Source organism: Bacillus sp. N5-665 (assembly GCF_022637375.2).
GTDB lineage: Bacteria > Bacillota > Bacilli > Bacillales > Bacillaceae_G > Bacillus_A > Bacillus_A wiedmannii.
In genome coordinates, this window is the sequence record NZ_CP093325.1 from 4,440,236 (window position 1) to 4,497,906 (window position 57,671).

At 35.4% G+C, this 57,671-nt stretch carries 55 protein-coding genes and 1 riboswitch (1 of these 56 cut by a window edge); of the genes, 15 read left to right on the forward strand and 40 right to left on the reverse strand.

The window, feature by feature from the left end; translation table 11 throughout:
- On the reverse strand, window positions 1-332 hold the 5' end (the start) of the coding sequence (locus tag MNO09_RS25395) for a LacI family DNA-binding transcriptional regulator (protein WP_000103724.1). Its footprint begins 685 nt before the window's first position; 332 of the gene's 1,017 nt are visible here — the first part of the coding sequence; the start codon lies at window positions 330-332; its stop codon lies beyond the left edge, outside the window.
- 196 nt (window positions 333-528) lie between these two features.
- Between MNO09_RS25395 and MNO09_RS25400 the strand changes: the two genes are divergently transcribed.
- A complete protein-coding gene (locus tag MNO09_RS25400) occupies window positions 529-1,470 on the forward strand; it encodes a helix-turn-helix transcriptional regulator (RefSeq protein WP_088106938.1) in 942 nt (313 codons plus the stop codon).
- Window positions 1,471-1,562: 92 nt separating this feature from the next.
- Window positions 1,563-2,063, forward strand: a complete 501-nt coding sequence (locus MNO09_RS25405) for a DinB family protein (protein ID WP_088106937.1) — start codon at window positions 1,563-1,565, stop codon at window positions 2,061-2,063.
- 116 nt (window positions 2,064-2,179) lie between these two features.
- On the opposite strand, the gene MNO09_RS25410 is transcribed toward MNO09_RS25405, so the two are convergent.
- On the reverse strand, window positions 2,180-2,689 hold the full coding sequence (locus MNO09_RS25410) for a GNAT family N-acetyltransferase (RefSeq protein ID WP_088106936.1): 510 nt from the start codon (window positions 2,687-2,689) through the stop codon (window positions 2,180-2,182).
- Between the two features lie 133 nt (window positions 2,690-2,822).
- On the opposite strand from MNO09_RS25410, the gene MNO09_RS25415 reads away from it, so the two are divergent.
- Window positions 2,823-3,176: a PH domain-containing protein gene (locus MNO09_RS25415; RefSeq protein ID WP_088106935.1), complete on the forward strand. Its 354-nt coding sequence runs from the start codon at window positions 2,823-2,825 to the stop codon at window positions 3,174-3,176.
- 26 nt (window positions 3,177-3,202) lie between these two features.
- On the opposite strand, the gene MNO09_RS25420 is transcribed toward MNO09_RS25415, so the two are convergent.
- The 6 genes from MNO09_RS25420 to MNO09_RS25445 form a co-directional block, all read right to left on the reverse strand.
- Window positions 3,203-3,508, reverse strand: coding sequence for a DUF2087 domain-containing protein (locus MNO09_RS25420; protein ID WP_000138201.1), 306 nt, complete (start codon window positions 3,506-3,508; stop codon window positions 3,203-3,205).
- A gap of 37 nt (window positions 3,509-3,545) precedes the next feature.
- Window positions 3,546-3,761, reverse strand: a complete 216-nt coding sequence (locus tag MNO09_RS25425; protein WP_088106934.1) for a hypothetical protein — start codon at window positions 3,759-3,761, stop codon at window positions 3,546-3,548.
- A gap of 142 nt (window positions 3,762-3,903) precedes the next feature.
- Window positions 3,904-7,107 (reverse strand): YhgE/Pip family protein, encoded by a 3,204-nt coding sequence (locus MNO09_RS25430; RefSeq protein ID WP_088106933.1) that lies wholly within the window; start codon window positions 7,105-7,107, stop codon window positions 3,904-3,906.
- Between the two features lie 214 nt (window positions 7,108-7,321).
- A complete protein-coding gene (locus MNO09_RS25435; RefSeq protein WP_000963378.1) occupies window positions 7,322-7,894 on the reverse strand; it encodes a TetR/AcrR family transcriptional regulator in 573 nt (190 codons plus the stop codon).
- A 272-nt stretch (window positions 7,895-8,166) separates the two neighbouring features.
- Window positions 8,167-10,104: a M56 family metallopeptidase gene (locus MNO09_RS25440; RefSeq protein WP_088106932.1), complete on the reverse strand. Its 1,938-nt coding sequence runs from the start codon at window positions 10,102-10,104 to the stop codon at window positions 8,167-8,169.
- Window positions 10,105-10,106: 2 nt separating this feature from the next.
- Window positions 10,107-10,508 carry a BlaI/MecI/CopY family transcriptional regulator gene (locus MNO09_RS25445; protein ID WP_000184503.1) on the reverse strand — a complete coding sequence of 134 codons (402 nt, stop codon included), beginning with the start codon at window positions 10,506-10,508 and terminating at the stop codon, window positions 10,107-10,109.
- A 228-nt stretch (window positions 10,509-10,736) separates the two neighbouring features.
- Here MNO09_RS25445 and MNO09_RS25450 point away from each other — a divergent pair, with 228 nt between their 5' ends.
- Window positions 10,737-11,591 carry a hypothetical protein gene (locus tag MNO09_RS25450; RefSeq protein ID WP_000984175.1) on the forward strand — a complete coding sequence of 285 codons (855 nt, stop codon included), beginning with the start codon at window positions 10,737-10,739 and terminating at the stop codon, window positions 11,589-11,591.
- Window positions 11,592-11,677: 86 nt separating this feature from the next.
- Here MNO09_RS25450 and MNO09_RS25455 read toward each other — a convergent pair whose 3' ends face one another.
- Window positions 11,678-11,977 carry a hypothetical protein gene (locus MNO09_RS25455; RefSeq protein ID WP_001198480.1) on the reverse strand — a complete coding sequence of 100 codons (300 nt, stop codon included), beginning with the start codon at window positions 11,975-11,977 and terminating at the stop codon, window positions 11,678-11,680.
- A 104-nt stretch (window positions 11,978-12,081) separates the two neighbouring features.
- Window positions 12,082-14,448, reverse strand: a complete 2,367-nt coding sequence (locus MNO09_RS25460) for a DUF6359 domain-containing protein (protein WP_078182905.1) — start codon at window positions 14,446-14,448, stop codon at window positions 12,082-12,084.
- Window positions 14,449-14,689: 241 nt separating this feature from the next.
- Here MNO09_RS25460 and MNO09_RS25465 point away from each other — a divergent pair, with 241 nt between their 5' ends.
- Window positions 14,690-16,042, forward strand: a complete 1,353-nt coding sequence (locus tag MNO09_RS25465) for a DUF4026 domain-containing protein (RefSeq protein ID WP_088106931.1) — start codon at window positions 14,690-14,692, stop codon at window positions 16,040-16,042.
- A gap of 39 nt (window positions 16,043-16,081) precedes the next feature.
- Here MNO09_RS25465 and hemY read toward each other — a convergent pair whose 3' ends face one another.
- The 4 genes from hemY to MNO09_RS25485 all read right to left on the reverse strand — a co-directional run bounded on the left by hemY (window position 16,082) and on the right by MNO09_RS25485 (window position 21,826).
- Complete coding sequence (gene hemY / locus MNO09_RS25470) at window positions 16,082-17,503, reverse strand: protoporphyrinogen oxidase (RefSeq protein WP_001228150.1); 1,422 nt, start codon at window positions 17,501-17,503, stop codon at window positions 16,082-16,084.
- 19 nt (window positions 17,504-17,522) lie between these two features.
- On the reverse strand, window positions 17,523-18,458 hold the full coding sequence (hemH, locus tag MNO09_RS25475) for a ferrochelatase (protein ID WP_000726799.1): 936 nt from the start codon (window positions 18,456-18,458) through the stop codon (window positions 17,523-17,525).
- Window positions 18,459-18,472: 14 nt separating this feature from the next.
- Window positions 18,473-19,519, reverse strand: a complete 1,047-nt coding sequence (gene hemE, locus MNO09_RS25480) for a uroporphyrinogen decarboxylase (RefSeq protein ID WP_000252609.1) — start codon at window positions 19,517-19,519, stop codon at window positions 18,473-18,475.
- Window positions 19,520-19,708: 189 nt separating this feature from the next.
- Window positions 19,709-21,826: a transglycosylase domain-containing protein gene (locus MNO09_RS25485; protein WP_000756272.1), complete on the reverse strand. Its 2,118-nt coding sequence runs from the start codon at window positions 21,824-21,826 to the stop codon at window positions 19,709-19,711.
- A gap of 127 nt (window positions 21,827-21,953) precedes the next feature.
- Between MNO09_RS25485 and hmoB the strand changes: the two genes are divergently transcribed.
- A complete protein-coding gene (gene hmoB, locus MNO09_RS25490) occupies window positions 21,954-22,457 on the forward strand; it encodes a heme-degrading monooxygenase HmoB (RefSeq protein WP_000644076.1) in 504 nt (167 codons plus the stop codon).
- A gap of 110 nt (window positions 22,458-22,567) precedes the next feature.
- On the opposite strand, the gene MNO09_RS25495 is transcribed toward hmoB, so the two are convergent.
- The 4 genes from MNO09_RS25495 to MNO09_RS25510 form a co-directional block, all read right to left on the reverse strand.
- The gene (locus MNO09_RS25495) at window positions 22,568-23,986 is read right to left on the reverse strand and encodes a PH domain-containing protein (protein ID WP_000278139.1); all 1,419 of its coding nucleotides are present in this window, start codon (window positions 23,984-23,986) and stop codon (window positions 22,568-22,570) included.
- On the reverse strand, window positions 23,979-24,455 hold the full coding sequence (locus MNO09_RS25500) for a PH domain-containing protein (protein WP_001182715.1): 477 nt from the start codon (window positions 24,453-24,455) through the stop codon (window positions 23,979-23,981). Before MNO09_RS25500 ends, MNO09_RS25495 begins: the two co-directional genes overlap by 8 nt.
- A 220-nt stretch (window positions 24,456-24,675) precedes the next feature.
- Entirely contained in the window at window positions 24,676-24,972 is a 297-nt protein-coding gene (locus MNO09_RS25505) for a hypothetical protein (RefSeq protein WP_000606808.1), read from the reverse strand.
- Between the two features lie 249 nt (window positions 24,973-25,221).
- Entirely contained in the window at window positions 25,222-26,214 is a 993-nt protein-coding gene (locus MNO09_RS25510; RefSeq protein WP_000735169.1) for a hypothetical protein, read from the reverse strand.
- Between the two features lie 968 nt (window positions 26,215-27,182).
- Here MNO09_RS25510 and MNO09_RS25515 point away from each other — a divergent pair.
- A complete protein-coding gene (locus MNO09_RS25515) occupies window positions 27,183-27,458 on the forward strand; it encodes a hypothetical protein (protein ID WP_001087727.1) in 276 nt (91 codons plus the stop codon).
- A gap of 345 nt (window positions 27,459-27,803) precedes the next feature.
- Here the strand turns inward: MNO09_RS25515 and MNO09_RS25520 are convergent, their stop codons facing one another.
- The 4 genes from MNO09_RS25520 to MNO09_RS25535 all read right to left on the reverse strand — a co-directional run bounded on the left by MNO09_RS25520 (window position 27,804) and on the right by MNO09_RS25535 (window position 29,820).
- Entirely contained in the window at window positions 27,804-28,037 is a 234-nt protein-coding gene (locus MNO09_RS25520) for a hypothetical protein (protein WP_000340042.1), read from the reverse strand.
- A gap of 265 nt (window positions 28,038-28,302) precedes the next feature.
- Complete coding sequence (locus tag MNO09_RS25525; protein ID WP_000738547.1) at window positions 28,303-28,449, reverse strand: BC1881 family protein; 147 nt, start codon at window positions 28,447-28,449, stop codon at window positions 28,303-28,305.
- Between the two features lie 552 nt (window positions 28,450-29,001).
- Window positions 29,002-29,463, reverse strand: coding sequence for a CarD family transcriptional regulator (locus MNO09_RS25530; protein WP_176373181.1), 462 nt, complete (start codon window positions 29,461-29,463; stop codon window positions 29,002-29,004).
- A gap of 246 nt (window positions 29,464-29,709) precedes the next feature.
- The gene (locus MNO09_RS25535; protein WP_000540371.1) at window positions 29,710-29,820 is read right to left on the reverse strand and encodes a YjcZ family sporulation protein; all 111 of its coding nucleotides are present in this window, start codon (window positions 29,818-29,820) and stop codon (window positions 29,710-29,712) included.
- A gap of 254 nt (window positions 29,821-30,074) precedes the next feature.
- On the opposite strand from MNO09_RS25535, the gene MNO09_RS25540 reads away from it, so the two are divergent.
- Complete coding sequence (locus tag MNO09_RS25540; protein ID WP_001068148.1) at window positions 30,075-30,818, forward strand: IS4 family transposase; 744 nt, start codon at window positions 30,075-30,077, stop codon at window positions 30,816-30,818.
- Window positions 30,819-31,021: 203 nt separating this feature from the next.
- Here the strand turns inward: MNO09_RS25540 and MNO09_RS25545 are convergent, their stop codons facing one another.
- The 7 genes from MNO09_RS25545 to MNO09_RS25575 form a co-directional block, all read right to left on the reverse strand.
- Entirely contained in the window at window positions 31,022-37,180 is a 6,159-nt protein-coding gene (locus tag MNO09_RS25545) for a SpaA isopeptide-forming pilin-related protein (protein WP_241950064.1), read from the reverse strand.
- A gap of 60 nt (window positions 37,181-37,240) precedes the next feature.
- Window positions 37,241-37,333: riboswitch (cyclic di-GMP riboswitch) on the reverse strand.
- Between the two features lie 171 nt (window positions 37,334-37,504).
- On the reverse strand, window positions 37,505-38,041 hold the full coding sequence (locus MNO09_RS25550) for a TetR/AcrR family transcriptional regulator (RefSeq protein ID WP_000028006.1): 537 nt from the start codon (window positions 38,039-38,041) through the stop codon (window positions 37,505-37,507).
- A 615-nt stretch (window positions 38,042-38,656) separates the two neighbouring features.
- Window positions 38,657-39,310, reverse strand: coding sequence for a DUF975 family protein (locus MNO09_RS25555; RefSeq protein WP_000625389.1), 654 nt, complete (start codon window positions 39,308-39,310; stop codon window positions 38,657-38,659).
- A gap of 190 nt (window positions 39,311-39,500) precedes the next feature.
- A complete protein-coding gene (locus MNO09_RS25560) occupies window positions 39,501-40,940 on the reverse strand; it encodes a PH domain-containing protein (RefSeq protein WP_000278210.1) in 1,440 nt (479 codons plus the stop codon).
- Window positions 40,933-41,409, reverse strand: coding sequence for a PH domain-containing protein (locus MNO09_RS25565; RefSeq protein ID WP_000371354.1), 477 nt, complete (start codon window positions 41,407-41,409; stop codon window positions 40,933-40,935). The genes MNO09_RS25560 and MNO09_RS25565 overlap by 8 nt, the downstream gene beginning before the upstream one ends.
- A gap of 79 nt (window positions 41,410-41,488) precedes the next feature.
- The gene (locus MNO09_RS25570) at window positions 41,489-41,656 is read right to left on the reverse strand and encodes a hypothetical protein (RefSeq protein WP_000783815.1); all 168 of its coding nucleotides are present in this window, start codon (window positions 41,654-41,656) and stop codon (window positions 41,489-41,491) included.
- Window positions 41,657-41,658: 2 nt separating this feature from the next.
- Window positions 41,659-42,240, reverse strand: a complete 582-nt coding sequence (locus tag MNO09_RS25575) for a TetR/AcrR family transcriptional regulator (protein ID WP_000164847.1) — start codon at window positions 42,238-42,240, stop codon at window positions 41,659-41,661.
- Between the two features lie 156 nt (window positions 42,241-42,396).
- Here MNO09_RS25575 and MNO09_RS25580 point away from each other — a divergent pair, with 156 nt between their 5' ends.
- Window positions 42,397-42,540 carry a YjcZ family sporulation protein gene (locus tag MNO09_RS25580; protein ID WP_078182943.1) on the forward strand — a complete coding sequence of 48 codons (144 nt, stop codon included), beginning with the start codon at window positions 42,397-42,399 and terminating at the stop codon, window positions 42,538-42,540.
- A 39-nt stretch (window positions 42,541-42,579) separates the two neighbouring features.
- Here the strand turns inward: MNO09_RS25580 and ecsC are convergent, their stop codons facing one another.
- Genes ecsC through ecsA form a run of 3 tightly spaced genes read right to left on the reverse strand, consistent with a single transcriptional unit; the run spans window position 42,580 to window position 45,248 of the window.
- The gene (ecsC, locus tag MNO09_RS25585; RefSeq protein ID WP_000634133.1) at window positions 42,580-43,287 is read right to left on the reverse strand and encodes an ecs operon protein EcsC; all 708 of its coding nucleotides are present in this window, start codon (window positions 43,285-43,287) and stop codon (window positions 42,580-42,582) included.
- 13 nt (window positions 43,288-43,300) lie between these two features.
- Window positions 43,301-44,512 (reverse strand): ABC transporter permease EcsB, encoded by a 1,212-nt coding sequence (gene ecsB / locus MNO09_RS25590; RefSeq protein ID WP_001089128.1) that lies wholly within the window; start codon window positions 44,510-44,512, stop codon window positions 43,301-43,303.
- Entirely contained in the window at window positions 44,505-45,248 is a 744-nt protein-coding gene (ecsA, locus tag MNO09_RS25595; protein ID WP_001292612.1) for an ABC transporter ATP-binding protein EcsA, read from the reverse strand. Before ecsA ends, ecsB begins: the two co-directional genes overlap by 8 nt.
- A gap of 559 nt (window positions 45,249-45,807) precedes the next feature.
- Between ecsA and MNO09_RS25600 the strand changes: the two genes are divergently transcribed.
- From MNO09_RS25600 to MNO09_RS25610, 3 genes are all read left to right on the forward strand, one after another.
- Window positions 45,808-46,242: an HIT family protein gene (locus MNO09_RS25600; protein WP_001016840.1), complete on the forward strand. Its 435-nt coding sequence runs from the start codon at window positions 45,808-45,810 to the stop codon at window positions 46,240-46,242.
- A 185-nt stretch (window positions 46,243-46,427) separates the two neighbouring features.
- A complete protein-coding gene (locus MNO09_RS25605) occupies window positions 46,428-46,790 on the forward strand; it encodes a YtxH domain-containing protein (protein WP_000030297.1) in 363 nt (120 codons plus the stop codon).
- A gap of 298 nt (window positions 46,791-47,088) precedes the next feature.
- A complete protein-coding gene (locus tag MNO09_RS25610; RefSeq protein WP_000834920.1) occupies window positions 47,089-47,646 on the forward strand; it encodes an HTH-type transcriptional regulator Hpr in 558 nt (185 codons plus the stop codon).
- Between the two features lie 5 nt (window positions 47,647-47,651).
- Here the strand turns inward: MNO09_RS25610 and MNO09_RS25615 are convergent, their stop codons facing one another.
- The gene (locus MNO09_RS25615; RefSeq protein WP_000383652.1) at window positions 47,652-47,987 is read right to left on the reverse strand and encodes a DUF1878 family protein; all 336 of its coding nucleotides are present in this window, start codon (window positions 47,985-47,987) and stop codon (window positions 47,652-47,654) included.
- Between the two features lie 117 nt (window positions 47,988-48,104).
- Here MNO09_RS25615 and MNO09_RS25620 point away from each other — a divergent pair, with 117 nt between their 5' ends.
- Window positions 48,105-48,299 carry a hypothetical protein gene (locus MNO09_RS25620; RefSeq protein ID WP_000172691.1) on the forward strand — a complete coding sequence of 65 codons (195 nt, stop codon included), beginning with the start codon at window positions 48,105-48,107 and terminating at the stop codon, window positions 48,297-48,299.
- Window positions 48,300-48,329: 30 nt separating this feature from the next.
- On the opposite strand, the gene MNO09_RS25625 is transcribed toward MNO09_RS25620, so the two are convergent.
- Window positions 48,330-48,443: a hypothetical protein gene (locus MNO09_RS25625; protein ID WP_002007073.1), complete on the reverse strand. Its 114-nt coding sequence runs from the start codon at window positions 48,441-48,443 to the stop codon at window positions 48,330-48,332.
- Window positions 48,444-48,722: 279 nt separating this feature from the next.
- Between MNO09_RS25625 and prsA the strand changes: the two genes are divergently transcribed.
- Window positions 48,723-49,589: a peptidylprolyl isomerase PrsA gene (prsA, locus tag MNO09_RS25630; RefSeq protein ID WP_000710042.1), complete on the forward strand. Its 867-nt coding sequence runs from the start codon at window positions 48,723-48,725 to the stop codon at window positions 49,587-49,589.
- Window positions 49,590-49,671: 82 nt separating this feature from the next.
- On the opposite strand, the gene MNO09_RS25635 is transcribed toward prsA, so the two are convergent.
- Window positions 49,672-49,917 carry a hypothetical protein gene (locus MNO09_RS25635; protein WP_001174906.1) on the reverse strand — a complete coding sequence of 82 codons (246 nt, stop codon included), beginning with the start codon at window positions 49,915-49,917 and terminating at the stop codon, window positions 49,672-49,674.
- Between the two features lie 280 nt (window positions 49,918-50,197).
- Between MNO09_RS25635 and helD the strand changes: the two genes are divergently transcribed.
- The gene (gene helD / locus MNO09_RS25640; protein ID WP_001035421.1) at window positions 50,198-52,528 is read left to right on the forward strand and encodes an RNA polymerase recycling motor HelD; all 2,331 of its coding nucleotides are present in this window, start codon (window positions 50,198-50,200) and stop codon (window positions 52,526-52,528) included.
- A gap of 124 nt (window positions 52,529-52,652) precedes the next feature.
- On the opposite strand, the gene MNO09_RS25645 is transcribed toward helD, so the two are convergent.
- From MNO09_RS25645 to glpD, 5 genes are all read right to left on the reverse strand, one after another.
- Complete coding sequence (locus tag MNO09_RS25645; RefSeq protein WP_088106928.1) at window positions 52,653-53,309, reverse strand: CPBP family intramembrane glutamic endopeptidase; 657 nt, start codon at window positions 53,307-53,309, stop codon at window positions 52,653-52,655.
- Window positions 53,310-53,527: 218 nt separating this feature from the next.
- A complete protein-coding gene (locus tag MNO09_RS25650) occupies window positions 53,528-54,775 on the reverse strand; it encodes an FtsW/RodA/SpoVE family cell cycle protein (RefSeq protein ID WP_001034646.1) in 1,248 nt (415 codons plus the stop codon).
- A 7-nt stretch (window positions 54,776-54,782) separates the two neighbouring features.
- On the reverse strand, window positions 54,783-55,190 hold the full coding sequence (locus MNO09_RS25655) for a PadR family transcriptional regulator (protein ID WP_000390171.1): 408 nt from the start codon (window positions 55,188-55,190) through the stop codon (window positions 54,783-54,785).
- A complete protein-coding gene (locus MNO09_RS25660) occupies window positions 55,138-55,728 on the reverse strand; it encodes a sigma-70 family RNA polymerase sigma factor (RefSeq protein WP_000344026.1) in 591 nt (196 codons plus the stop codon). The genes MNO09_RS25655 and MNO09_RS25660 overlap by 53 nt, the downstream gene beginning before the upstream one ends.
- A gap of 222 nt (window positions 55,729-55,950) precedes the next feature.
- Window positions 55,951-57,633 carry an aerobic glycerol-3-phosphate dehydrogenase gene (gene glpD, locus MNO09_RS25665; protein ID WP_000672824.1) on the reverse strand — a complete coding sequence of 561 codons (1,683 nt, stop codon included), beginning with the start codon at window positions 57,631-57,633 and terminating at the stop codon, window positions 55,951-55,953.
- Window positions 57,634-57,671 lie beyond the last annotated feature (38 nt).

Sequence of the window (57,671 nt, forward strand, 5' to 3'; positions counted from 1 at the left end):
AATAATTGTAAATACTCCATCTCTTTTTCCGGTAAATATCTTGTTTGACAAATAATCAGTTTATATTTATGTTCAGAAGCAGCAATCTCAATTGCTTCGATAAATCTACTGAAGAAAGGATTTGTAATCCTTGGAACTAGCACCGCAATTGTTTCCGTCTTTTGTTTACGAAGCCTTCTCGCCGCAGAATTAGGAACGAAACCTAAATGCTTCATTGCTAATTGAACCCTTTTTTTCTTCTCATCTGAAACATATGGATGATTATTAATCACCCTAGAAACCGTTGTCCTTGATAACCCCGCTAATTTCGCCACGTCCTCTATAGTCGACACGAAATTCTCCCCCTTTGCATGAAAACGTTTTCTTAAATTGATTATATAGTATATTATTGGAAACTGCAATATGGGTTGTTATGATTTTACTATATTAATATTATACATAGAGAAAAGTCTGTTAATGGGAGGAGAGTTTATACTGCTTTTAGAAGTTTACAGTAGATATATTTATAAAAATAGAAGGTGATATTTCATGAATCGGACAGATCGTTTGTTAGCTATATTAATTGAATTACAAAGAAGACAAACTGTTACAGCACAAAGCTTAGCTGAAAAATTCGAAACAAGTATAAGAACTATTTATCGAGATATGGATGCACTTAGTGAATCTGGCGTCCCACTTTTCGCCATGCCTGGCCACGGCTATTCATTAATGGATGGTTACTTCTTACCACCTATTCAGCTTACACCTGAAGAGGCTGTTACTCTTTTACTAGGCGGTGATTATATCGAGAAAACTTTCACTTCTTCTTTTTCTGTACACGCACAATCAGCAAAAGAGAAACTTGAGGTTGTCCTCCCTACTGATCAACAAAAGAAAGTGAAAGAGTTACGAGGAACTTTCCGTTTTCTTTCTCCTATATTTTCACACAAACAATCTGAACAAGAAAAACTTGAAAAACAACTTATCCTGTTGCAAGAATCTATCCAAAAAGAACAGGCTATCTCTTTTTCTTATCGTAAACCGAGGGAAACTACAAAAATACAGCGGGCCGTTCATCCTTACGGTTTAGTCAATATTTCGGGAATTTGGTACATCGTTGCCCACTGTTTACTTCGAAAACAAATACGTAATTTCCGCTTAGATCGAATGGAGAAATTACAGCAAGAACAAGAATTTTTTACAAAACCCGAAGACTTTTCTTTGCAAGAATATCAGCCTGAAAGCAACCGTACTGTGATGATTCATTTATTATTCCCCTCCCATATTGCACATAAAATTATTGAATCACGATACTTCTTTATAGATTCATACGAACATAGAAATGATGGTTTTCACGTCTTTTTGAAATCTAGAAACATAGATGAAGTGTTTCAATGGGTATTGAGCTGGGGAAGCCAAGTGCAAGTACTTGAGCCAAACGTTCTATCTGAAAAAATCCGTGATGAAGCAAAGAAAATGTTACAACTTTAATTTTTGCATTTCACTACTGACATAATGTTGTCAGCATTACCCCTTTATAGTAGGTAGTAACAAATACATTTTCATAAAAAGGAGTTAGTGATATGAAGAAATTTGAAGAGTTAGCAACGTACTACATAGAGGAATTAGAAAAGTACTCTATAGAACAATTTAGGATGAAGCCTTCTAATGAGGAATGGTCTCTCGGTCAAATGTATAATCACTTAATTTCAGCTACACGCATGCAGTTAGATGCAATCGCAAAATGCAGAACTGAATTGCCTTCTGTAACTAACAAGAAAACAGATATGGGAGAAAAGGTATATATGATGGGAGCTTTCCCAGACATAAAAATCAAATTACCAGATCATCCTGGATATACACCTGAAAACCCAGCTAATAAAGAAGACGTACAGAAACAGCTTCTAGAATTAATTACAATTGTTAAAGACATTGAGCCAACGCTTTCTTCTATCTCTAGTGATTGTAAAGTCGAACATCCTGGGCTTGGTTACTTACATGCAGCAGAATGGTTCCAGCTTATTTCTATGCATTTTACACATCATCTGCGTCAGAAAGAAAGATTGGAACTTAAGGTTTGCTAAGTGTTAACATTTCCACTAAAAAGAGACTGCCCATATTGGCAGTCTCTTCACTAAAATATGCACCGCCTATACAATTCATAAATTCCCACTTGCTATCAATAGAAGACTCCTCTTTTTTATTCAATATAAAAACACATCAATACGTCATCTCCATATGATCCATCTTCATATTTAATTTGCTTTCTTTGTCTGCCTTCTTCTACAAATCCCATACGTTTGTATACTCTAATCGCCCTATCATTAATAGAAACTACGCCTAAGCAAATTTTCTCCAAACCTTTCTGCCCTCTAGCCCAACTAATAAGAAATTCAATTAGTTCTGTACCAATGCCTTGATTACAGTACGCCTCTTTAATTCCCATTCCCATTGTGCCTACATGTCGTAAGCGGTCTAATTCATATCGATTGAAAATTAAAAAGCCAACCACTTTTTTATCCACTTCATAAACTATGTAAAGATTACCTTTCTCATTACTTTTCCGTATCTTTTCTCTTTCTGCATTAATATCATTTGGTACATTATTTGGAGATACTATAAAAAACTTTGTAGTAGTTTCCGATAATATAATTTCTTTTCTAATATTCGTAATGGATTCTGCATCAATCTCTTTTGCAAATCGTATCACTAAATCACCTCGTACCTTTTTCTTTAAAAAATAATATTAAAACTATATAACGCTCAAAATGCAACATTACATATTGAGAATTTTTCCACTTTTGATACAATATCCTTACATCTATATAAAAGGAATGTATACAATGAATCCAATTTTAACAGCTGCAAAACAACTATTACATAAAGAAGAAACAATTTTATCTACTTTAAATTGTTCACTTACTGGCTATATGATTACGCATAAAGTTCCGCATCCAGGCATGCTACTTGCTACTAATGGAAGACTTCTCTTTTTTAGCCAATATAAAAGCACATTCATTGCCGAATTTGATTATGAAAAAATTCTATCCATAGAAACGAAGAGACGGATCTTTGATAAAAAAATAATATTTTACTATGAAGATGAATATATCACGCTGGGATACATTACAAGTTCAAATATTGAAGAATTCATAGACTTACTACGCGGAAAGTGCAAGACTAGCACAGACTTATAATCAGTGAGGATCCCCTCACTGATTCATTATTTTAACTCCTCCCACTTCGTCCAAACTTCTCTCCCGTTTATACGGTACATATTATCCTCTCGATCCATAAATCCGTGCACAATAAACTCACGTCTAATCGTACAAAAATCATCATGATATTGTTTTATGAATGTATTCATTTCCTTTTCCGTATATTGATTTTCAGCGTTTAACTTGCTAATTAAATGCTCTAACAATACTAGTTTCTTCTTCTTTTGACCTGGAATCGATTTTAGGCGGTCCTCTTTATCGAAAAAGTTACGAATCGTCGTATCTCTGAATTTCATTTCATTTTCGGTCATTTTGTTATCCTCCATCGGATTTTTATGCAATACAACTTTATTGTTTGTCCTTATTACTTTTCTTCATTCTTTTACTTACAACATCCATAAGGTAATACCCGCTAATTAGCACGTAGTAGAATAGCAGTATTCCTAATGTATCTTTCATACTTGTATATTCCTCTTTGTGAAGTAAGATAGGTGAAAGGGTGAAAACAAGAAAGAAGATTAGTGGATACAAGATAAAATAGTAAGTACGATTTCCTTTCATCATATCAACTCCTCTATATCTAGTTTTCTCTATAAATTGTTGTAAATCCTTTTCTTTCGTCTCTATATCTTGTAAAAAGGTTTATATAAACTACAGAAAAGACCCCTCCATTAAAATAAAAAAAGCACCGAAAAGGTGCTTTTTTCTATGCTTCAATCGATTGGTTTTCCGCAATATTTCTAAATTGTCGTTTGTGCATCCAAGTTAAGGATGCGATCGTTCCAAGTGATAATACAACGATGAAAATCATGAGTATTCCTATGTTTTGCCACATGAAGTTAAAGTCTCCACTTGATACGACTGCTTTCAATCCTGATACAGAGTATGTCATCGGTAACCAAGCATTGAATGGTTGTAAAAACTTCGGAATCAATTCTAGTGGGAATGTTCCAGCACTTGTTGTAAGCTGAATAATTAATGTGATGATGGCGATGAAACGCCCTGCATCACCGAATGCTGTTACTAAACATTGAATTAATGCGATAAACGCTAAACTTGTAACGATGCTAAAGAGTATGAAATACGGAATACTTTGTACTTCTACACCTAATCCGAATAGCAATATAACATCTGCTACTATCGCTTGAATAATACCGACTGATAATAACACGCCGAACTTACTAATAAACCAGCTAAATCCTGATTTCGGAACGCCAACTGTATCGCGTAATGGGTATACGATAGATAGTAGTAATGCCCCAACGAATAAACCAAGTGATAAGAAATATGGTGTAAATCCAGTTCCGTAGTTAGGAACTTCCGCCATTTTCTCCGTCTTCACTTTTACAGGACTTGCAAACATATCATACGTTTTATCTGTTCCTTTTACTTCACCAGTTTTCTCTGCCCCTTCACCAAGCTTCTCAGCAAGTTCACCTGAACCGTCGTTTACTTTTACAAGACCATCCGTTACTTTTCCGGATCCGTCTGCTAGTTTATTTACGCCGTCGATTAGCTGGGTTGAGCCAGTGGACATTTTATTTAGACCACCATTTAGAGTACCTAAACCAGTTGTTACTTGACTTGAACCGTCCGCTAATTGCGTTATACCACCTGTCATTTGGTTTGCTCCTACAGATAATGTACCTAAACCGCCTGTTACTTGGCTTGAGCCATCTGCTAGTTGATTTACACCACCTGCCATTTGGTTTGCCCCTGCAGATACTGTGCCTAAACCGCCTGTTACTTGGCTTGAGCCATCTGCTAATTGAGTTACTACTACAGATACTGTGCCTAAACCGCCTGTTACTTGACCAGACCCATCTGCTAATTTGGATACTCCTGCAGATACTGTGCCTAAACCGCCTGTTACTTGGCTTGAGCCGTCCGCTAATTGATTTACACCACCTGCCATTTGATTTGCTCCTGCAGATAGTGTACCTAATCCGCCTGTTACTTGGTTTGAGCCATCTGCTAATTGATTTACTCCTGCAGATAATTGACCTAATCCTGCTGTCACTTTTCCGGATCCGCTTTGTAATTGCGTTACTCCGTCAATTAATTGAACTGATCCATCTTTTAATTTATCGGCACCTATTTTTGCATTATCTAATCCCTCACCAAATCCATGAAACTTACTAACAAATTCGTTTTGTGCGTTCGTTAGTTTCTCAATGCCACCTGCTAGAGTTTTCACCCCTTCTGGATTTGGTAATTTGTTTTGCAATCCATTTGTTGTTTGATGTATTTCGCCTTTTAATTGTTTTACTTCTTCATTCAATTTATTTGTTCCACCTGCTACCCCAGTAGCTTTTTGCTGAACTGTCGCTGTACTTTTTGCCGCATTTGTTATATATGGCTGTAACTGCTCTTGATATTCTTTCGGTAAACTCTCAATTTGCTTTTGTAAATTCGCTATTTCTTGCGCTGCATTTTTAGCATCTCCTGCTGTTGATTGCGTAAGTTCATTTAACTGATTTACATTCGCCCCAGCTCCATCTATTTTCTCATTTACTGTATTCAATATAGAAGGAATTTTCGACTGCATTTCCTCTAAGCCTGCAGCAGACTTTTGTACGTTACTATTTAAATCTTGCAATCCCTTTTGGATTTCTTGAGACCCTTTTTCTAATTGACTTTGCCCTTCAGCAAGTTTTCCCATACCATTTGATAGATCAGTTGTTCCTGCTTTTAATTCACCGGATTTACTTACTAATTGGTTCAAGCCACCGGTCACTTTCTCAGATCCATCACGCAATTCACCCGTTTTGCTATTTAACGTAATTAAACCGTCTGTTACTTTTCCTGACCCATCTACTAATTTTCCGATACCTGTTTGCATCTCACTTGTTTTACTATTTAACGTAATTAAACCGTTCGTTAATTTTCCTGATCCGTCTACTAATTTCCCAATACCTGCATTGCTATTTAATACATGTAAACCGCCTGTTACTTTTCCTGACCCATCTACTAATTTTCCGATACCTGCATTGCTATTTAATACATGTAAACCGTCTGTTACTTTTCCTGACCCATCTACTAATTTCCCTATACCTTTCTGCATCTCACCCGTTTTGCTATTTAACGTATTTAAACCTACTGTCACTTTGCCTGACCCATCTACTAATTTCCCTATACCTTTCTGCATTTCACCTGTTTTGCTATTTAGCGTATTTAAACCATTTGTTACTTTGCCGGAGCCATCTACTAATTTATTAGAACCATCCGCTAATTTCTGAACTCCATCCTTCATCTCCCCAGACTTCCCTTGAAGTGTATGAAGGCCATCCGTCACTTTACTTGAACCATCATGCAATTCACTTGATCCGTCGTGTAGTTTATTTGCTCCTTCTGCCCCATCTGCTAATCCTTTTGAGACGTCTTGAATGGAATCAAACATTTTCTCTGCATATGTTTTCGTTAACGTACTTGATACTTCAGTTTTAATCTTTTCAATGGCTGTTCCGCCAATTTGTGAAGATAAGAAGTTTAAACTCTCGTTTGGAATGTATTCTAAGTTTAATGGTTTTGGATCATCTTTTAATAACGTTGTAGCGTTACTTGAGAAGTCATCTGGAATGCGTACTAACATGTAATACTTTCTACCTTCCATTCCTTTTTTCGCTTCTTTTTCACTTACAAATTCCCATTTAAAACTTGTATTATCTTTTAAGTTATCAACGAGCCCTTTTCCGACCTCTATTGGTTTCCCATCAAATACTGCACCTTTATCTAAATTCACTACCGCAACTGGTAAATCATCTAACTGTTTATACGGATCCCAAAAGGCCCATAAAAACATACCTGCATATAAAATCGGTACGAATAAAACCGCGATAATTGGAATTAATATTTTTTTACTTTTTATGATTTCAGTAAACTCTTTACGAAGTAACTGATTCCATTTCATCTTTACTCCCCCTTTTTCGAATGACTATTTTGTTCATCTGGTCATTTTTACCCAAATAAAAAGGCTATACCTTTTCATACATATGCCTTATCCCCGAATTTATACTATGCAACTGTTCCTTACTATGAAGTAAATATGTCTATTATCCCTCCTAAAATAAATATATGACCATTTTGTTCAAGTGGTCACTTTTTATAATAATAAAAGGATTATCTTAATTTGACAATCCTTTTAATAAATAAAGTTCAAATAATTCTGCGATTTTTTCTTTTTCTAGCGGTTCATGATTTTTTTCCCAATCAAAAATAAGCGATACGTATAAGCGAAGCATAATAAATGCTGTAATTTCTGGATCACATTTGCTAATCTCACCTTTTTCAATCGCAATCTTTAAATACGATTGAATGACAGAAACGATTTCCACATCTACTTGTTGCATCACTTCTTGTACTTCTTTCGTTCCCATATCACGCTCTTCTTGAATTAACTTAATCATGAGCTGATGTTCTTTTCTGAATTCTAATATGCTATATAATGCTCTATGTACATTTTCAAAAAATGAAACATCTGAACGAATTGCATTTTCTGCAACTTGCTTCATTTCTGTAATTAAATTAGAAATAATTTCACCAAATAGCTCTTCTTTATTTTTGAAAAAAGTATAAATCGTTCCTTTTCCTACATTCGCTAACTTCGCTACTTGATCCATCGTTGTTGCTTTATAACCGAACGCTGAAAAAGACTTTGTTGCAGCTTCAATAATAGAACGTTTTCGATCTATCGCCACATCGTCACCTCCAAAAATGACCAATTGGATAATACAGTCAATCAGTACATCTTTGATATTACCACACGCTTACATTCTATACAAGTTCTCTTTTTTATTATTTCCAGTATAAAAAATTCCAGTCAAGTTATATCATACTGTCCATAGTGTATCAAAAAGTATACATGTATGGAAAGCTAGAATATATTCATAATAATTGGTGGCTAGATCCCACTAGAAATTTAATAAAATAGACAGTGTTCTTAAAATCAAAAGTTTAAGAACACTGTCTTTTATTTTGACATAGAAAGTAAAATCTTCTCCATCTCTTTCTTAGTTAGCTCATCATCGATTATCTCTTCGTATATCTTTGTATCTCTTGTAAACATATCATTCACTATGACAATTTGATACTCACTATTCTTACCTTGTGCTGGTACAAACATTTTGAGCCCTTTTAACTTACCCTCTCCATGAGAAGATTTATTATAGACCATTCCTTTCCCGTCTAAACTATAACTTTCTAGATTCTCTTCTCCAGGCATCATATAGTGTAGTGGATCCTTATTACCATCCATATACATCCTTGACTGATAAATTGTAAAACCATATTTCCCTTTTGTATATTCTGATTTAGTAACTAATTCTACATCTCTTCCAAAATATGAGTCAGCCCATTCTCTCTTTAATTCATAACCTTCAGGTATATAAGTCGGCTGCTTAATTTGAAACGGTACATGTTCTTTTGCTTCTTCCATAGTATATGTTAAAGACTTCTCCAGCTTATCTCCAAGCGGTTTTAATGTCTTCTCAATAGTAGCTAGTCTTTCTTGATCAGCTTTCTTCAAGCGTTCAGGTTTATATTCCTTTGTATCTCCATCATAATTCTCAGGCACATTTTTCTTAACCATTGCTTTCTTATGAATTTCTTGCGCTTCCTTAAATAATTGAACATACTGCTCAAATTCTTCTTTCGTAAAATTCTTTTCTGCCAAATACAAAAAATCTGTATTCATTTTATATGACTTTATTGACATCCCCCATTCTCTACTTGCATTCTCCGGTGTACCTAATACTGTTTCTATTGCTTCTTCAAAAGCCGCTTTAGATTGCTTTTTTTCTACAACCTTTTCTTTCTGTCTTTCATCCCCCTCAGTTATCCTTGCATTTAATAAAAATCCGCCTGCTATAGCTGCTATAGCAATAACTCCAAGTAAAGACAGACGATACGATTTCTTTTGGAAATTTTTAATCATAACGATTCTCCTTTTTAATGTTCGTTTATTTCTACTTAAATTTGCTAGGCTTGGTACTTGATAGGAATAATGTTCTAAAAGGGTAATGATTGTATGACCGTATGCAATTTGCTCCTCTTTATCTATAAACGTAAGCGCATATGCATCACAGGCTAATTCTTGATCTTCTCGCATACAGAAATAGGCGTACCAAAGAATCGGATTGAACCAATTTAATAGGATTAAACTGTACATAATCCAATTTACAGCTACATCGCTTCTTTTAATATGAGCTAACTCATGGTAAAAGACATATTGTAATTGTTGCTCATTTAATACTTTTATATGTTTTTTTGATAGTAATACTTTTGGGCGAAAGAAACTAAAAACAGTTGGGCTCGCAATCTTTCCTGCTAGACGTAATGAAACTGCCTTCTTCATTTTCATAGACTGCTTACAGAGATTAAACACTGTAACGACCTGTTCATCCGTAATATCCGGTTGTTTCTTTATGTAAGAATATAAACGTCTATTTGTAATAAACGTGATGATTGCTAATACGATTACCCCAACTAACCAAACATATAGAGCGATTTTGTATAAAGAAAGTGTAGTCTGTTGTTCCGCACTCACGTTTACTTCAGGTTCACTATTCTTTGTCACAGTTTCAGAATTTGATTCTAATTCCACTGTCTGTTTCATCTCGTTATTCACTGTATTCTCACGTGAAGGTGCATTTTTTTGAATAACTTCCGATACACTAGAACTATAGGAAAATAATGAATAAATGCTATAAGAGCTATCTGGTGACCAAGGTAAAAGGAGTCTTATCATTAGTACGATCCACAGCATATATTGCCATCGGGGCGTTAATTTATTTCTAAATAGTACTTTTATACATAAAATAAATCCAACTAATATGCTAGCCATAAGTGACGTTTCTATAAGCCAATCAAAAAAATGAGGAAGGTATACATTTATAAGCGTGTCTATCATTGTTATCTATCCTTCCTCTTGTTCTCCTCTGTCTTCTCATCTAAAATGCGTTTCAGTTCATTAATATCTTCTGAAGACAATTTTTCCTCTTTTAAGAAATTAACAAGTAATGGCTTAAACGCTGCGCCGCAAAAACGCTTTAGCAAAGATTTTGTTTCAACTTGCAAATAATTATCTTGTGATACTAACGGATAATAAGCATACATGCGCCCTTTATCTTGATGGTAAGAAACAGCTTCCTTTTGTACTAACCGATTAATTAATGTACGGATTGTTTTCGGTTTCCAGTCCATTGCATCTTCTAGTTCTTCTATAATTTCATTCGCTGTTTGTGGAGAGTTAGACCAAAGTACTTTCATAATTTCTAATTCAGCTTCAGATATTTTAGGTAATTGATTTGTCATAAACATTTCACTCCTTCATATTACATTTGTAATCTACAATTAAGATTACAAATGTAATACTAAATTGTCAACCATATTTTAGAAAATAAAGTTTCAGTTAAACCTTACTTAACAACAACAAATTTCCCTTTTTTCAAATAATCAAATAAAAAAACAAGAAAATCCTTACATTTAATAGTAATATAGAAAATAGACAAGTTTATCAAAATAGTGGAGGCTTTTTCAGTCATGATGCGTGCGCTTCGTTTAAATATAAAGCAAGCTTTTTGTAGTCGTATTTCTTTAATTATGATGCTTAGTGGATTCGTTCTTATTTGCATTTATCACTATTATTATGTACTTCGTTATTTAGGAGACGCTGCGAGTGGACCTATTTCAACAGATATAAAATGGATCGGATTTCGCGACAATGAAATGGATGTTTATTTATTATTAATGCCAGTTATTGCGAGTTTTCCCTTTAGTACAAGTTACAATTCGGATAAGTCAGATGGTTTTAAACCGTTTGTGAGTAAGGGGATTTCTTTATTTCCTTATTCAGTAATGAAATATATCGTTACGTTTTTTTGCGGAGGATTTCTTTATACATTTCCATTCATCTTATCGTTATTATTTTGCAAATTAACTATTCCAGACGGAGAACCTACGGCAGGTTCAGGCATCATAAATGATGACGGAATGTTTGCAAACCTATATTTCGATGCACCTCTCGCTTACATTACTGTATATATCGGAATTAATTTTTTATTTGCAGGTTTAATGGCTCTTTTAGGACTTGCTGCATCTGTATGGTCACAAAAGGACTATATGGCAATTCTCTTTCCATTTGCAGTTGCCTCCATTCCTTACGTCCTGCTAAATACAATATTCCCTACAATAGGCGGAGCACCTTTTCATTTATATGATCCAAAGCAACCATTGCAAGGCATGTCACCGTACATTTTAACGATGCAATGTACTTTCTTCCTTCTCGTTAGCTTATTTATGTATATACAAGGAGTAAAGCGAGATAGAAAAAAATATAGAAGAAGATTGCAAAAAAGAGATCGATGTAGAAAAGCGTTTCAAGCAATTTCAGACTAAATCATTGAACGAATAAGAGCGTAATTCCCTAAGCTAGCTTAGAGAATTACGCTCTTATTATCATTACTCATATAATCATCTCCCCTTTACGGCGTACCTGCCAATCCCCATAAAATAACGACCGCCGCAAAATAAATCGCTTTAATACCTACAACTGAACATAATAAAATAATTGCATATGTACTTAATTCTCTTCTTGCACCTATTAAAGTAAAAATGACTGCCAAACTAAATGTTACATAGGACGATGCTGTATGTATTAAGTTATATGTAATATCCAAATTTTGAGTAAGTCCTGTTACCTCTGCTACAAATTGGAGCATGACGATTGTACTGAAAAAAATTGCAAGCTGATTCATTAATTTTCCATTTAACCACACTTGCATTTTTAACCTCCTCATTATAAAAAGCTGAATTTTTAATTAATTTTAACATGATTTTTACAGAAAAAGAACGCTCAGTATATCTCTAAGCGTTCTTTCATGACTATTTAAGAAGCTTTCTTCAAATCAATTTGAGCAAGTACTGGGTCGTGGTCACTTACACGTCCATGTTCTTTCATAATGTTTGAGTTTAAGTGTACTGGATCTACAATTGTGTGCGGTGCGATGTTGTTTGTTACTAAAATATGATCTAACACTTGTGCATTTCCTTCATGAATGTACGTGTAGCGGTTGTCTTTCGGCACTGTGTTTAACATATTTTTTAAGTTTGTTCCTTCTAGTGTTTTTAGTGGTTTAGCGAACTCAAAATCGTTCATATCCCCTAACACAACAACTGGTGCATTCGTGTTCTTTTTCTGAATTCCTTGTACGAATTGATTTACTTCTTGCGCTAATTGAATTCGTTTTTCTTCACTCTTTAATACGAGCGGCTGCACTTTTCCAAATGGCGTTGCATCTCCTATTTTTGAGTTTAAGTGATTTGCAACGACAACAACGTTTTGTCCTTGGAACGTAAATTCTGCTGCAAGCGGTTTACGTGTACTTTCAAATAATGAACTTTCGTCTCCAATGCGAATGACATTTTTATCAAGTAACTTCGGTACTGCTGCTAATTTCACGCGTGATGGGTTGTAGAAGAAACCGACGCGAATATTCGCTCCTGGTGCTCCTCCGTCTAGATTATTATTGGGAGCAATTTCTACATACTCATACTTCGGTCCACGAATTTCTAGAACTGCATCAATGATACGTTTTGCGCTTAATGAAGCATCTGTTGTACCGTCATTAATCGTTCCGTTATTATCTTGCATTTCCTCTACACCGATAATATCTGGCATTTTTAAATTGTATTTAATAGAATACGCTAACGCTTTTACTTTTTCATCTGTTGTTTCTTTTTTATTCGCCGAGAAGTTTTCAATGTTATATGTAGCAACTGTTAACTTATCAAGACGAGGCTGAATATTCGCGCCTACTTGCTTAAATCCACCGTCCACTACAGATGGTAATTCCGTTATTGGCGAAATGCGGAACGAACCGTAATCATATCCGACTACCCCTGTTATATCTCCAGTGAAAGTATCTCCTACTTTTGCTACATAATCACGAGGTACTTTTACTGAAAGACGCTCTGGGTTTAATTGATTTTCATCTAATACAGGTGTGCCGTATTTCGTTACGACTTTATTTCCGCCATTTTCTACTGTTACATATAAATTTCCGTTTTTCTGAGGTGCAATAATTTTTGGCGTTGGCATCGTAACGCGCATACCTTCTATACTTTCATAAAAGTCGATTGCATCTTCATTTGGATCAAATAAACCGAATGCATCATTATCGATAATTTGATCAGGGATTTTCACACCGTTTTCTCCAAGTACAATCGGTGCTGGTAAAGGTTGATCTTTTGCGATTACAGCAACGCGGCTCGCTTTAATTTCCGTCGTCGTTAAATCTGTGTCAAACCTTTCTGCATACCCAGGTCCAACATATTCTTCTACTTCTCCATCAACTTGAATAAGATCTCCTACCGCTACATTCGCATCTTTTTTGTATACGTACATACCTTCTGACGTAGCTGGATCATTATCCGGCTGGTTATCTTCTATATAAAAACCATTTTTATCAAGTGCTGTTACAACGCCTTCCACATTGTATACTTTCTTCCCTTTGTAAGGAGAAACATGTGATTTCCCTTGAATATCATGAATACGAACTGGTTCATTATTTACGATAATAAATGAAAATGTTGAAACCGCTGAAGAAGTAAGCCCTTCTTTCTCTGCGATTGCTTTAATCACACTATTTTCATTCACTACAATTTGTCCGTTATAACGAACACTCTTATTTGTAGGGTTAGAGCCATCTAACGTATAGTAGATTGTTGCTCCTTCTGTATTCGTTGTTAATGTTACCGCTGTTCCCTTCGCAACTTCTCCACTACCAGGCGAAGCTACTACATCGCTAACACGGTTTTGTCCTTCCCCTTGAAACTTATGAGCCGTTACCGATTTTAAACCTGGGCTACTAAAATATAATTCAAGCGTCCCTGTTAAACTAACTTTCTTCCCGATATTTTCAGGATGATCTTTCACATTTACTGCCGCTCTCACATCACCCTTTGGCAACTGAACAGGCATGATTTTGTCTGGATTCGTTTCATTTGGCGAATCCGCAATTGCTACGTTTGTATCATCAAACTTAGCTGGATCTTTCGTGTATTTAGAAGGACTTTGCGTATATCCAACGATATATCCTTCCACTATCCCCTTCGTTTTCCCTTGCTGCTTAAATACTTGAATTGCTTTTTCTACTGACATAGAAGCCGTTTCTTCTGCTTGTACTAAAGTTCCAGTAAATGAAAGCAATAGTATGAATGATAAAAAGACACTTAACAATTTCTTCACAGTCATTTTCCTCTCCCTATTTCATATTTTCTCAGCATTTCTATCATATCAAATGATTCGTTATATAGAACTATATTTCGACAAGTTTTACAAAAAATTTATTTAATTTACAAGCTTTCAAACTATAATACAAAATAATAATTTTACACCTTCTACGAATGCGCTCTATAATGTTAGAGAGAGAAAACAGAAAATATCGAAATTTCATTGGCATGTACAATGTAGTCATTTGAATAGGAGTGATTGGATGGAAGTGCAAACAGAAACATACCGCGCAGCTATGAATGGAACATTAGAACGTCATTTTTCAGATATGATTGCTGTTATACCAACTAGAATTACGATTGAACAGTTAAAACAGCGGCTAGAGACTATCTCTACTAAAGTGGATGAATTAAAAATTGTTTACAGTGATGAGATAAGCCTTATTGTTGAGTTACATATGGATGAAACAATCATACCGTATGAACTGCATATTGATGAAACGAGCAATCCAGAAGAATATAAAATGTACAATAGACAAGATTCTACAATCGTAGATCGTAATTTTGAAGATGCTGCTTATGGCACTGAAATTTTCGCTCGTACGCTATTTGTAGGCGATGTGCTGGACTGCTTTTTCCAGCAGTTACAGTTTTTATGGAACCTCGCTCCAGATTTGTTATTTGTAATCGATTCAAGTGCAGCAATGAAAGTAATATCTAGAAGCTATATTGAATATCACGTTGAAAATGAATTATTACCTGACATTCCTGACTTGTATGTTATTCATTCTGTTTATGAAGACGATAAAGAAGGTGAGCCTACGCAATATTGGTTTCATACACATGGCCTTTTAAGAGCAGGCGTAACAGAAATAGAATTAATTATTCCAAATCGCATTTCATCCTACTACGGCATTGGTGATCTCTTTCAAACATTTGCTAATAATGCCGTTGAGAATGGACAAGTCCCTATGAATGAGCCTATCGTGATCGCGCATAGTCAGCAAGGTTCTATACATACAGTAGCTGTTCCGTGGGAAAAGGGATTATCTTATATTGGGCATAAAACGAGTATGGATCAATTGTCTTCAATCGAGGATGAAGAAGTGAAACTACAACCAATAGATGCACAAAACGTATTCTTAGGCGGGATGGATGACCGAGATGAATACCATCAATCTCCGTCCGTTCTCTTATTCAAATTTAATACTTCAGAAGAATATATTGAAAGTTTTTTCAAAGAACACGAGGAAGCTACAGGGCTCATGTTCTATAAAACAAATAGTGAAACCGATCGTATGGCTTACAATGCGAAGAATACTTTCGGGTATTTCAGCAATATTTTTCACATTGAACAATCAAATGAAGATTTTCGTTTCCTTGCTAAGTTTGGTGTCTCCTACGAAGAAGGAAAAAGCGAACATATGTGGTTTGAAATGCAAAACATTACGGAAGATTTTATTCAAGGAATACTCATTAATGAACCATATTTTATAAAAGATATGAGTGAAGGAAATAGTTATCAGTTAGATTTTGCTAACTTAACAGAGTGGGTTATTTATGCAGGGGATACCATTATAAAGCCAAATAATTTATATATGTTTATTGGTGAATAAGTAACGAAACGCCTTCAATGTGATTGAAGGCGTTTCACTTTACTGTGCAATTAATTCGGTATCCATTACTTTCTCCAAATGAGATAGTACACGCTTTGCAGCTTTCTCACCTTGATCAATACAGTCCGGAAGACCAGAACCAGCGTAAGAACTACCTGCCAAGTATATTCCTGGCAACTCTTTTTCCATAAATGTTGTGAGTTTCTTCATTCGCTCGTTATGACCTACTGTATATTGGGGCATTGCTTCTTTCCAGCGGCTTACGACTGTAAACTCTGGATCCTCTGTAATATCCATCGTCTTTCGTAAGTCTTCTAGTACAAGCCTAACAAGTTCCTCTTCTGTTTGTTCTACAACTGCTTCATCACCAGGTCGTCCAACGTAACACCTAAGAAGCGTTTTTCCTTCTGGCGTTGTATGTGGCCATTTTTTATGTGTCCACGTACATGCTGTAATTGTGTAGTCGCTATTTCGAGATACGACAAATCCTGTACCATCAATATCGCGCTGAATGGCTGATTTCGGGAAAGCCATTGCCACATTCGCAACTGATGTGGACGGAATGTTGCGGAAGAAACGAAACTGCTTGTACTGCGCGAACATAGATGGCAATACTTTATGTGATGTTGCCACTACGACCGCGTCCGCTTCTATTTCTTTTCCGTTACTAAGAGTAATCGTATAACCATCACCAAGTTTTGCAATTTTTTCAATGCGTGTTCCCTTTATTATCGTACCTTCATGCATCTTCATTTCGAGAGATTCTACGATAGATTCTAAGCCTGTTTTCACTGTTTGGAAGATTCCTTTTTTCGGTTCAGATGTCTCTTTTTTCGGGGCAAGTGTACGCATACCGAGTGAAATACTGCGATGCTTCTGCTCAATTTGATACATTTGCGGGAATGTTGACATTAAGCTCATTTCATCAATATCCCCTGCATAAATACCCGATAGTAATGGTTCTATTAAATTTTCAACCACTTCGTTTCCGAGGCGATGTCTGAAAAACTGCCCGAGTGATTGATCAGATACTGGTTTTGATCTCGGCATTAACAGATCAAAACCAGCTCTTAGTTTACCAATTGGGGAGAACAGCTTGGAAAATAGAAACGGCGTAATTTGCGTTGGAATTCCCATCATCGATCCGCTCGGCATTTTATGTAACCGATTGTTTACGAGGATAAATGATTGACCGGCCTTATTATTTACAAGTTCATCGCCAAGACCTAATTCTCGCGCTAATCTAGCTGCACTTTCTTTTCGTGCTAAGAAAGAATCCGGCCCGCGTTCAATTGTAAATCCACCTTTTCGAACGGTTTGAATTTTCCCGCCAAGTTTACCCGATGCTTCTATCAGTAATGTATCGATCGGCAAGTTCTTGTCATGAATTTCTTTTTGCAAGTTATACATTGTTGTTAATCCTGTGATGCCACCGCCGATGACTACAACTTTTTTCCTCAAGCATGCTCCCCCTTTCTTTTTACAATACAGATTCTTTTTTCTTTAATACAACATCTGTTAAGCAATCAATAAATGCGTCCGATGCATTTGGCATTTCTGGACGATAATATTTCGCGCCAATTTCATCTGTCACAACTTTACACTCAAAGTCGTTGTCATATAAAACTTCTAAATGTTCCGCAACAAATCCAACTGGTGCGTATACGAATGAAGTATAACCGTACTTTTCATTTAGTTCTCTCGTTAAATCTTGTACATCTGGACCAATCCAAGGATCTGGCGTGTTTCCTGCACTTTGCCAACCTACTGCATAGTTTGCTACTTCAGCACCTCTTGCAATATAGTCAGCTGTTTCATTTAATTGGTCTGGATATGGATCGCCAAGTGCGATAATTTTTTCTGGTAAGCTATGTGCAGATACGATTAATACTGCTTTTTCACGCTCTGCTTCTGCCATACCGTTATATATACCTTTCACTGCATCAACCCAGTACTGGATGAATTTCGGTTCTTTATACCAGCTATCAATGCCGTGAATTGTTAAGTTTCCAAGTTTCTCAGCTTCTTCTTGTGCTCGTCCTACATACGATTTCACGCTAAATGTAGAATAGTGCGGCGCAAGAACAAGTGCGATTGCATCTTGTATACCGTCGTTATGCATATCTTTCACTGCATCTTCAATGAACGGTTCGATATGTTTTAAGCCAAGATACATATGGTACTCTACTTCATCTTGTACTTCATTTAAACGCTGTTCTAACTTTTTAGCTTGCTCTAATGTAATAGTAGCTAAAGGAGAAATACCACCAATTGCACGGTAACGCTCTGTTAAATCTTCTAGCATTTCAGGACTTGGCTTTCTTCCTCTGCGAATATGTGTATAGTAACGTTCAATATCTTCTTCTTTATATGGCGTTCCGTATGCCATTACAAGCAAACCAATTTTCTTTTTCATACAGCAATTCTCCTTTACTTCGCTAACTGCCCTTTAGAGTATTCATGAATAAATGTAGTTAAACGTTTTAATGTATCTGGATTTACTTCTGGGAATACACCGTGTCCTAAGTTAAAGATATAACCAGGCTGTTTCATCCCTTGATCTAAAATACCTTTTACATGTTCTTCAATAACAGACCATGGTGCAAGTAAGAATGAAGGGTCCATATTTCCTTGTACCGCCTTATGAACGCCGCGTGCGCGTGCCTCTTCGATCGGTAAGCGCCAATCTAAGCCTACTACATCAAGCGGTAAATCGTGCCATTCATTTACTAAGTGTGCAGCTCCTACGCCGTGCATAATCATCGGTACACCCATCGGACGAACTTCTGCAAAAATACGCTCCATTGCCGGTTTAATAAATACGCGGTAATCTGCTACATTTACTGTTCCAACCCAAGAATCGAAAATTTGAACAGCTTTTGCTCCTGCGTTAATTTGTGCTTTTAAATATGTAATAACCATATCTGCTAGCTTATCCATTAAAGCGAACCAAGCTTTCGGCTCTGCATACATGAACGCTTTCGTATTATGATAATTACGAGATGGACCGCCTTCAATCATATAGCTCGCTAGTGTAAATGGAGCTCCTGAAAAACCGATTAACGGTACGTCTAACATTTCTGTCGTTAATAAACGAATCGTATCTAATATGTACGGTACGTCATCTTCTGGATTGATTTCCCCTAGTTTTTCTACGTCTTGTAAAGAACGGATTGGATTATCAATAACTGGGCCAATACCTGATTTAATTTCTACATCCACACCAATTGCAGGTAGTGGTGACATAATATCTTTATAAAGAATTGCTGCGTCTACGTTATATTGATCAACCGGCAACTTTGTAACGTAAGCACATAACTCTGGATTATGTGTAATTTCAAATAAAGAATACTTTTCTTTTATCTTTCTATATTCCGGCTGCGAACGACCTGCTTGACGCATATACCATGCTGGTACATAATCAGTACGTTCCCCCCTACATGCTTTTAAAAATGTCTCATTTATAGTTCTTACCAAGACCCTTGCTCCCTTCCTTGCCAATGCTTTTGCTCTAAATACGTTCTATTCCGATATTTATCTTTTTTTACTATACAGCTTGTAAAAACAAAATGCATAACATTATGTACGTTGTTCATGAAATTGACACAAACATTCGTAAAACCGCTTACTATTTTCACAACATTCTTATTATAGCACAGAGAAAAACTATGGTTTAGCTACTTTTGACTTTTCCCCTTCGCGATTCGTTTGTGTGTTATATGGTACAACGTAAAAACTCGGTTTTGAAAAGATGTTAACGAACTTTTCCTCATATTCCCCGGCACCATTTACAGTACCTACATGCGTATGGATCCCGTTTTCCACTCTATAGATGCGATACATAATTCTTTCATCTGGAAGTGGTGTCCAGCTTAATTTTGCTTTAAATAAACCGAAAGGGCTAAACGCTAATTTCACTTTCACATCTTCAATCTTGCGCAAACGAATCGGAGCACCGATTGTTTCCACACCTTCTGGTTTCATAAACTGCTCTTTCTGTTCTACTTTTGCCTTCGTTAAAATTTTCTTAAACAATTTCGTTGCTGACGCACTTTCTCCTTGCAACTGATGCTCTTTATCCGTACGGTCATAACCAATCCAAACAGCGCCTACTAAATTTGGCGTATAGCCAACGAACCACATATCTCTAGCTCCATTATCGTCATTTGGTAAGGAAGTTGTACCTGTTTTCCCAGCTAATGCACCGCTATATATGCCTGCTTTCGCTGTCCCTTCCTTCACAACCCCTTCTAACATTTTCGTCATATACCATGCCGTTTGTTTCGAGAAAATTTTCGTTTCTACTTTTGGCGATTCTCCAATGACTGCGCCGTGTCTATTTAACACTTTATCAATCACGTGCGGCTCAATAATAGCGCCATTTGCTAAAAATGCACGATACATTTTCACAAGATCAAATGTTGAAACACCATTTTTCAGCCCGCCAAGTGCTGTACTTAAACCAGCATCGGCAATAGGAACATTTCCTTTCTCTAAATATTGCTTTCCTTCTTCTACCCCTAACTCATTTAATAAAGAAACTGCCGGTACATTTGCTGACTCTAAAATCGCATCATACATCGTCATTTCTTTCGTATATTGACGATTGTAATTTCGAGGTTCATAACCTTCAAAAGAAGTTTTTTCATTCGTTAATAAAGAATACGGATTATATTTTTTCGTTTCGAGTGCTGGTGCATAGACAATAAGTGGTTTTAGCACAGATCCCGGCTGTCTTTTTGCAAAAACACGATTAAAGCCTCTCGGGACATACTTTCTTCCGCCAATCGCCGCTTTAATTCCGCCCGTACGATTATCCATTAATAAAAAAGCACCTTGCGCCCCCTCTTCTTTACCAGGGAAATTCCTCGCATCTTGAAACTGGTTATACGCTACCTTTTGAACTTTTTCATCCATCGGAACGACAAACGTATATCCTCCGCGAAGTACTTCTTGATGAGACAATCCGTATAAACGAGCTGCTTCATCTATAACCATATCAATATACGGCATATATGCGAGTTCATTCTCATCTAAGTTTTTGTAAAGAGCAATGGTCTTTCCTTGATAACGTACGCTCTCTTCGGCAGTCAAATAGCCTTGTTTATGCATCAGTGACAATACGAGATCACGGCGCTCCTTGCTCTTCTCTGGAGAGAAATAAGGTGAATATCCGTTTGGTGACTTCGGAAGACCTGCAAGCATTGCACCTTCTTCTACTGTTAAATCTTCTACATTTTTATTAAAATACAACTTTGCTGCTGCTTGAATACCGTAAGCCCCATGCCCAAAATAAATATGATTCATATACATTTCAAGAATTTGTTGCTTCGTATATTTTTGCTCTAATTGAAGGGAAATTGCGACTTCCTTCAATTTACGCGTAACTGTTTTTTCACGAGTTAAAAAGACGTTTTTCGCTAGTTGCTGCGTAATCGTACTACCGCCCTCTACCTTTTCTCCAGCTAACGTATCTTTATAAAGAGCCCGGAATATAGACGGGTAATCAATTCCTTGATGCTCATAAAAGCGAGAATCTTCCACCGCAATAAATGACTGCTGCACGTATTTTGGAATTTGCTCGATTGGTACGAGGTCTCTATTTTCTACGTATAATTTCGTAATTTCTTTCCCTTTCTGGTCAACGATACGTGATGAAGAGTGGAAAACGAGCTGCTTTTCATCCATCATATAGCCACCAGCTAACACAATAAGTTTATAAAGTACAATCGCTAATACAAGCGTTGCTAATCCACCTAATAAAGTCCACTTTACTTTCTTCATACATCGGCCTTCTTTCCAAATGATGGTACATTTATTATTTGAAAAAGAAGTATCTTTATGTATATAATCTTCGAAGTTTTTTAAGAGAGTTGATATAATAGAAACAAACAATTAAGGGGGCATTAAAATGAAGGCTATTATTTCATACGAAACACCTCTAGAACAAGCACATTTCACTGCAAAAAATAATGAAAAAGATATGTTTTATAAAGAAAATACAGAAGAATCTGTAGAAGGATCACTTAAGTATGACGTATTAGACGCTGTTGGTGAATTTAAAGGACAACCTGGCTACATCGTTTGTAACAACATTTCTGTAACAGACGAAGGTCGCCCAGTATTTGAAAACCGTTTTAAAAACCGCGCAGGCCTTATCGAAAACGAACCAGGATTCCAAGCGATCCGCGTTCTACGCCCATTAAGTAACGATACATATGTCATCTTAACGATGTGGGAAACGGAACAAAACTTTAAAGACTGGACAGAATCACGTTCATTCGAAAATGCTCATAAAAAACGCCCTGCACAAGCAGAAGGACAAACTCAGGCTCAAGCACATCCACATGCAGAACAGCAGAAAAGTATTTTCTCTCGTCCGTCATTTGTGACTACTTTTGATGTGTTAGTTTAAGGGGTTTTTGTACTGTAGTTCCTCCAGAGATGCGGTACATGAAATTACATAAGCGATTTTTGAGATATATCGACTTATCGACAAATCACGACAGAAAAAAGGAAACACCATTACGCACCGGTGTTTCCTTTTTCTTTGTACCAATTATATATACAAAGTGCATCTTCTTTTCGCATATGCTTCACTTCATATCTATGCCCCGCCACTGATACGACAGCTATACATAGCTCGTCTTTCTTTTGAAAATATGATTGATTGTATCCTACTGCTTGAACATGCCTTCTTCGCATGATTCCTGTATATTTGGCAAGGCCGCGGTATACCATGACTAACTGATTGTCTCGTATTATATATCCACCACTTTTATACCGGGCATATGCAAGTAGCGTAAATGCGATAAATAGTGGTATTAAAGTGAATAACGCCATATTTTGCTTAAAATATATACTCGCACCGACGATCGGCACAGCGAGTATGGCACTTGTAATCCAGCCCATTATTACGTAACGACGTAATGCGGCCTTCGTTAAATGAACGATTTCCTCTTCCGTTTCATACGGCAACTGCAAATATGTAAGTAACTGCTGGACATCTTTTTTCTTCATAAAAGGATGTAACATTACTTCATGCCCTGCTGCTTCTATACTTTGAATAACTTCCACTTCGACAGAGCAATAACCGAAAGGCTGGCGAAGAATTCCTTCTTTCACTGTAATTGCTTGAATGCGGTGTAGTTTTAAAACAAACTCTTTCTTATCAAATAACCCTTGCACGATGCGAATTTCATTTCTGTTTCGCTCAATTTTAAAGTTCGCATATTTTAACGCATAACCAGCTGTTGAAATGACCCACGAAACCGCCATTAAAATCGCGGCCATAATGATTAATTCATATACACCGTTATCCATCACATACGCTTCTACTTTATTGATGAGCCATTCTGGAAGAAATTGATTAAACTCTGTGTAAATAAGAAGTAATCCTGAAAACACTAATCCGAATCTACCAGACGTAATGGAAGCTGCTAAAATCTCTTTCATCGTTAACTGATAAATCGTCTTACTTTCTTCTGCCATGGGTACTTCTTCAGTCACAACACTTCTTTCTTTATGTAATAAGGCAATCAGTTCCTTCGCTTCCTCTTCTCTAATGCCAGCTAACATCACTTCTGGATCACTACCGCCGCCCGCTACTTCTATGTTTAACTTCGTAAGCCCAAGTATTTGATAAATGATGTTAGAAGATGTACTAATATTTTGCACACGTTCTTTATTTAAGTAACTTTCTTTCTTTACAAAAACGCCGTGTTTAATATGTAAAATATTATTTTCAACCCAGTACACTTTGAAATACCATTTTATCGCTGAGAAAATTGCCATAATAAATAATACAAATAAAAGAACAAGATGTAAGAGATACCAAGGTTTCACTTGACCATCAGATCGAAATAAAACAAGAAAAATAAAAGGCAACAAAGTCGCAATTCGAATACCTAACAATATCGTGATTGGATGTTGCCTCTTATACATCCTCATCACTCACTTTCGCAAGTTCTCCAATTTGTCTTTTCAGCTGCTCTGCTTCTTCCTTCGTTAAGCCTGGAATACTATGAGAAGTTGCCGCTGTTGAAATATGTAATTCTGCTAAATTATACTTTCTCATAATCGGGCCCTGTTCAATCGTTACGTGCTGCACACGCATCATCGGAATGAGTACGCGTTTTACAACGAACATTCCCTTTTGAATCTCAATCTCTTCTTCATTTAATCTGTAACTATAATAACGTTGACGTAAATTTGGAAACACAAAATAATCAAGCGGGATAAATGTAATAGCTCCTGTTACTAGCAAGCCAAACAACCAGCCCCACCAGTTAAAATTGATCATAAAAAAGAAATACGCAATTACGACTGCTAGTATAACCGCTGCCCCAATTAAAGCGTGGATTCGCCACACTTTCAGCATATTAGAATGAATCTCCCTTTCTAACGGTTGCATTTCATCACTCCAATTATATGAATTTATTAATTATATATTAGTTTGTTTATACATATTTGTAAAATTATCCCGCGTTAACGAGCAGTAAAACTCCCCAAAAATTTCAGCTGGAGCAAAGAAGTTAGGTGGGCGTCGGGCTGCCCGTAAACGTCCGATTGGTGAGGGCTAATAATCAGTGGGGATGAATCCCCCACTGATTAAAGTTTCACTTTATAGTTTTCTACATCGTATCAATCATTTCTTTAAAATTCCCTTCATTAATCGCATACACTTGAAACTGAATGTAATCTATTTCATTCGTATTCGGACGGGCATATGGCAAAATGTTAAATTTAGATGCAGATCTTCCTAACATATCTACAATCATTAGAGAAACGTCAATATATTCGAAATCTACACGGAATACTACTGCTTCTCCCGTAAATTCATAATCTTTAATCGCATCATAAGACTTATTCGCACTAATTAACATTATTTTTAATAGTTGGTTCAAATTTTCTGGTTTAAAATTAATCATATACGCAGCTCCTTTTTTAATAAAACACTATAAAAATAGTGTAATCTTATACTTTCATAGCTTTACACTTCAATTATATAAAAAATAAAGCTAGTTTTTTATAAATTTTTTGATATAATTACTTACGGGAAACGGGAAGATATTTATCTTCCCTTGTGTTTTTATTTGCATCTAGTACTTTTGCTAGATGCCTTTTTTTATGCTAAAAAAGGTACCCTCATATACTTTGAGGATACCTTTGTCATCAATTTAGTGCATTTCAATAATTGTACCGTCTTCGAATACTTTGAATACGCCAGTAAATCCTGATCCGGCTGCGCCTTCTATTTTATATGTTGTACGCACTCTAATTTGATAATATTTCTTTCCATTCTCTACTTGCGTATTCTCTAGCGTGTAATCATAGTCTTCTTTATATTCATTTTTGATATATTCTTTCGCTTTCTCAAAAGTAAATGCATTTTGATTCTTTCCTGTCTCTACTTTTTGGTTCTTTTCTGCTTCTACCTTTTGGTTCTTCTCTGTCTCAGCTTTTTGGTTCTTTTCTGTTACTACCTTCTGATTCTTTTCTGTCTCAGTTTTTTGGTTCTTTTCTGTTGCTACCTTTTGATTTTTTTCTGCCTCAGCTTTTTGAGTCTTTTCTGTTGCTACCTTTTGATTCGTTACTGCATTTGTTTTTTGTGCCTTCGCTGCTGCTTCATTCTTTGCAGTTTTTTCTTCTTCATTCATTTTAGTAACTAATCCTACCGCTTTTTTATTATATTCTTCAAGATTCTTGTTATCTTTTGTTTCTGTAACTAGCTTATTTAATATTTCTTTCGCTTCTGCATAATTTTTCTTACTTATTAACTCTTCACTTTTCGTCAGTTGCTCACTATACTTCTTTTTTTGCTCTAAGATGGCTAGTAATGCTGTTCGTTCTTCCTTCGCTTGTTTTACAAGCGTAGCATTTCCATTCTTCATGTTCTCTACTTTTTCAAATGACTTGATTGATTCTTCTACCTTTGTTTCTTCTTTTAACTTCACTGCTTCAATCATTACTTTTGTTTGTTCTACAAGCATCTTTGCATCTGAATCGTCTTTTTTCTCATCTAGCGCTTTTTCAAATGATGATAATGCATTTTTATATTCTTTATTCGTTAACGCGGTCTTTCCTTCATCCATTGCTTTGTCAAAATTCCCATTACTACATCCAGCTAACATTAAAAACGTAAGTCCAATTACCATTAATAACTTTTTCATTTTTTCTCCTCCTATATATCCCTAAAACAATAACAGCATATGTATAAAAGTCTGTGTAGTAATTAGACTGAAAATAAAGATGTACTTTGTGTGTGGGAAAGGAAGTACATTTCATTTACTATCATTACTTAAAACTCCTAAATAGTTGGTAGTTGGTTTTCTTCTTTTAAAGACAGAAAGGAATTTTAATAATGTGCGTAAAGCTCTCACCAGGCTCTTTACTACACACACTCTTATACACATAGAAAAACTATTTTTAGGTTGCTATTTTTTTAACTTTACATATTATCGGTTGATTGGATACGACCTCAATTCGTAACATACCGAAAGGCAAAAGAAAACAAACCGTAATATAAGTCACGTTTTGTAACTTCACTGTAACACAAATGTAACATAAGGGTTTTGAATATACAATAGTTTTTTTACATTATTTTCCCCTATCTACATTTTAAGGCGCTAATACAGTGCCAAAACGAATTTCATCTCCACCTGCTATTGGACTATCATCCTTTGAATACTTTAGGAAATAGACCTCTTTTCTAAAGTACTCAAATTAATTACATAGATAACTCTTTTTTCACCCAAATATTACGAAGACCTTTAACCTTTTATTTTCACATTATATATATATCCATTTTTAAATATAAAAATATTAAAAATAGGACGAAATTTTTCTTCCTTTTTGTTTCTATTTGCATCGAGTTCTTTTGGTGCTACCCCTTATTGAAGAATTAGATTTTACACATCTGATATAGTACGTGAAATTATATAATAGGGGCACTATACCTAAAAAAGAAAATTGTATGTTTAGACATAAAATTGACACCTTTTGATTTGTTCCCTGTAAGTTAAGGAATTAGTTTGTATATTTGAGGAGATGTACGAGACAGGTGTGAATTTAAGGGAATCCAATATTTTCTATTCAAATATGATAGAATAGAAGTATATCCAAAACGGAGGAACAACAAATGAACTCAAACACAAAACAGTTTATTTATGATATCCAGCAAAGAAAAAACAATTATATGGAAAATGTATTAAAGGCAATACAACACCCTAAAAAAGAGCATTCTGAACAGGTCATTCAAAATATAGTAGACAAGATGGATATGATGATCAGTTTAGTTATTACTTACATGGCTATTGAATCAGAATCTATAAAAGAATTAAAAGAGCTTCAGGAAGAAATTATTCATGCCCAAGCATATATTCAAAAACGAAAATTTGAAGAAACACAGAGATAAAACACTGTGTTTTTATTTGGTCTTCTATGACGCCAATCTGTTATAAATCAAATTAAGGGATTGGGTACACTTACCATATTTTGTTCACTAAAGTCATTTCCCTCCAAATAACTCATTCTATAAGACTTCTTTCTAGCTTACATTCTTTCTCTTACTATATGATATAAATCCTATAAATATGCTAGAAGGATAATTCATTATATGAACGAAAATAACATTTTAATAAGTTACGTTTTCTATTCCTAAATTATTTATATACGATTCTTTTTTTACTAGTTAATAGGTAATGATATAGGGATACTTTGCATGTACATCTAGGTTGTTCCTTTCAGGCTATGTATCATTTTAAATACGCCCTTTATTAGAATAGTGCTCATACTTTTTTTGAGATTCTTTCGTAATACGTGCGTTAAGTAAAATTGCTAACAACAAAAACACTCCATATGTTCCCCCTGTCGCTCCTATGATAACCACACTACTACAAACAAGTACAATTAGTAGTAGTAACGAAACTAAATAAATATGTTCATAGTTCTTTGACATCTTCTTGTATTTTATGCGTTCTTTCCTTGCATCCATCTAAATTCCTCCTTTACATTATCCATTTCACTATCAAATAAATCTCGCCCTTAAAAGGGAAAGAATATATCTTTTTAAATAATCAGCTTATTTTTTTATCAACTAATTTATATAACGTAAAAAGAAATCCTACCAATATTAAGCTTTCCACCATGATAATCCCGACCCTCTCCTTCCGTTTTAACTCCAACACATCAGATAAAAGTAGCAAACAAAAAGGATCCTCCCTTCTTTTAAAGGTTGATCCTTTTCTTCATGCATTCAACTATTCTTGATTAATTAGAATAACAGCTGGTCCATCTACACGAATGCCACCAACTTCGATTTTTTCATAAGGCTCAACTGTAATAGAAATGATCCCTTCCCGCTTCTTTAATTCATTACTTAATTCTTTTGTTAACATTTTTTTCATGTGTGTACTCCTTTTTACTGCTTAATTTATTATTGTTATGTAAATGAAGTTAAAAATGGTTTCCTGGTCTGGAAACCATTTTTTTGTAGTTGACCATATGGTGTTACCAGTTCGTTTATCAATTTTACGTAAAGAAGAGATAAACAATTACCTATTCACTGTCTCAGTAGATATAAGGAATTCTTAAAGAGATAGCGGTGAGATCGATTGTTTTTTCTTCTAGAAATAATGACCTAGATAATATATTACCTAAAACAATGAAAGCCCTACCTCTCTTTCATCCTTACGGATCCTTGTCCGTGCCAGTGTGAATCAGGATTGCAAAAATCAAGTGACTATTTAATCGAGTTATTTGATGAAACTTCGAACGTTCGTAAAAGAAATTTAAAAATAAAAATGGATTAGATTGAAGTAATAACAAAAGAGGTTCCTACTCTAAAAGTGAGTTGAAGAAGTTGAATGTCTTTGAAATGATTTACTTTTAATAATCATCATATTCCCGAAAAATTCAGGATATTTTCGGGGGATGTAATACATTATCTATAATGAATCCTAACAGAAACTTTTTATTTGATTTTCAGTGATCCCTTTAATTAATCCTAGTTCACTAATCAAAAATTCATGTGCGTTATCCAACATTGTTTTTTCTCTTGTATTAAGTGCCTTTTCTTTCTTCATACGCATTAAATCACGTACAACTTCAGCACCTTCTTGTATTTCACCCGTTTTTATTTTGTCCGTGTTCACTTTATACCTTTGTTTCCACGTTAATAATCTATCTGATTCTCCATGCTGAAAAATGTGTATAATGTGTTTTAATGCAAGTATATCAGTAACCGGGCGTATACTCGAACTTAATATTTTCCCCATAGGAATCATGACTTTCATATTACTGATTGACATTTTTATAACATAATACTGTTGTTTTTTTCCTGAGAATTCTTTTTCTTCTATGGCTTCAATTATACCTGCTCCGTGCATTGGATAAACAATGTTATCGCCAATTTGAAACATATAATCCACCTCCATATATGGTAACCTTCTTAACCTTAACATATGTGTGTTTTTTTATCAAATATTTTATAATATCATAAAAATATTTTTGTAGTCAACTTATTTTTTGAAAAAAATTAAATTAAGTAAAAAAGACCCCCAAAAAACGATAGGGAGTGTGTCAGATTCCGCATAAAGGGAAGGGAAATTTCCCTGCTTATATTCTGAAATCTCTACATTTTATGTAGGGATTTTTCCAATAGTTTTTTAGCAGAAGCAACTGCATCCGATAATGATTAATAAAATAAATAATACAACTAATAAAGCAAATCCTCCAGCGAAACCGCAGCCTTCGCCGCAACTACCACCATATCCCATAATAATAGTGCACCCTTTAGATCAGAGGGTAAAACTAGGGTTCATTCCATACGTTTAATGGGTTCACTTTACCTTATGTTTTGAAGAATGGATTGAGCAGGTCCTTTTGAAAATAAAGAAAAGACACCCAAAGGTGCCTTTTCCAAAATGCTGGAGATACCCCATGCCCATCAAGCGAAGTTAAAATCATATCCTCAAAATAAAAAAACGCTATGCTTATCGTAAGAAGTTTATGAGAAAGGATGGTGTTTTTAATGAATCCTATTATTTCAAATGAGCTGAATCTTTTCGCACAAGAGCTACAATACTTTTTATCTTCAGTAGTCCTACAAGATATCGCCAAACAAGTTGGCTTTGTACAGCGATCTAGTAAGTATCAAGCGAACGAACTCATTGCCCTTTGCGTATGGATCAGTCAAGAAGTAGCCAGCGCATCACTTACACATTTGTGCAGTCAGTTAGAAGCTTCAACTGGAGTACTGATGAGATCAGAAGGATTTAATCAACGCTTTAATCCAGCAGCTGTCGCATTTCTTCGAGAAGTCTTTACTTCTCTTCTCACACAAAAACTCTGTTCAAATCACTCACTGTATTCACTTCGTTGGCAGATTGAAATTTTGTTTAAAACGTGGAAGTCATTTTTTGAAATTGATGAATGTAAAAACATTAAAAGAGAGCGCCTAGAGTGCCATTTATATGGACAACTAATCGGTATTCTCCTCTGTTCTTCTACGATGTTTCAAATGCGACAGTTTCTGCTTGAAAAAACAAATCAGGAGCTAAGTGAATACAAGGCGATTTATATGATTAAAGATTACTTTCCGTTACTGTTTCAAGCGATAGCCATTGGCACAAAACAACTTTTGAAAATTTTGCATCGTCTTTATCTATTGCTCAAAAAGAACGGTCGTAAATGTCATCGGTATAAAAAAATGACCGTCTTTGATATTCTAGGGATTGTGTATAAAACGACGGTGAAGCATAGACAAACTGCCTAGCGAAAAAATCAGATTTTAATAGGCTTCTTTAGTATGCCTACTTTTCTATCAATTGTTAGTTTTGAACCAAGGATCGTTTCATATCTAGTAAATTACTTGATTAGCTTGATGGGCATGTGCTGCTACCCCTTTTGCTAAATGTTTTTTTATGCCAAATAAAAAAGGTATCCTCCAATACTTTGAGGATACCTTTTTCATTTTTATTATCTCTGCTGTTTTCTACCTAATACGAGCAATCCAAAACTCATCATAATAAGAAGTGCTCCCATATATGGTTCCACAGGCATTTTCTGTCCTGTCTTCGGTAATTCTTTTTCAGGCTTCTCTGGATTCATTGTTCCAGGTTTCTCTGAATCCGTTGTTCCTGGTTTCTCTGAATCCATTGTTCCTGGTTTCTCTGGATCCGTTGTTTCTGGTTTCTCTGAATCCGTTGTTCCTGGTTTCTCTAAATCCATTGTTTCTGGTTTCTCTGGATCCGTTGTTCCTGGTTTCTCTGGATCCGTTGTTCCTGGTTTCTCTGGATCCGTCGTTTCTGGTTTCTCTGGATCCGTCGTTTCTGGTTTCTCTGGATCCGTCGTTTCTGGTTTCTCTGGATCCGTCGTTTCTGGTTTCTCTGGATCCGTCGTTTCTGGTTTTTCTGGATCCGTTGTTTCTGGTTTCTCTGGATCCGTTGTTTCTGGTTTCTCTGGATCCGTTGTTTCTGGTTTTTCTGGATCCGTTGTTTCTGGTTCTTCTGGACCTGGTGGTGCTAAAGAAGTCAATTTATTCAATACTTCTAATTGAACTGGACTTATCATTCCTTTTGTAATTTCAAATGGAATTGGATGAGTTAATTTTTCATAACCTTTTGGTGCTTCTACTTCTACAAGTGTGTAGTGACCTACAGATAAGTCTGAGACTTTCGCTTTTCCTTCTTTATCTGTTGCTACTTTCGTTACTACTTTGCCTTTTTCGTCATGAACTTCAAATACTGCTCCTGATAATACATTCTTACTTTCAGCAGCCATTTTTGTAATTTCTACTGAACCTTTATCTAACTGTTCATTCTCTACTTTTAGTGATAAAACTTCTGTCATACCTTTTTTGATTTCGAATGATACTGGCTCTGTTAGTTTTTTGTAGCCTGGTAAATTTTCTACTTCTACTAATTTGTAACTCCCTACAGATAGGTCTGAAATGTTTGCTTTTCCTTCTTTATCTGTTTTTACTTTCGTTACTACTTTTCCTTGTTCATCTTGCACTTCGAAAGTTACGCCCGCTAACACTGTTCCACTGTCTTTATCCACTTTTGTAACTTCTACATTACCTTTGTCTACCAATTCATTCTCTATTTTCAATGATAAGACTTTCGTCATACCTTTTGTAATTTCAAATGATACTGGTTTTTCTAGCTTTTTATAACCTGGTAAACTTTCTACCTCTACTAATTTGTAACTTCCTACAGATAGATCTGAAATGTTTGCTTTTCCTTCTTTATCTGTTGTCACTTTCGCTACTACTTTGCCTTGCTCATCTTGTACTTCGAAGACTACGCCTGCTAATGCTTTTTGACTATCTTTATCTACTTTTGTACTTTCTACTGAGCCTTTGTCTAACTGTTCATTCTCTACTTTCAATGATAAGACTTTTGTCATACCTTTTTTAATTTCGAATGATACTGGCTCTGTTAATTTTTTGTAGCCTGGTAAATTCTCTACTTCTACTAGTTTGTAACTTCCTACAGATAGATCTGAAATTTTCGCTTTTCCTTCTTTATCTGTTTTTACTTTCGTTACTACTTTTCCTTTTTCATCTTGCACTTCGAATGTTACGCCTTCTAATAACGCGCCACTTTCTTTGTCTACTTTTATAATTTCTACTGAACCTTTATCTACTAATTCGTTCTCTACTTTTAGTGATAAAACTTCTGTCATACCTTTTTTGATTTCAAACGATACTGGTTTCGCTAGTTTTTTATATCCTGGTAAGCTCTCTACCTCTACTAGCTTATATTTCCCTACTGATAAATCTGAAACGTTTGCTTTTCCTTCTTTATCTGTCGTTACTTTTGTTACTACTTTATCCTTTTCATCTTGCACTTCGAATGTTACGCCCGCTAATACTGCGCCACTTTCTTTATCCACTTTTGTAATCTCTACTGTTCCTTTATCTAACAGTTCGTTCTCTACTTTTAGTGATAAAACTTTCGTCATACCTTTTTTGATTTCAAATGATACTGGTTCTGTTAATTGTTTGTAACCTGGTAAGCTTTCTTTCTCTACTAATTTGTATTTTCCTACAGATAAATCTGCAATTGTTGCTTTTCCTTCTTTATCTGTTGTTACTGTCGTTACTACTTTTCCTTGTTCATCTTGTACTTCGAAGACTACGCCTGCTAATGCTTTTTGACTGTCTTTATCTACTTTTGTAATTTCTACGTTACCCTTGTCTAACATTTCATTTTCTACTGTTAAAGCAAGAGATTTTGTCATACCTTTTTCAATTTGGAAAGCAATCGGATCTACTAATTGCTTATATCCTTTTGGTGCTTTCACTTCTACTAGCTTATATGTTCCAACTGATAAATTAGTGACTTGTGCTTGTCCTTTTTTATCTGTCGTTATTTTAGCGACTACTTGTCCTGCTTCATCTTGAATATCAAATACTGCATCAGCTAAAGCATCTTTATTTTCTTTGTCTACTTTTGTAATTTCTACATTTCCTGTATCTACTAATTCATTTTCGACTGTTAGCTTTAATGCTGTTACTCTGCCCTTTTCAATTTCGAATGAAATTGGCTTTTCAAGTGGTTTGTATCCTACTGGTGTTCCTACTTCCACCAACTCATACTTTCCAATAGATAAATCTGAAACGTTTGCTTTTCCTTCTTTATCTGTTGTTACTTTTCTTACTACTTTTCCTTTTGAATCACGTACTTCAAATACAACATCTTTTAATGGTGCTTTACTATCTTTATCTATTTTTATTATCTCTACATTTCCAGTATCCATCATTTCATTTTCTACTTTTAATGATAGTATCTTGGTCATGCCCTTTGTAATTTCAAATGATACTGGTTTTTCTAGCTTTTTATAACCTGGTAAACTTTCTATCTCTACTAATTCATACTTGCCTACAGGTAAATCTGCAACATTTGCTTTTCCTTCTTTATCTGTTGTTACTTTTCTTACTACTTTTCCTTTTGAATCACGTACTTCAAATACAACATCTTTTAATGGTGCTTTACTATCTTTATCTATTTTTATTATCTCTACATTTCCAGTATCCATCATTTCATTTTCTACTTTTAATGATAGTATCTTGGTCATGCCCTTTGTAATTTCAAATGATACTGGTTTTTCTAGCTTTTTATAACCTGGTAAACTTTCTATCTCTACTAATTCATACTTGCCTACAGGTAAATCTGCAACATTTGCTTTTCCTTCTTTATCTGTCGTTACTTTTTTAACTTCGTTACCTTTTTCATCTTGGACAACGAACGTTACTCCCGCTAGCAGTGCTTTATTATCTTTGTCTATCTTTGTTATCTCTACATTCCCCGTATCTACCATTTCATTTTCTATTTTTAATGATAAGATCTCGGTCATGCCTTTTGTAATTTCAAACAATACTGGCTCTATTAATTTCTTATATCCTGGTAAGCTTTCTTTTTCTACTAATTTGTACTTTCCTACTGATAAATCTGAAATTGTTGCTTTTCCATCTTTATCTGTTGTTACTTCTTTTACTACTTTATCTTTTTCATCTTGTACTTCGAAGACTACACCTTTTAATACTTTCTGGCTGTCTTTATCTACTTTTGTAATTTCTATTGAACCTTTATCTAACTGTTCATTCTCTACTTTCAATGATAGGACTTTCGTCATACCTTTTGTAATTTCAAATGATACTGGTTCTTTTAGTTTCTTATAACCTGGTAAGCTTTTCGTCTCTACTAATTTGTACTTTCCTACTGAAAGATCTGAAACGTTCGCTTTTCCTTCTTTATCTGTTGTTACTTCTTTTACTACTTTATCTTTTTCATCTCGTACTTCGAAAACTACGCCTTTTAATGCTTTCTGGCTGTCTTTATCTATTTTTGTAATTTCTACTGAACCTTTATCTAACTGTTCATTCTCTACTTTCAATGATAGGACTTTCGTCATACCTTTTGTAATTTCAAACGATACTGGCTCTGTTAGTTTCTTGTAACCTAGTAAGCTTTTCGTCTCTACTAATTTGTACTTTCCTACTGAAAGATCTGAAACGTTTGCCATTCCTTCTTTATCCGTCGTTACTTTTTTTACTACTTCACCTTTCTCATCTTGAACTTCAAATTCGACACCCGCTAATACTGAACCGTTTTCTTTGTCCACCTTTGTAATTTCTACATTACCTTTGTCTGTCATTGCATTTTTTACTGTTATTGGGAATATGCCGTCCCCTGTTACATTTACTTCGAACTCTGTTTCTTTTAATTGGTATCCTTCAGGCGCTTTCGTTTCTTTTAAAATATATTTCCCTGGCGCTAACGGTTTAGAGATTGCCTTACCATCTTTATCTGTAACAATATGCTCAACTACTACACTGTCTTTTACTATATCAAACTCTGCATTTGCTAATGGTTTTTCACCATTTTCCGAATCAATTTTCTTTAATTCGATTTGACCCTTTTGCAAAGTATTTTTGACTTCAATGGCTTTTGTTTCACCAGCTTGAAGCGTAACCTCTACTGGAATTGTTAATTTTTGATATCCTTCTGGTGCTACTGTTTCATAAATTTTATACGTCCCAGGAGCTAAAGTTTGAGGTATTGAAAAGCCGTTTTCGTCCGTTATCAGTTTTGCAACAACTTCATTTGCACTATTTCGAACTTCAAATTCAGCACCTTTCAACCCTTTGTTCGGATTCTCAGCATCTATTTTATGAATCGATACTGTACCTTCTTTTGGAGCTTCAGGCGGCGTAACAATTACTTCTTTCGATGTTAATGTTTTATCATCAAAATGTAATTCCGCTTTATTAGGAATCTTCTTATCTACGTAAGAAGATAAATCTGCATTAGCTTTAATTTTCGCCTTAATGCTGAGGTTAATTACCTGGTCTTCATATGACTTATAGTCAAAATTCTCACCAAACGCAAATGTTACTTCACTTCTTTGTTTATCTATATTTAACGTTCCTTTAGAAGTAATATCTTGACCATTTTGATCATATACTTTTGCCTCTAATACTTCTAAAACATCTTCTAAATCATCACTAATTACCATTGACGTATAATTAGGTGAATTTTTCGGTATATGTGTACCAACTTGGTATTGAATAGCTTGATCCATTTGTGTTAACTGCTGATTCTCTACAAGCTTACCATTCTCATCTACTATATTTTTTTCAATGCTAGGTGGATTATCGTCACCTGAACCGGTTCCTCCCCCACCACTTACGAATACTTCTCCCACTTTTTCTTCAGTTACAATATTTTTACCTTCTAATTTCACTGTATTTTTATGAGGCTTTGCAGCAGGATTAGTAATCTTTGTTTTATATCTTAAAATATAACCTTTTGAGCTGTCTGGAAATTCAATTGTAAATCCAGTTTTCATTGCATTAATTTTAATTTTAGATAAATCTGCTGGCTTAACATTTGTTGGTGCATAGCCATCTTCAAATACAGCCTCTTCTAATACTAAACTATTTGTAATTAATTCATGCCCAGGTCCTAATGTGTCTGTTAATTTAAGATCTTGCATTTCTGTTCCAGTTGCATTTACATATACCGTCCAGTCTGCAATTGAAGGGTCTTCCTGATTATAAGAACCCCATTTCAATAGATTATCTGTATTGGGCTGTGGCTTCGGTCTCTCTGTCGTATTATTTACACTTACTTCTTTATTTACGATTTGACCATCAACGTTAAATTCTAATGGGATTTTTTTAATACCATCATATGCTTCTAGACCAAAATAAAATTCTACGAATAAAGAACCTTTAATGTTATTCTTTCCTTCTACGTAATCACCCATAGTACATGTCAATAGACCCTTTTTCATCTCACATGTACCAACTGTTTTTCCTTCAGCATCTTTTAAAGGAAAACTCATATTCATAAGATCTTTTCTGAATTCTTTTGGCATATCAATTGTGAATTGATCTCCACTTTTTATTTTTTCTTTAGCTGACCACTTCACTTCTACTTTCATACCATCTGAGGCTTGATATGGTTCAGACGTTGTACCATCAGTACGGGAGATATTAATCTCGTCCACTGGATTTTTTATCACAGCGGCTTGAATAACTGGAGCCCACACATTTAGTACTGAAAATAATACTAGAAAAACTAATGAAACCATCGAAATATGCCTTTTAGTACTTTTCATTTGCATAATCCCCTCCTATTTTTTATATTTATATAACAAAAAAAAGACCGTCCGGTTGCATCAAAAATGTGCAACCAGACGATCTTAGTAACCAATATGTATTACCGTAGACTCTAAGCTTTGCGGCCTATCCTTTCGAATAGTGTGCTAAAAATATTTTTTATTCTTTTTTTGTTTCATTTTCCTCTTAAACCAAATATTACTATACCGTCTGGACGGTTATAATTCAATACTCTGTAAAATTGTTCTATTTTTCTAATAAAAAAAATAATTCACCAGTGCATTAAATAAGCAATGGTGAATTATTTTACATTATATAGTTCGTATATTCTATTTATATGAATTATAAATAAGAGCTTGAATCACTTTTTCTCTTAATTCAGGGCTTAGTCTTCCAACCCCTAAATATTCCGAATACCATAATCCATCTGCCGCTAATCTAATAATTGTGGCACAAACTGAATCTATCTCATCATTTTCTATTTTATTTTGCAGTTGCTGAAATGATTGTTGTAACGGTTCAAGTAATTCAGGTTTTAGCATTAATGCTGCCATCATACTACTCCCCAGCTCTTCTACTCTTCTCTCATTACTTAATCTTTCCTCTACAAAAGAACGTACCCACCTTCCTTTCTTCTCTAAGTCTTCCGCAACTTTATTGTGAATAGCGTCTTGATACTCCTCCGTCCCTTTGAGTATCATGCCCTCTATTAAAGCTTCTTTAGTTGAAAAGTGATACAACAATCCACCTTTACTTATCCCCGCCTCTTTTGCTACCGCTTCTAAAGTTAACTTAGCAACCCCTTTACATTGCACAATTTGAGAAGCGGCTGCTAAAATCTTTTGCCTTGTTATACTTATACTCATTCCTTTTTAACCCCCCCATTTCTACTAAATTTATATAAATGCGTATCTTATTTTTAATATTGCTGAGTAACAATAAATATTTTCTTTATACAACAAAGGCTCCATTACCTTTGAATTTTTCGTTGCTTCTTCTATTAAAAATTTCCATATCATTCAATATGATAACATTAAACACTCAAAGTTGACTATACATCTATACTTTTATATTCATTGAAAATATATCCATAAACACGAAATGTATAAAAATTAATTATCCTTATATATATAATCTGTAATTTAAAGAGGTTTATATTTTCATAAAAATAAAGTGGAATTTTATAAGGATGATTCCATTGAAAAAATTTTCTATTAGTTATTTAATATGCTTACTGGTTTTTTCTATCATTGTGAACGTTTTACAGTATACACTAGTTCCAAATTATGCTGACTCTCATTCACCTCGCTTTTCCTTCCACATATATTATTCATTATTTTCACATAAAAAAATAGCCCTCTATGCTAAAACATAGAGGGCGGAATTTCTATATAAAAACCTATAACTTATCCTAAAGTGCCTCCCCTAAACAGAACATCTAAACTATCTATGCCCTATATTCTTTAGGGGATAGGTGGTTATTAGAAAGTAGTGTCTTCTTTTTTATAATATTCTTTTGAAATCTCTTCATAAAATGCAGCTGATGTCGTGTAGAAATAAGGTACTAACCATAAGAAACCGATTCCTAAAGTAAGAATACTTAAAATGAACCAACCTAAGAAGCTTAAGCATAGTAAAAAGTAATCCATTTTATGTCCATTCATCATACGACGACTTTCAGTAATCGCTTGATTCGCTGTATATTCTGGATGATCATTCAAAATAAAATATGTCATAGAATAAGAAAATGATTTAATAATACCTGGAATAATAAGAAGTAATGTCCATAGAATCAAGTACACATTCATTAGTAAATATGTTAAAAACGATTTCATAAACTTACTTCCATCGTTAAACCATCTAAATATATGACCGATACGAGCATTAGTCCCACGAATTACATTTAAAACAAAATAAGAAGCACCCACTGTTAACGGACCGATAATAAACATTGCAATAATAGTTACTGTAAGTGACTCATTTGCTTCTTCCCAACCCCAAAACATTGAGAAAATACCTGTGGTTAGCATTTCAACAGCTCCAATAAGGATTCCGACTAATAAGGTTGCCCCTACCGCTAACCCCCATTTTCCTTTTAATGCATCAAGTGCTGCTCTTTTTAACTGACTTATCATATATAGCCTCCTAATACTTTTTCTATATTAGTATACCATTTATATGAAAAATCCCACAGATTTCCCTGAAATAGAAGTATACTACTTTTTCGATATATGTGCGCTGTAGCTGTACTAATATATGGATTAAGCCCCTCATTTTCCTATAACAAAAAAAGCCTGCCTTTCATAATAGGCAAGCTTTTTCAAGTTAATCTTCACTTAATCTCTTCTTATACCAATCCTGCATTCTCTTCGCATCTTCTACTCTCGTATGCTCTAATTTGTAATTCGATGATGCGTTAGAGAACTTATACGTACATAAATTTGCACGGCGCTGGAAATATGATTGTGTCTTTTCCATTGATTGGATGTGTCTTCTTCTAACAAGTCCTGTATATTTTCCGATGCTGCGATATACAAGCGTAATTTGCTCTCCGTTTACACTGTAACCATTCGTTTTAAATGTTGCGTATCCAAGTGTAAAGATGAGAATCGCGAGCGGAATTAATGCCCACATGATGAAGTGCTTTTCAGAGTATATACTTATTCCAATAAGCGGGATTGCTAGCATTGCGAAGAATATAAAACTATCAATTAAGTAACGACGTAATGCTGCTTTTGGTAATGAAATAATGTTTGTATTCAGTTCGTATGGTAATTGTAAATGTGCAAGTAACTGTTGTACGCGATCTTTTCGAATGATAGGATGCAGTGTAACTTTTTCTTTCTCGTCACCCAGTCCTTTACTTTGAATGACTTCTACTTGCACAGCACAATAACCGAATGGCTGACGTAAAATACTTTCTTTTATCGTAATACCTTGAATACGATGTAACTTTAGGACGAGTTCTTTTTTCTCAAGTAATCCTTGCGAAATGCGGACTTCATCATTTCTTCGATTCACTGTGAAATCTCCATGTTTTAACGCGTAACCAATTGTCGATATGATCCACGAAAGGACGATCAAAATGACTATCATGAAAATCCAGCCATATATATCATGTTCCATTACATACGACTTTACGCCATTCTCTATCCATTTCGGAATGTACTCATCTACTTGATGATACACGAAAAAGATTAATGAGAATAATAGTCCAAACTGACCAGATGTAACAGATGCTAATAAAATTTCTTTCCAAGTTAATTTGTATTCTGTCGCTTGTTTTTCTTCTGTAACGATTTCTTTTTCGACTACTTTTTCTGATGTATCTTCTGCTTTCACTTCTGGAGTTGGCTCATTTAGCATTGCAATAAGCTCTGTTGCCTCTTCTACTGTAATACCAGCTAAGCTAACTTCTGCATCATCGCCTCCGCCAGCTGTTTCAATCTGAATTTTCTTTAAGCCAAGCATTTGATATAACACGTTAGAACTTGTGTTAATCGTTTGAACACGTTCTTTATTTAAATAGCTCTCCTTCTTCACAAAGAGCCCTTGTTTCACATGCAATACGTTATTTTCAACCCAATATATTGTGTAATACCATTTTTCAAATGCTGAAAAAACGGTAAGTAAACCGAATGCAGCAGGAATTAAATACCAAAACGGGAATTTTCCGTTTAAGCTAAACATGAAAATAATGAGTGGTATAAAGTCTGTTATTTTTAATTCTAATAACATCGTGATTGGATGCTGCCTCTTATACATCCTCATCACTCACTTTCGCTAATTCTGCGATTTTCGTTTTCAACATTTCTGCTTCATACATCGTTAAGCCTGGGATGCTGTGAGAAGTTGCCGCTGTAGAAATATGTAATTCTGCTAAACCATATTTTCTCATAATCGGTCCTTGTTCAATTGTCACGTGCTGCACACGAATCATCGGTACTAATACGCGCTTTACGACGAAAAGACCATGCTGAATTTCAAGTTCTTCTTCATTTAGTTGATAGCTATAATAACGCTGACGAAGTTTCGGGAATACGAAGTACTCCAATGGCGCTAGTGCAACCGTTAACCCAATTAACACGTACAAAATCCATGCCCACCAATCAAACTTTATCATGAGGAAAAGGTAAGCTAAAATGACAAGAATACCGATCCCTTCTTCAATTACAGCACGAACTTTCCACACCTTGACCATGTCAGGGTGAATTTCATTTTTCAATGGATCCATGTAACCACTCCAAATCTAGTAATCTAATATATGAATACTCTCAATCTATATTTTACATAACTTTACATAAAATTGAAATTTAATCTTCTTTCTTCTCAGGAATAAAATATCCGAACCAAAGTAGCCAAATGAAACCGATTAGCTTCATCCAACTTCCATCCGCTTGAAAAGCTTCTATCATGCCTGGAATTTTATACACTCCAATGAACCCAAGAAAACCGAGCCACCAGTTTTTTTGCATTTTCACTTTTATTCCTCCTTCATTACGTTTTTCACATTTTGAATCCAAATTTCTTTATACTTTAACTGGAATCCCATCAGCATGTAATTACTCATATTATCGATCACAAGCGCTAACGTATGAGCATTTTCTTCCGTTGCATGTTGTGAAACAACGTCAAGTTCTACACCTTTCTTCAATAAATCGTGGAAACCATTTAAGAAATCTTCTTGTATTTCAAATAAGCGTTTCTGATACTTTTCATTTCGCGATGCAGTTACGATAAATTCATTTATAACACGTAATATTCCTTCTTGACCTTCATACTCAGAGAGCATATGTAAACCATCGGCAATTAACTTTTCTGCAAATTTTTCTTTCGTATATTTTTCTTTATCGAAATAACTAACGAAATGATAACCAGAAAAAATCTCTTCAAATAAAAAATCAACTAACGCTTCTTTAGAAGAAAAATGATAATAAATAGCCGGTTTTGAAATACCTACCTCTTTCGCAATCATGGAAAGGCTCATCTTCTCAATACCGTGCTCTGCCATGAGTTTAAATGATGCCTCGACAATGTTTTGCGATGTTTGTAAATTCTTTGTCATACTGTACCTCACTTATTTTTACTTACCGGTCGGTAAGTAAATTATAAAATGAAACGAAATGATTTGCAAGTTAGTTAGCGCTTCAGGAGGAATTTATTGGTAAATGCAGAAAAGTATAAAGTAAAAGCAACATATAACAATAAGGAGGATATTCCTATGGGACTTGGCGGTAAAGGTGGTAGTGGTGGCACTGGCGGCGGTGATGCTGGACAAGGTGGTAAAAGCGGATTTCCATTCATCGTTGTACTCTTCATCGTATTGATTATTGCCGGAGTTAGCTATATCGGCATTAACTTCTAAAAAAAGCATCCTAAATTACACATTTAGGATGCTTTCTTTTTAATTTCTATTAAGTAGTCGCATACGATAACAATTCATCGTCACTTCTCCGAGTCTTTGCAGTAATTGATAGTTCGCATATGCGCCAACCGGGGCACCGATTATTGGTACGAGCTGAAGCATTTTTGCTAAATCGATATAGTCTCGGTACTCTGTTTGGAACTTTTCCCAGTCCATATGATTTTCTTCTTCTGTATCCCACGTTTCGATTGCTTTCCATATTTCTTTTCGGTGATCGTCACTTGAAAAGGCAAGTTGAAAAACGTGAAGGATAAAAAGGCGCTCCTCTTTGTTACTCGTATCAAATCCGTACAATGTTGCGGCATCGAATAAAAATTTAATTTTAATGCCGAGTAAAAGCGGAAAATCAGCAAGGCCAAGGAGAATACCGCCAGCTCCCGTCCCTGCTCCTTCTGCCGCTGCTATTTTTTTGTACTCATCCATTTTTTTACGTACTTCGTCGTCTCTTCTTTGCAATGACCAGTTCGTCTCTTTTAATTTCGGCTTTATAAAGTTTGATCCGGCACTAATTGTTTGCACCATCATCCGAATCGTTTCCGTTAATACTTTTTGCACTTTCGCCGGAATAAGCTGTTGTACTTTCGTCTGCACTTTCTTAGAGAACCGCGTCATCATAGAAGAATCTTTCATGAATGTAGCTTTCCACTGCTCCAATTCTTTTATAACCTTCTCTTCGTATGTAATCATAGGTTCATTCCCTTCAATTTAAACGCTCAATACGTTTCGCCCCGTATTGATAAACGAAACCGATACTAAATATTATGCTTACGACTAGTAAAATTCCCGTCATCATGAAATCTTTCGTCGCAAGGGCGAATATAACTGTAAATACAACGCTGCCGGTAATAAGGATCGCATTTAATAAGACAAGAAAATCTTTCTTCTTCTCTTCTCCCCCTACCGGATACAAATCAAGCCAAATCTTCATGCGGTGATGTTTCCATAAAGTTAATAACTGATAACCGATTAAGTATAGGAAAATAAGGCTTACGATAAATCGTCCATATAAAAACGGAATGAAGTACAAAATAACTCCGCCAAGAGCGAGCAAACGCACATATAAGCCGAAATAGTTACTAGATCGTAAAAACGTTCTCGTATATAAGTATAAATATGTACGCTTCTCACCAATCATTGAAAGAATGAAATCAAGCCATTTTCTACGTGCTACTCTTTCTTTTAATGCAGGTACATCAACGAACATATTCGCGATGCGGTACAACATCATCATCTTCTTACCTTCTTCAGAAATTAAGTACTCCCAGTTTAGCGGCTTTCCCTTCACCATTTGATGCAGTACTACAAGGTATAACACCATGAGAAGGATGATTCCGCCAACAAAAATAACGGAAGTACGCTCTACAAGGAAGTACACAAATAAACCGTTTAAAATAAAACGAATGAACCAATCAGCTCTTTGTATATTTTGATCTGTTAAAAATGATTTTTCCCACGCGACGAATAAGTTCCACGCTTTTACAATGACAAACGCAAGTACAATCCATATGTAAGCCGCTCCTGTTTGCTTCATTTGCTGGAAGTATAACGGGGCAAGCGCTGCCGCTACGATTGCGATTATGTATAACTGAATCATAAACGTAAAGAGAAATGCCTTTGTAAAGTACGGTTTTAACTTTTCTTCAACTGGCAGCAAGTAAACGAGATCCGCTTCTTTTAATAACGTTTGAATAGATCCGGCCGTTAATACGAGTCCAAGCAACACTGCCATAACGAGCGCTGTCGGAAACGAAGAGGTTAACGTTTGTAACCATTGCTGGTAATAATACGCACCTGCGCCGATGATGAATACGAAAATAAATTTCAAATGATCATTAAATACGTATTTACTATATGTACGAACTTCTTTTAGAAAGTGACGAAATCGTTCTTTCCATAATGCTGTGCTATTCATAATCTTCTTCCTTCGTTAATGCAATATAAATATCATCTAACGTTGCACCTGGCATATTAAACTGTGATTGCAGTTCAGATAATGTTCCTTTCGCTCTTACTTCGCCTTGATGCAAAATAATAAATGAATCACAATAACGCTCTGCCGTCGCTAAAATATGTGTACTCATTAAGATTCCTGCACCGCTCTTTTTCATTTGATCCATCATTTGAAGAAGTGATTGAATCGCTAACGGATCAAGCCCAACGAAAGGTTCGTCCACAATATAAAGAGATGGTTCCACTAAAAACGCACTCATAATCATTACTTTTTGTTTCATCCCTTTTGAGAAATGAGATGGAAACCATTTTAAACGATTTTTCATGCGAAATTCTTGTAATAGTTGCCCTACACGTTCTTCATATTGTTTTTCCTCGACACCGTACGCCATCGCTGTTAACTTCAAATGTTCTTCTAGCGTTAGCTCGTCATATAATACTGGTGTTTCTGGGATGAACGAAAAACTAGAACGGTACGCTGTCATATCATCACGAATTGTTTTCCCATTAATTGTGACAGTTCCTTTTTTCGGTTCCATTAAACCGATAATATGTTTAATCGTCGTACTCTTCCCGGCTCCATTTAAACCGATTAAGCCGACAAGTTCGCCTTTATTCACAGAGAACGAAACATCTTTTAGTACAGGTCGTTTCGTATATCCTCCTGTAACATTTTCTACACGCAATAACTCGCTCATACGACACCACTTTCTTCATTAGTATTCATTCTATATTCATCTTACCAAAAATAACGCTGTACTACATAGTATCGATGCCCTCAAAAAAAATTTAAATTTGTTCGCATATATTTTTACGAAAGCGGACATCATAATTAGTGAAGAAGGAACACATTGAAAAAGCGACCACCAATTGATGAGTACAACAACATAGTGAAGTCATCATGAAATGGGGTGTCCATGTTGGACAAAGAAATTTACACATAACCAGATCATTTGTTTCATTTTAGAAACGGGGTGTCTCCGAAAGAGCATATACTGTTTTAAAAAATAAACAATTTCCTTTTATAAAGATTGCAATTCATTTCACTTGAAAATGGGGTGTCTACGGCAGAAACTTTAGCCGATTTACCGTGCATTTCTTAAATAAATGAGGTGTCTGCGAAACGTAAATTACGATAATGCTTTTTCAATCCCTCTTCAGAAAACAGGAAGCTGAGTCAGCTTCCTGTTTTTCGTGTTTGTTCTCTTATATAATTATGGTAAAATACGGCTAAGGCTACTTGAAAGGATGAGATCAATGAACCATACAGCGGACAATTGTATTTTTTGTAAAATTATTGACGGGCAAATCCCTTGCTCAAAAGTATACGAAGATGAACATGTGCTTGCATTTTTAGATATTAGTCAAGTAACAAAAGGACATACTCTTGTTATTCCAAAAGTTCACAAACAAGACATTTTTGCGTTAACGCCAGAAATCGCATCACACATTTTTTCTGTCGTTCCGAAAATCGCAAATGCGATTAAAGCAGAGTTTAATCCAGTTGGCTTTAACCTACTTAACAATAACGGTGAAAAAGCTGGACAAACTGTGTTCCACTTCCACCTTCATTTAATTCCACGCTACGGTGAAAACGATGGTTTCGGTGCTGTTTGGAAATCACATCAAAATGAATACACAATGGAAAATTTACAAAACATCGCAAGTACAATTGCAAATAGTGTGAAATAATGACACTATAATAAGAAGTAATACATAACAAGCCACTTTCCTAAAGTGATTACATATTGCATGGCTTGTTTCTCCATTCAAGATGCCAGGGAATGTGCATTGCACACTTTTCTTTCCCTTGTCTTAAAGATATGCATATTTTTTCACATCATGAATACGAACAAAAAATAAGGAGGTTTCCTTTTATGTCAAAAGCTAAATCCTTTATTACAGGTGTCATTTGCGGCGGAGCAGTTGCTGGATTAGCCGTTCTTTTCTCTACTCCTTCTTCTGGTAAAGCTATGCGCGGTAAGCTGAAAGAAAAAGGAACTGATATTAAAAAGACTTTAGCTGATATTACAGCTGATACAAAATTATTAAAACGTCAAATCGTTGAAACTGCTTCGGAAGGTAAAGAAGTGTTTCAAGAATTAAAAGAAGATATGCAAGACACGCTTTCTAACTGGAAGCAAGATATTTCTCAAAACAAACGACATATTGAGCAAGAAATTTTGGACATTCAAAAATCAATTGAGAAACTACAAGAAGCTGTTCCGGAAAAAGCGTAAACAAATTCCTGCTTAGTTTTTTGCATATAACAAATATTTTTTATATAAATTGACCTTAACACGGCATATCACACAGATATGCCGTGTTTTTATGCATTTACAATATATGTTATCACTTAACATGTAAGGACAACACATGTATTCACGACTCATAAAACGCTTCCATGCTTATGCATGATTTGTATAGAATGTCATTTTTCCGAAAAATTTTCACAATTCTCACAAAAAGACTTTATTAATTTTTACTTTACTGGCATAATAGATAGTAATGAAAAAGAATGTTAAAGTGGGTGAGTAAATGAAAAGTGGAGAAAAAGATTACTCGGTAAAAGAAGCGATGATTTTCAGCCAACGCATTGCTCAATTATCGAAAGCGTTATGGAAATGTGTAGAGAAAGATTGGCAACAGTGGATTAAGCCTTACGATTTAAACATTAATGAGCATCATATTTTGTCAATCGCTTATCATTTAAAAGGGGCTTCTATTTCTGAGATTGCTAAGTTTGGAGTTATGCACGTATCAACGGCGTTTAACTTCTCGAAAAAGCTAGAAGAACGCGGCTATCTTGTGTTCTCGAAAAAAGAAGATGATAAACGAAATACGTACATTGAGATTACAGACAAAGGGGAAGAATTACTACTTCGCTTAATGGAGGAGTATGATCCTGAAAATAACTCTGTATTCAATGGGGCTCTTGCACTTCGTAATTTCTATGGTAAGTTCCCAGAAAATATCGAACTTATCGCTATCTTGCGCAACATTTACGGACAAGACTTCATCGATATTTTTGAGAAATCATTAGAGAATATTGAGGAGAATTTTACGGAATCCGATCAGAAGTTAGTTAAGAAGTAATCTATTTATTGTTTCGCAATCATGCTTAAGAATTCATTCATAAGCGGCTTAAATAAACCTTGTTTTGCTAGCGCTTCCGCAGTTTCGTGTACTTCGAGCTGATGTGGAAGCGCTTTTTCAAATTGATCTAACAGCGCATCGAACAAAAGAAGCCCTTCTGCTTTCTCCACTACATATTGCTCGTTCAATATTTCACAAAGATTTAGTATACGTTCAATATCTTTTTTACGAGCTTTTTTCTTTATGATCAAAGAATAAAATGGACACTTTTCTTCATCAATCATTTTAAATAGTAGGTCTACGTAGTATTCAGCTTGTTCTAATCTTCTAACAACGTCCATTTTCTCCCTCTCTTTCTAACACAAAGTCTTCTATTTCTGAATTTTATAACACGAACAAAATATCGTATGATACAATATATAAAGTATATGTATTTTACCAAAAGGAGGTCTCGCCTCATGACACTTATAACAGTTGTTTTTGTCGCATTCGCACTTCTTGTTATATTTTACACGAATTTCATGACACATACACTGTGTGAACGAAAACAAATAGCTGCGAGCCGCCAACCCAGTGTCTTTCGGGTTATTAATGTATGTATAACAATTTTATTAATTTCTAGTTATATAGAAATTATATTTCATGGAAAGTGAGGAAGGAAGCCCCTTCCTCACTTTTTTCCTCTATAAGCAAATTATACCTACTATAACCAATAAAATAAACAGTACAAGTAATAAAATAAGTTGAGAATTCATCCCCATCCCCTCCTCTTTTCTGTATATGCGGCATGCGCCCAATAGGCTACACCTTCAAAATCTGACACGTACTGGTTAAATTTTCTTTATCAATATGAAATCGAGTCGAAATATGATATATTAAATTTTGTACATATTGCTTATACTATGAAATAAATGACACGCATCTTAACTTTATCCTCAGCCTCGGTAAGCCCTGTTAAGCGCGCTTTACCAACGAAAAAAGCAAAAGTATCAGTGAGACTTAATCGGGCTCTTATGAACCAAAATTCATTGGTGTAGGATAAATTAAAAATACATAATAGTAGGAGTGTTTATCGAATGAAGAAAGCTATGCTTGCCTTAGCCGCAACAAGTGTAATCGCATTATCAGCATGTGGAACAGGATCATCATCAGACAAAATCGTTACATCTAAAGCTGGTGACATTACAAAAGACGAGTTCTACAATCAAATGAAGACACAAGCTGGTAAACAAGTACTAAACAACATGGTTATGGAAAAAGTACTTATTAAAAACTACAAAGTTGAAGACAAAGAAGTAGACAAAAAGTTCGATGAAATGAAAAAACAATACGGTGATCAATTCGATACACTATTAAAACAACAAGGTATTAAAGAAGAAACTTTAAAAACTGGTGTGCGTGCTCAATTAGCTCAAGAAAAAGCTATCGAGAAAACAATCACTGATAAAGAATTAAAAGATAACTACAAGCCTGAAGTTAAAGCAAGCCACATTCTTGTAAAAGATGAAGCGACTGCGAAAAAAGTTAAAGAGGAACTTGGACAAGGTAAATCTTTCGAAGAGTTAGCGAAACAATACTCTGAAGATACTGGTTCAAAAGAAAAAGGTGGCGACTTAGGATTCTTCGAACATGGTAAAATGGTTAAAGAATTCGAAGATGCTGCTTATAAACTGAAAAAAGATGAAGTAAGCGAACCTGTAAAAACACAATTCGGTTACCACATCATTAAAGTTACAGACATTAAAGAGCCAGAAAAATCATTCGAGCAATCAAAAGCTGACATCAAAAAAGAAGTCGTTCAGAAGAAAGCACAAGACGGCGAATTCATGAACGATCTTATGATGAAAGAAATTAAAAAAGCTGACGTAAAAGTTGACGATAAAGATTTAAAAGATCTTTTCGAAGAGAAGAAAACTGACGCAAAAAAAGAAGACAAGAAATAATGAAATAAAAAGCTCGGGCTTAGGCCCGAGCTTTTTATGTATCCTCTTCGTTAACTAAAGTTTATTTTTTTCATTCGTTTAACTAAAACCATCTTTTATGCATTTCACTTAAAAACATTTCTGTAATTTTAAATCCAGAACTTTCTCCTATAATAGAGTCAATCCCGCAATGCGGACAAACTGCTGTGTTATCATCATCCCACCACTCTGTAATTTTTTCTGGATGGAAAATTTCTAAACAATAGAAACAACCACATATAACATCCTTTTCTAAGTGCTTTCTATTACGAGAACAAAAACGATGTGCTTCCTCAAAATATTTTTGCATCAGTATCCCCCTATTCCTGATTCTCTTCTTTGCTTTACTTACATTCTCCTCAATAAAATTGCAATTCTTCCTTAAAGAAAAACACAAAAAAACCTCGATTCACGCCACACGGAACCAAGGTTTATCTTATTATCATTGATTAAATGAAAAAACTATGTTAAATTAGTACAGAAACACGTTTTATAAAAAGATAATAACGTATTTATCCGTATCTTAATTGTACACCAAAACACATCTTCAGTCAACCTCTATTTTTCACTTTTAAAGGAGTGCTTACCGTATGAATAAAAAACTTGATCTAGAGCAAAAAAGATTGGATACCGTAATAGAAACGATTACGGAGCAAATTGATAAACTGGAAAACGAAACTGGCAGACGCCGGGCGGAAGTAATCCATATTCGTAAACACTTTTGGGATGACGTGAAAGTGAATACTGATACTTTTGATGATTATCTTGAAACAGTTATCAACTTAAGACAACAAGCTCAGTCACTAGCTGTCACACAAATTACCCATAAGCACACCTTTAATCGACTTGCCGCATTAAGACGTATGCATAAAGCACCTTATTTCGGACGAATTGATTTCAAAGAAGAAGGAGAATCTGCTGCGAAGAAAATTTATATCGGCGTAGCTACACTTACTGATGCAAGCGGAGAAAACTTTCTTATATATGACTGGCGCGCACCTATTTCGAGTGTGTACTACGATTATCCGCCAGGACCGGCTGAATACAGTACTCCAGGCGGCGTAATTCACGGTAATGTGGAGAAAAAATTACAATACATTATTCAAAATGGCGAGATTGATTCTATGTTCGATACGAGCCTTACAATTGGCGATGAAATCTTGCAACAAGCGCTCGGAAAAGGTACGAACAAACATATGCAAAGTATCGTCGCTACGATTCAGCGCGAGCAAAATGAAATTATTCGTCACGATGAAGGCCGACTCCTTATCGTGCAAGGAGCTGCTGGTAGCGGTAAAACGTCAGCTGCCCTGCAACGAATCGCCTACTTACTATATAAATATCGCGAATGGTTAAAAGCAGATCAAATTATTCTCTTCTCCCCTAACTCTATGTTCAACAGCTACGTATCTAACGTACTACCTGAACTCGGTGAAGAAAATATGCAGCAAGTTACATTCCAAGAATATTTAAACCATAGACTCAGTAAGGCATTTGACGTTGAAGACCCTTATGAGCAATTAGAATATATGTTAACTGAAACGAATAGCCCTACCTATAAAACGAGAAATGCGAGTATTCGATTTAAAGCATCCACTCAATTTTTCGAGATGATTAGAGCGTACAGACAATCTCTTGAATCTTCAGGCATGCTATTTAGAGGAATGAAATTTAGAGGAAAGTTAATTGCTTCTGCTAAAGAAATTACAGAACAATTTTACAACACTGACTCCTCCCTCCGCTTCCATAATCGAATTGAAAAGTTAACAGATTGGCTAAATAAACAAATAGATGCAATTGAAAAAGCGGAACTGAAAAAGCCTTGGGTAGAAGAAGAAATTGAATTACTGAGTAAAGATGAATACCAAAAGGCTTATAAATATTTACAGAAAAAAGGCGAGTTTGACGACAACTCCTTTCATGATTATGAAAAAGAAACGAAAGTACTCGGACGTATGATTGTCCGTAAAAAATTGAAGCCGCTTCGTAAAGGTGTTCAAACATTACGTTTCATCAATTTCACAGGCATATATAAACAACTCTTCACAGATGCATCATGGGTTACTGGGGAGAAACCGACAGAATGGGATGACATTTGCTCATTAACAGTAAACATGCTTGATGAAGGAAAGCTATATTACGAGGATGCCACTCCATTTTTACTTTTAAAAGAGTTAATCGAAGGCTTCCAAACGAATAGATCGATTAAACACGTACTTGTAGACGAAGCGCAAGATTATTCGCCGTTTCAGTTCGAGTTTTTAAAACGTCTCTTCCCTGCTGCAAGAATGACTGTACTCGGAGACTTTAACCAAGCGATATTTGCCCATGCGAGTGAAGCAGTGAACTTCAATACACTTACTAGCTTATACGGACCAGATGAAACGAACGGCATCAACTTAACTCGTAGCTATCGCTCAACAAAACCGATCATTGAATTTACACGTGCTCTCGTACCAGAAGGAAAGAACATTCACGCCTTTGAACGTGACGGTGAGAAACCTACAGTGACGAAAGTATCGAATGACAGCGAACTGCATAAACATATTACTGCCAAAGTTGCTGAACTACAAAAACAACAGCACAATACGATCGCAATTATATGTAAATCTGCAGCTGAAAGCGCCGCTGCCTACGAAGCACTTAGTCATATCGAAAATATTAAACTTGTGAAAAGTAACTCAGCCGAGTATGAGCAAGGCATTGTCGTGATCCCCGCTTACTTAGCGAAAGGTATCGAATTTGATGCTGTTATTATTTACGACGCTTCTAAAGATGTGTACAGTGATGAGAGCGTTCGTAGATTGTTCTACACTGCTTGTACACGCGCAATGCATGAGCTACAACTTTATAGCGTTGGCGAGGTTAGTCCTTTTATACTTGGGGCTGATTCGGAGAGTTTTGAAGTTATTACACCTTGATTTGAATCAAGGTGTTTCTTTTTAAAACAAGTATGACCTCATCTAATATTTAGATGAGGTCATACTTGTTTTATTTTGACGCAATATATTTACATATACTTTCGTTAACACTAAACTCGAATTTTTATTTTAGAAAAAATTGTATAAATGCTAAACTATCATAAATATAATGGCAAATCCAACTTACCCAAACACTATTGGATTTTTTCCATACATAATTTAGTGCCAATCTAATTGGAATTATAGTTATTAATAACTGCATTGGCACAAAACCATAAGCCGGAATATGCCACAAAGCGAACAAGACACTACATATGATTGATGCCGTGCCAAATTTCAACCCTAGTTTTTGTAATGCAAGAATTCCATTCGTACAAAGCAACTCTTCACCCATGAGCATAAATGGTACACGGAATAAAATCATAGAAATACTTATTACTTCTGCAACAGAATTTTTAGTTGCTGGTTCAAAAATGTAATTGAATATAGCACCGGAACTTACACCTACGATAACTACTAAAGGTAAACCCCAAAGTAATGTCTTAAATTTAAAATGTTTAAATTGGTCTAACGATATTTCCCCTAAAAAATAGTATCCAATAATTCCACATAATACAAGATTCCATAAAGCTTCAAGAATCATTCCTAATAAATTAGGTATAGCATCTCCCAAAACATTTCCTAAGAACTGATATGTAATTCCGGTAATCATCAATAACCCCAAAGCCAAGAGAGACTTCGAATCAATTTTTTTCTCTGTTTCTAAAAGCTTTGTTTCCACAACAACCCCTTCTTTCTTATTATTTCGTTAATTACGAATATATCATAGCACAATGACCTAATATCTATATAGAGACTGAATGGTAATTTTTTGAAAATAGTATGAATTTTATCGCTAAGTTAGAACCGTTACATTATAGGTATAGAAAAGCTGTGCGAATGCAAGAAAAATTAAACCACCTATCCCCTAAAAAATATAGGGAACGGGTGGTTTGTTTTTTAAGCTGATTTTCTCACTAAAAGATCTTTACGCCGATATACACTTAACACGATCCCCATTATAAATGCATGAAACAGAGTTGGTACTAATCCATAACTAATAAAAGGTAATGATATAGAAACACGTGGTAATATTCCAAGGATCATGCCAACGTTACAAATGAAATGGATTGCAAAAAGAGTCACTCCACCAACGAGAAGCAATTTACCATAACCATCATTTATTTTATAAGCTATGTTCATTATTCTCACTGCAAAAAGAGAAAGAATAATGACAAGAACTAGCGCAAGCACATATCCATAATAGTAAGTCAAACTCGCGAATACAAAATCAGTATGGGCAGCAGGGATAGACTTTATATTTCCATATGTACCGAACCAACCTGCTGAAGACATCGCCTCTTGTAAACGTAAATCCCATTGATCATGCGCTGGGTTTATAAATCCTAAAATTCTCGCTATCCGGTATTCTTTTACAGCCGACCAGGAAAATAGATCCCTAATAATAAAGGGTAAAATTGGTAACATTGTAATGAGCCATGCCGTTTTCTTTCCTAACTTACTCCACCAAAGCATAACGAATACCATCGTAATATAGATGAAAATTGGTAGAAGAATTGATATAGTCGAAAATAGATATAAAGAAAATACGTACAATATGAGAAGATGCATAAACTTTAACCTACTATTATTGAAAAAAGAAGCCCAAGCTAGAAAGAAAAATGGTATCGTCATTAAACAGTCAATTTTGATGGGGCCAATTTTTATTATTGCTTCCCCAATCACGTAACCAGTCGGAAAACATTTTATCATTAACAAGATAAGTACACCGATTGTATAAAACAGCCACCCGAGCCTCTCTAACTTCCGATAATCAAGTAGCATCATCCCAATAGCTGTTACAACACCGAGAATAACAAATATCACCTTATTCATGAATAAGTCAGCATGTCCAAAAGTTATAACCGGCAAAAAGCCTAACCCCATAGCAGCCACTAATAAAATAAGTAAAAACCAATCCACCTTTGGCTTATGTAGTTTGTTAAGTTCTTGCCCTAGTTTAATTGGGCTTCCCATTTGTTCTACAGCTTTATTTTCAGCAACTTCCTCACTTAATCCTTTTTCTATCCACGTGTTCTTCGCCTGTTTTAAGTGAAAATCTAGTTCAGTTGCTACAAAGCTCTTTGCTTCTTTTGATTTAATATGGTTCGTAACTTCGCTTACAAAACGCTCCCCTTTTTTATTCAATTTCGCCTCACTCCTGTACTAAGCCTTTTAATATAAATTGTACCTTCGTAGCATTTTTCTCTGCCTTTCGCAGCATCTTTCTTCCTTTATCATTTAATTGATAATATTTCGCTCCTTCATGATACCAACTTGATTGAATAAAACGATTCTGTTCTAGACGATGTAATACGGTATATAAAAACCCTTCATTTCCTTCGAATTTCCGAATCCCTCTCCCTCGTAGTAGCTGTGACAATTCGTATCCTGTTTTTTCATTACTGAGGAGTTGTAAAATCGCTAAAGAGATGTCCTCTTCCTTTTCGTTTGAAGCATTGATTTTTTCGCGCACCTGCTTTCGATGTTGATCGGAAAAACTCAAATGTTTAAACGTTGTATTCTCCATTGATTTTCGCAGGCCTTTTAATCGATCTTCCATTTGATTGCTCCTCCAATCCTTTCTTCAAAAGCTCCTTCGCTTTTTTCAGTCTCGTTTTTATCGTGTTTTCTTTCACGTCTATTACAATGGCAATATCTTTAATTGGTAATTCTTCATAATAAAATAGATAAATGACTTCTCGATATTTTATCGGTAAATTCATTACCGCAGAAGCGAGCTCACGGTCCTCCGCATTTTGAATGACAGTTTGTTCGACACTAGCATTTTGAATCTCCATATAAGCAGATTCATCCTCTGTCACGATCACCTTTTTGTTATACCAACTTTTTATGTAGTCCTTACATTGATTAATCGCAATTCTCCACAACCACGTTTTCACATTCGACTTCCCTTTGTATGTATGAAGAGATTTATAACACTTCACAAATATATCTTGCGTTACATCCTCAGCAACCTCTTTATTATTCACATATGAATACACAAGCTGTAAGACTTCTTGTCCATACTTATTCATGATTTCATCGATAAGGAGTTCCTTATCTTCTATTTCAAACGCTTCTACCGTTAATTCATCCACACCATTTCCTCCTCCCCATATATTAGACGACGCACCGTATGGAAAAGTTTTATTAATTTATAAAAAAATACGGATGATAGTGTCCGTATCGTTTTTTAACTTTAATTTTTCTTCACTAAGAGTAAACCTTTTATTGTGATACAACACTTTAATCGAGAATTTAGCACATTCATAATAAAACAAAAAACCACCTAAAGGCTCCCCTTCAGGTGGTTCTCTCTTTTACGCTAACGCAGCCGCCTGCTCTTGTTGATCTACAGGAATTACAGCGTCTGTTAATGCTTTTTCTAGTTCAGCTGTGTATTTCATTTGCTCTTCTTTGCTCCAGCCTAGTTTCGCAGCCATGTAGTTGATTACTGCTTCTTTCCACTCATATACCCAGTGGATGTTGAAGAATACAGCGCCTCTACGGCGTACGAAGAAGTCAACTGGTTTTGCTGTCATTTCGTAATCCATTGCGTATACAAGTGGGATTAGAACGTCTAGCGGCATGTTGTATTCTTTCGCTTCGTCTTTATGTTTTTTCGCTAAGTCGAACAGTACGTCTACGTTAGAGCCGTAGAATTTCGCGAATTCTTCTGCTTGTGCTTTCGTTAAACCAGATTTCGTGCCTTCGTCTGCTTTTTTCGCAACGAATGCTGGGAATCCGTGTGAACCACTTACATGTCCACCAGAGATTGGCATATGTTTCGTGTCGCTCTTCGGATATGCACTATGACCTTCTTTTTGTAATAGGTTTGTTACGTAGTCTACTACCATTTCAGCCATTTTACGGTATCCTGTTAATTTACCACCTGCGATTGTAATTAAACCAGATTCAGAAGTCCAAATTTCATCTTTACGAGAAATTTCAGATGCATTCTTACCTTCTTCGTAAATTAACGGACGTACACCAGCCCAGCTTGACTCCACATCTTTTTCTGTAATTTTCACACTTGGGAACATGTAGTTAATCGCATTAATGATATATGTGCGATCTTCTGTTGTCATGTGCGGTACAGCTGCGTCTTTATCATAGAACGTATCTGTTGTACCTACGTATGTTTTTCCGCCGCGAGGAATCGCGAACACCATACGTTTATCTGGTGTATCGAAGTAAATAGCTTGCCCTAACGGGAACCGTTTTTGGTCAATTACTAAATGCACACCTTTTGATAACTGAAGTACTTTCCCTTTTTTCGAGTTATCTTTTTCACGAAGTGTATCTACCCAAGGGCCAGCTGCATTTACAATTTTCTTACCGTACACTTCATACACTTCTCCATCTAGTAAATCGATTACACGTACACCACATACTTTTCCATCTTTATATAAGAAACTGTCTACTTTTGCGTAGTTAACAGCTTTCGCACCGTGTTCAATTGCTTCTTTCATTACTTCAATTGTAAGACGCGCATCGTCTGTACGATATTCTACGTAGTAACCGCCGCCTTTTAATCCTTCTTTTTTTACAAGTGGCTCTTTGTTTAATGTTTCTTCACGGTTAAACATTTTTCTGCGCTCGCTTCGTTTTACGCCTGCTAAGAAGTCGTATACACGAAGACCAATTGATGTACTGAATGATCCGAACGTACCGCCTGTATGGAACGGAAGTAACATCCACTCTGGTGTTGTTACATGGGGACCGTTCTCATATACGATCGCACGCTCTTTCCCCACCTCTGCTACCATTTTCACTTCAAGTTGTTTTAAATAACGTAGACCACCGTGTACAAGCTTCGTTGAACGACTTGATGTACCTGCTGCAAAGTCCTGCATTTCAAACACAATTGTTGATAACCCGCGTGTTGCTCCATCTAATGCAATACCAGAACCAGTAATACCTCCACCAATTACGATCACATCTAACTCTTGTTTATTTACTCCGTTTAATACGTCTTTACGTTGTTTACTTGAAAATTTCATGGTAATTCCTCCCTTTGATAACGAAAAAAGAGACCACG

Excerpts from the sequence above, each read along its gene's own strand:
- MNO09_RS25520 (WP_000340042.1), bottom strand. The coding sequence starts at position 28,037 with ATGGATGCAAGGAAAGAACGCATAAAATACAAGAAGATGTCAAAGAAC.
- MNO09_RS25655 (WP_000390171.1), bottom strand. The coding sequence starts at position 55,190 with ATGGAAGATCGATTAAAAGGCCTGCGAAAATCAATGGAGAATACAACG.
- MNO09_RS25505 (WP_000606808.1), bottom strand. The coding sequence starts at position 24,972 with ATGATTAATTTTAAACCAGAAAATTTGAACCAACTATTAAAAATAATG.
- MNO09_RS25535 (WP_000540371.1), bottom strand. The coding sequence starts at position 29,820 with ATGGGATATGGTGGTAGTTGCGGCGAAGGCTGCGGTTTCGCTGGAGGA.
- ecsB (WP_001089128.1), bottom strand. The coding sequence starts at position 44,512 with ATGAATAGCACAGCATTATGGAAAGAACGATTTCGTCACTTTCTAAAA.
- MNO09_RS25635 (WP_001174906.1), bottom strand. The coding sequence starts at position 49,917 with ATGCAAAAATATTTTGAGGAAGCACATCGTTTTTGTTCTCGTAATAGA.
- MNO09_RS25545 (WP_241950064.1), bottom strand. The coding sequence starts at position 37,180 with ATGCAAATGAAAAGTACTAAAAGGCATATTTCGATGGTTTCATTAGTT.
- MNO09_RS25555 (WP_000625389.1), bottom strand. The coding sequence starts at position 39,310 with ATGATAAGTCAGTTAAAAAGAGCAGCACTTGATGCATTAAAAGGAAAA.
- MNO09_RS25415 (WP_088106935.1), top strand. The coding sequence starts at position 2,823 with ATGAATCCAATTTTAACAGCTGCAAAACAACTATTACATAAAGAAGAA.
- MNO09_RS25500 (WP_001182715.1), bottom strand. The coding sequence starts at position 24,455 with ATGCAACCGTTAGAAAGGGAGATTCATTCTAATATGCTGAAAGTGTGG.
- hemH (WP_000726799.1), bottom strand. The coding sequence starts at position 18,458 with ATGAAAAAGAAAATTGGTTTGCTTGTAATGGCATACGGAACGCCATAT.
- MNO09_RS25465 (WP_088106931.1), top strand. The coding sequence starts at position 14,690 with ATGGAAGTGCAAACAGAAACATACCGCGCAGCTATGAATGGAACATTA.
- MNO09_RS25525 (WP_000738547.1), bottom strand. The coding sequence starts at position 28,449 with ATGAAAAAAATGTTAACAAAAGAATTAAGTAATGAATTAAAGAAGCGG.
- hmoB (WP_000644076.1), top strand. The coding sequence starts at position 21,954 with ATGAAGGCTATTATTTCATACGAAACACCTCTAGAACAAGCACATTTC.
- glpD (WP_000672824.1), bottom strand. The coding sequence starts at position 57,633 with ATGAAATTTTCAAGTAAACAACGTAAAGACGTATTAAACGGAGTAAAT.
- MNO09_RS25420 (WP_000138201.1), bottom strand. The coding sequence starts at position 3,508 with ATGACCGAAAATGAAATGAAATTCAGAGATACGACGATTCGTAACTTT.
- MNO09_RS25540 (WP_001068148.1), top strand. The coding sequence starts at position 30,075 with ATGAATCCTATTATTTCAAATGAGCTGAATCTTTTCGCACAAGAGCTA.
- MNO09_RS25620 (WP_000172691.1), top strand. The coding sequence starts at position 48,105 with ATGACACTTATAACAGTTGTTTTTGTCGCATTCGCACTTCTTGTTATA.
- MNO09_RS25400 (WP_088106938.1), top strand. The coding sequence starts at position 529 with ATGAATCGGACAGATCGTTTGTTAGCTATATTAATTGAATTACAAAGA.
- MNO09_RS25485 (WP_000756272.1), bottom strand. The coding sequence starts at position 21,826 with ATGAAGAAAGTAAAGTGGACTTTATTAGGTGGATTAGCAACGCTTGTA.
- MNO09_RS25580 (WP_078182943.1), top strand. The coding sequence starts at position 42,397 with ATGGGACTTGGCGGTAAAGGTGGTAGTGGTGGCACTGGCGGCGGTGAT.
- MNO09_RS25450 (WP_000984175.1), top strand. The coding sequence starts at position 10,737 with ATGATGCGTGCGCTTCGTTTAAATATAAAGCAAGCTTTTTGTAGTCGT.
- ecsA (WP_001292612.1), bottom strand. The coding sequence starts at position 45,248 with ATGAGCGAGTTATTGCGTGTAGAAAATGTTACAGGAGGATATACGAAA.
- MNO09_RS25405 (WP_088106937.1), top strand. The coding sequence starts at position 1,563 with ATGAAGAAATTTGAAGAGTTAGCAACGTACTACATAGAGGAATTAGAA.
- MNO09_RS25515 (WP_001087727.1), top strand. The coding sequence starts at position 27,183 with ATGAACTCAAACACAAAACAGTTTATTTATGATATCCAGCAAAGAAAA.
- MNO09_RS25610 (WP_000834920.1), top strand. The coding sequence starts at position 47,089 with ATGAAAAGTGGAGAAAAAGATTACTCGGTAAAAGAAGCGATGATTTTC.
- MNO09_RS25455 (WP_001198480.1), bottom strand. The coding sequence starts at position 11,977 with ATGCAAGTGTGGTTAAATGGAAAATTAATGAATCAGCTTGCAATTTTT.
- MNO09_RS25615 (WP_000383652.1), bottom strand. The coding sequence starts at position 47,987 with ATGGACGTTGTTAGAAGATTAGAACAAGCTGAATACTACGTAGACCTA.
- helD (WP_001035421.1), top strand. The coding sequence starts at position 50,198 with ATGAATAAAAAACTTGATCTAGAGCAAAAAAGATTGGATACCGTAATA.
- prsA (WP_000710042.1), top strand. The coding sequence starts at position 48,723 with ATGAAGAAAGCTATGCTTGCCTTAGCCGCAACAAGTGTAATCGCATTA.
- MNO09_RS25600 (WP_001016840.1), top strand. The coding sequence starts at position 45,808 with ATGAACCATACAGCGGACAATTGTATTTTTTGTAAAATTATTGACGGG.
- MNO09_RS25575 (WP_000164847.1), bottom strand. The coding sequence starts at position 42,240 with ATGACAAAGAATTTACAAACATCGCAAAACATTGTCGAGGCATCATTT.
- MNO09_RS25530 (WP_176373181.1), bottom strand. The coding sequence starts at position 29,463 with ATGTTTCAAATTGGCGATAACATTGTTTATCCAATGCACGGAGCAGGT.
- MNO09_RS25510 (WP_000735169.1), bottom strand. The coding sequence starts at position 26,214 with ATGAAAAAGTTATTAATGGTAATTGGACTTACGTTTTTAATGTTAGCT.
- MNO09_RS25565 (WP_000371354.1), bottom strand. The coding sequence starts at position 41,409 with ATGGATCCATTGAAAAATGAAATTCACCCTGACATGGTCAAGGTGTGG.
- MNO09_RS25495 (WP_000278139.1), bottom strand. The coding sequence starts at position 23,986 with ATGTATAAGAGGCAACATCCAATCACGATATTGTTAGGTATTCGAATT.
- MNO09_RS25425 (WP_088106934.1), bottom strand. The coding sequence starts at position 3,761 with ATGATGAAAGGAAATCGTACTTACTATTTTATCTTGTATCCACTAATC.
- MNO09_RS25440 (WP_088106932.1), bottom strand. The coding sequence starts at position 10,104 with ATGATAGACACGCTTATAAATGTATACCTTCCTCATTTTTTTGATTGG.
- MNO09_RS25550 (WP_000028006.1), bottom strand. The coding sequence starts at position 38,041 with ATGAGTATAAGTATAACAAGGCAAAAGATTTTAGCAGCCGCTTCTCAA.
- MNO09_RS25560 (WP_000278210.1), bottom strand. The coding sequence starts at position 40,940 with ATGTATAAGAGGCAGCATCCAATCACGATGTTATTAGAATTAAAAATA.
- MNO09_RS25445 (WP_000184503.1), bottom strand. The coding sequence starts at position 10,508 with ATGACAAATCAATTACCTAAAATATCTGAAGCTGAATTAGAAATTATG.
- MNO09_RS25460 (WP_078182905.1), bottom strand. The coding sequence starts at position 14,448 with ATGACTGTGAAGAAATTGTTAAGTGTCTTTTTATCATTCATACTATTG.
- ecsC (WP_000634133.1), bottom strand. The coding sequence starts at position 43,287 with ATGATTACATACGAAGAGAAGGTTATAAAAGAATTGGAGCAGTGGAAA.
- MNO09_RS25430 (WP_088106933.1), bottom strand. The coding sequence starts at position 7,107 with ATGAAATGGAATCAGTTACTTCGTAAAGAGTTTACTGAAATCATAAAA.
- MNO09_RS25605 (WP_000030297.1), top strand. The coding sequence starts at position 46,428 with ATGTCAAAAGCTAAATCCTTTATTACAGGTGTCATTTGCGGCGGAGCA.